Here is a 56,027-nt window from a genome sequence, read left to right as displayed (position 1 = left end):
CCTCCCCGGAGGAGGTCAGCATGACCACCCTCATCCCGGCCTTCGTCCTCTCCGAGCTCAAGAGCGCCTTCATCATCGGGCTGGTCGTCTTCATCCCGTTCCTGGTGCTGGACATGCTGGTCAGCGCCGCGCTCATGTCGATGGGCATGATGATGGTGCCGCCCTCGATCGTGGCGCTGCCCTTCAAGCTCCTGCTGTTCGTCGTCGTCGACGGCTGGGCCCTGGTCACCACGGCGCTCGTTCACTCGTACGGATCGGGGTAGCGCCGTGACCGACGCTCAGATCACCGAGATCGCGGTCGCGACGATGGCGATGGCCGCCAAGGTCTCGGCGCCCGTGCTGCTGACCGCGCTGCTGGTGGGCTTCGCCATCTCGCTGTTCCAGGCCGCGACGCAGATCCAGGAGCAGACGCTGACCTTCGTGCCCAAGATCATCGCGGTCTCCATCGCCCTGCTGGTGACCGGGAACTGGGTGCTGGCGGAGATGGTCTCGTTCACCCAGGGCCTGTTCGACATGCTCCCGAGCCTGCTCGGGCAGACCTGAGGCAGCCATGGACCTGACGGTCCCCGCGGTCACCCTGGCCGGCCTGCTGCTGGCCACCGCCCGCGCGGCTGGTTTCGTGCTGCTCGCCCCGCCGTTCAGCTCCAGCGGCGTCCCGGCGGCGGTCAAGGGCGCGCTCGCCCTCGCGCTGTCGGTCGCGCTGCTGCACCTGGTGACGCCCGGCCTCCCCGCGACGATCACCCCGGGGTTCCTGGTCGTCGCCGCGGTCACCGAGGTGGCCATCGGCGCCGGCCTGGGCTTCGTCGTCCAGCTGCTGTTCTCCGCGGTGCAGCTGGCGGGCAACATCATCGACCTGACCGGTGGTTTCTCCCTCCAGCCGGCCTACGACCCCCTGTCGCTGTCGATGAACAGCACGATCGGGCGCCTGCACTACATGCTGGCCACCGCGCTGCTGTTCACCAGCGGGGGGCACCTGCTGCTCGTCCGCGGCTTCGCCACCTCCTACGAGGGCCTGCCCGTCGGCGGGGACGTGCCCGCCGAGCAGCTGGCGCAGGTGCTGATGACGGCGCTGTCGATGATGTTCCTGGCCGCCATCCAGATCGCCGGCCCGATGGTCGCCGTCCTGCTGCTCGCCGACGTGGCGCTGGCCCTGCTCAACCGCGCCGCGCCGTCGCTGAACATCTTCGCGCTCAACTTCCCGCTGAAGATCTTCCTCACGCTGATGATGCTGGCGCTGAGCTTCCCGCTGCTGCCGGCCGCCGTGGACACGCTGCTCGAGCACGCCGCCCGCGCCGTCGTGTCGCTGAAGAGCGGGTGACCCGTGGCCAAGGACGGACCGGGTGGTGAGAAGACGGAGAAGCCGACTCCCAAGCGCCTGAAGGAGGCGCGCAAGGAGGGGCAGGTCGCCCGCACCCCCGAACTGGGGACGTGGGCCGGGGTCGCGGCGGCGAGCGTCCTGCTGCCCATGCTCGTCGAGAACACGTTCACCGAGGTCCGCGCCCTCTTCGTGCACGTGGGCGCGGTGGCCGACGACCCGGAGGTCGAGGCGATCGGCGCGCTGCTGGGCGAGTCGCTCACGGTCTTCCTCACCACGATCCTGCCGCTGGCGCTGAGCCTGCTGCTGGTGGGCGTGGCGTCCTCGGCCGCCCAGGGCGGCATCTTCTTCGCCACCAAGTCGATCAAGCCGAGCTTCAAGAAGATGAACCCGCTCAAGGGGGTCAAGCGGATCTTCGGCGTCCACGGGTGGTGGGAGGCCGCGAAGGCGCTGATCAAGACCGCCGTCCTGGGCGCCGTCGTCTACACCCTCAGCGACCGGGTGACCGGCCTGGTCTCGGCGTCGGGCGCCATGCCGCTGTCGACCGTGGTGAGCACGTTCACCGACGCCGCCGTGCTGCTGATGCGGTCGGTCGCGGTCACCGGCCTGGTCATCGCCGCCGCCGACTACACGATCGCGCGCATGCGCACGATGAAGCAGCTCAAGATGAGCAAGTACGAGATCGAGCAGGAGCACAAGCAGTCCGAGGGCGACCCGCACGTCAAGGCGCACCGGCGCTCGGTGCAGATGTCGATGTCGCGCAACCGCATGATGAGCGACGTCCGCGAGGCCGACGTCCTGCTGGTCAACCCCACCCACGTCGCGGTCGCCCTCAAGTACGAGCCGGACAAGGGCGCCCCCCGGGTGGTCGCCAAGGGCGCCGACGTGATCGCCGCCAAGCTGCGCGAGATCGCCGCCGAGGCGCGGGTGCCGATGGTCCAGGACGTCCCGCTGGCCCGGGCCCTGCACGCCTCGTGCGAGGTCGGCCAGGAGGTGCCGGCGCAGCTGTTCACCGCGGTCGCCCGCGTGCTCGCCTTCGTCATGCACCTGTCGGCGCGCGGCGTGCGCGGCGGGTTCCACCGGCCCGGGTTCGAGGCGCCGGACGTCGAGGGCCTGCCCCGGGCCGGCCGCCGCCGCGCCGCGGCCTGAGCCGGGGGTACCACTCCCCCTCCGACCCGCCGATGTAGGACGGCGTGAGCACGATGTCCAAGGCCGCCGTCCCGATCGGCGTCGTGGCGATCGTGCTCATGCTCGTCGTCCCGCTGCCCGCGGCGGTGCTGGACCTGCTCATCGGCCTGAACATCACGGCCTCGCTGCTGATCCTGCTCGTCGCGATGCAGATCAAGCGCACGCTGGACTTCGCGATCTTCCCGTCGCTGATCCTGATCGCCACGCTGTTCCGGCTGGCGCTCAACGTCTCCTCGACCCGCCTGGTGCTCACCGACGGCTACGCCGGCCAGGTCATCGAGGCGTTCGGCCACTTCGTCATCGGCGGCTCGCTGATCGTCGGCCTCGTGATCTTCGTGATCCTGACGATCATCCAGTTCGTCGTCATCACGAACGGTGCCGGCCGCGTGGCCGAGGTGGGCGCCCGCTTCACCCTCGACGCCATGCCCGGCAAGCAGATGGCGATCGACGCCGACCTCAACGCCGGGCTGATCGACGAGAAGACCGCCCGCAACCGGCGCGAGGAGGTCACCTCCGAGGCCGACTTCTACGGCTCGATGGACGGTGCCTCGAAGTTCGTCAAGGGCGACGCGATCGCGGCGATCATCATCACGCTGATCAACCTCATCGGCGGCTTCGCGATCGGCGTCATGCAGCTCGGCATGGCCCCCGCCGACGCCGTCACGACCTACTCGCTGCTCTCCGTCGGCGACGGCCTGGTCTCCCAGATCCCGGCGCTGCTGATCTCCACCGCGACCGGCATCATCGTCACCCGCTCGGCGTCGGACGCCGACATGGGCAGCGACCTGCTCAGCCAGCTCGGCCGCTACAAGCAGCCGCTGCGCATCGCCGGTGGCGCGGCGCTGGCGCTCTGCCTCATCCCCGGCCTGCCGAAGCTGCCGTTCCTCGCCGTCGGGGTGCTCTTCCTGGTGATCGCCTCGCGGATCAAGGAAGCCCCGGTCGTCGACCCGGAGGCCGAGGCGCGCGCGGCCGAGAACGAGCCGAAGCCCGACTCCCCCGAGGCCATCGCCGAGAAGATGCGGGTCGACCCGCTCGAGCTCGAGGTCGCCTTCGACCTGGTCGACCTGGTCGACTCCGCCCGCGGCGGCGACCTGCTCGACCGCGTCAAGGCGCTGCGCCGGAAGGTCGCCATGGACACCGGCCTGGTGATCCCGCTGGTGCGCACCCGCGACAACCTCGACCTGCCCTCCTCGCAGTACGTCATCTGGCTCAACGGCGTCCCCGCGGCCAAGGGCATCTCCCCGGCCGGGACCGTCCTGGCCATCGGCGACAACCTCGACGGGCTGCCGGGCAGGGCCACCCGCGAGCCGGTGTTCGGGCTGCCCGCCAAGTGGGTGCCGATCGAGCTGCAGCGGCAGGCCGAGATGGCCGGCGCCACCGTCGTCGACCGCTCCTCGGTCATCACCACCCACCTGGCCGAGGTCGTGCGGCAGAACGCCGCCGACCTGCTGGGCCGGGAGGACGTCAAGCTGCTGGTCGAGATGGTGCGCCGCTCGCACCCGATCGTCGTCGAGGAGCTCACCCCGACGCTGCTCACGCTCGGCGAGATCCAGCGGGTGCTGCACGCGCTGCTCGAGGAGAACGTCTCGATCCGCGACCTGGTGCGCATCTTCGAGGCGCTCTCCCTGCGCGCGAAGACCTCCACCGACCTCGACGGGCTGGTCGAGGCCGCCCGCTCGGCCCTCGGCTCGGCGATCAGCCAGCCCTACGTCACCCCCGACGAGCGGCTGCACGTGATGACCCTGGAGCCGGCCTTCGAGCAGCGGCTGCTGGAGTCGATCCGGCAGACCGACGGCGGCCAGGTGCTCGCCCTCGACGCCGGCACCGTGGACGCCCTCGTCCACGGCTGCTCCGGGATGCTCGAGGAGGCCGAGCGCTCCGGCCTCTCCCCGGTCCTGGTCTGCTCCCCGCAGGTCCGGGCGGCCCTCGCCCGGCTCATCCGCCAGGTCCTGCCCAGGCTGCCGGTGATCTCCTACACCGAGGTCTCCCGGACAGCGCAGATCGAGTCGCTGGGAGTGGTGAGCGGTGCCGTTGCGATCCGTTGAGGCCGCTTCGCGTGACGACGCCATCGCCGCGGCCCGGGAGCAGTTCGGGCCCACGGCGCGCGTCGTCGGCGTCCGGCGGGTGCGCTCGGGTGGCGTGCTGGGCTTCTTCGCGACCGAGCGCTACATCGCCGAGGTCGACCCCGAGGCCCCGGCCGCTTCGACGAGCGTCCCCTCGCCCGCCCGCTCCGCCTCGCTCGACGAGCGGGCCCGCGTCGCCGCCGAGTCGCTCGCGCGGCTGACCGCCCGCACCGCGGACCCGGTCGACGAGCTGGCCGACCTGCTCGGCTCGGACGCGCCCGCCGAGCCGGTGCCCACCTACACGCGCAGCGCCTTCCAGCGCGCCACCACCGAGAGCGTCCGCAGGTCGGCCGTCGTGCCGGCGGCGATGGCGGCGCGGGCCATGCGCACCGGCGGTGCCGAGCCCGCCCGGTCGAGGGTGAAGGACGCGGTGCCCGTGTGGCCGGTGGTGGACGCGGACGACGAGGGAGATGTGGTCCCGGGGACCGGCGCGTCGGCCGCGCCGTCCCCCTTCACGGCCGCGCTGGCGCGCATGGTGTCGGGGGACCGCGAGGTCCGCCAGGCGGTGCAGGAAGCGCTCGCCGAGCCGGCCGGGGAGCAGGGCCAGGACGAGCTCCCGCGGCCGAACTGGGCGTCGGTCGTCCGCGCGGCCGAGAAGTCAGCACAGTCGGGTGCCGAGCACCCGGAGCCGGGTGCGCAGCACCAGGAGGAGGAACCGGTGGACGAGCAGGGCGAGCAGTCCCCCGGGGTGCACCCGATGGTGTCCCCGGCGTGGGCGGCCGAGGCTGCTGCGCCCGAGCCGGCGCCCGAGCCGGCTCCGGCGTCGTCCACCCGCGAGGAGGCGATCGCCGACGTCCTGCGCGCGGCGCTGGCGCAGGGGCAGTCCGACGAGGCGCTCGCCGACCTGCTGCGCACGGTGCTGGCGGGCTCGTCGCCCGCCACCGCCCTGGCCGCCGAGCCGCAGCCGCCCGCCGAGCCGCTGCTGCCCGCCGAGCCGGTCTTCGCCGGCACCGACCTGGGCCCGGGCCACGACGCCGCCGTCCCCGCCGACACGGCCGAGTCGGTGACCGTCACGCTGGACCTGCCGGCCGAGACGCCGGTCGACGAGCCGATCTTCGCCGAGGTCGTGCTGCACGAGCCGGCCCGGCCCGCCGAGCCGGTCGTCGAGGAGCCCGTGGCCGAGCCGGTCGTCCAGGCCGTCGCCGAGCCGGTCGCCGTGGAGCCCGAGCCGGTGGCCGTGGAGCCCGAGCCGGTGGCCGTCGAGCCGGAGCCGGTCGAGGCGCGCGCCGAGCTGCCGATGCCGCCGCTGGCCCGGACGGCCAGCGACCCGGCGCCGATGCCGCTGGACGCCACCACCGTCATGTCCCCGCTGTCGCTGCTGCCGCCGCTGTCGGGGCGGCGCGGCGGACTGCCCCCGGTCCCGCCCGCACCGTCGCGCCCGGCCCCGGCGCCCGCTGCCGCCTCGGCGTCGGCGCGGTCCGTCGAGCCGACGACGGCGCCGATGCCGGCCCCCGCGCCGGCCGCTCCCCTGGCCCGGGTGGTGCGCCTGCCGTTCGCGCCGCTGCCCGACGTCGACCACGTCGGGCCGGCCGAGTCCACCGTCGAGGAGACGCCCGTGCCCCAGTCCTCCGCCGCCCTCCGCTTCGAGGACGTCGCCCCGGCGCCGGTCCGTGCCGCTGCTCCGGTGGCCTCCCCGGCCGCCGACCCGGTCCCGGCCGCCCCGGCTCCGGCTCCGGCCGCGGACGTCGCCGCCCGGCTGACCGCCCTCGGCGTCCCCGCCGGGCTGCTCGGCGACGGTTTCGCCGGCGCGGCCGCGACCTCGGGCACCTACGCCGCGCTGACCTCGGCGCTGGCCGGTGGGCTGCCGGTGGCACCGGCGGTCCCCACCGGCCCCGGTGAGGTGCTGTTCCTCGTCGGGCCGGGCGTGGAGACCCTCCGCGCGGCGCGCTCGCTGTCCGCGACGCTGCGGCTGGACCCCGAGCGGGTGCAGTGGGCGACCCGCGGCGACCTGGCCGCGCTGGCCGCGAAGAGCAGCCGGATCACCACCATCGACGCCGCGATCGAGCGCCGGTCCGACGCCGCCCGCGCCGGCACGATGACGATCGTCGCGGTGGACGCGCCGCTGCGCACCGACGCCTACTGGATGTCGCAGATGCTGGCCATCTGGTCGCCGTCGGCGGTCTGGGCGGTCGTCGAGGCCACCCGCAAGCCCGAGGACCTGGAGCAGTGGCTCGGCGGGCTGCCCCGGGTCGACGCCCTCGTCGTCCAGGACAGCGACCTGTCCGCCGACCCGGCCGCCGTGCTGGCGCGGATCGACACCCCCGTGGCCCTCCTCGACGGCGTCCCGGCGACGCCGCACCGCTGGGCCTCGGTGCTGTGCGAGCGGCTGGAGACGCTCGAGGCATGAGCCCGCTGCGCTGGGACGTCCTGGGGGTGGGCTTCCTGCTGTCGCTGCCGCTGCTGGCGATGTACGTGCGCGGCGACCTCACCGTCGAGGAGATGACCGCTCGCCTGCCCTGGTGCCTGCTGGCCGCCTACCTGGCGGTGGCGCTGCTCCGCTGGGCCAGCAAGCCCCGCACCCCTGCCCCCTCGAGGCGCGCGACCGAGCCGGCCGACCCGACGCCCACCGCCTGACCCGGGCGCGCCCGGCCGCTTCGCCCGCTCTTCTCACGCACCGCCCGCGCTGCAGCACGTGCTGTCCGCGTGGAGAACGGGTGATGCGTGGCGTGTCCACAGCCGCGGTGGCGGTGCACAGGTTCCCGTCGGGCGGTGCCGCGCCGGGCGGGCAGCCGCGAACCTTGCCGCGTGAGGACGGAGCCGCACGAGGACCTGCCCCCGCTGGTGCTGCGACAGACGGCGCTGCGGCAGGGGTTCGTGGACGACGAGATCGCCCGGATGCGCCGACGTGGCGACTGGGTGCCGCTGCAGCGGGGCGCCTACCTCGCCGGCGACCGTCCGCTGAGCCGCCGGGCTCGTCATCTGCTGGTCGTGCACGCGACGCTCGCCGGGCTGCGCACGCCGGCCGTGGTCAGCCACGCCTCCGCCGCCGCCCTGCACGGTCTTCCGTTGTGGGGCGTCCCGCTGACGCAGGTGCACATCACGCGCCGCCCACCGGCGCGCACCGACAGCGGCACCCGGCTCCGCTCGCATGCGGCCAGGCTGGCCGACGAAGACGTCGTGGCGGTCGGGACCGTCCCCGTCACCGCGGTCGCGCGCACGGTCGTGGACCTGGCGCGGACCCTCCCGTTCGCACCGGCCCTCGCGGTCGCCGACGCCGCGCTGCACGCCGGCACCACCACCCCCGACGACCTCCGCCGAGTGCTGGAGGCGACGGCCGGTAGCCGGGGAAGCCGCTCCGCCAGGCGGGTGGTCGAGGCGGCGGACGGGCGGAGCGAGAGCGTCGGGGAGAGCCGCAGCAGAGCGGTGATGATCCAGCTGGGACTGCCGCTGCCCGATCTGCAGGTGGAGGTCCGTCGTCCGGACGGTCTGCTGGTGGGCCGGTGCGACTTCGGCTGGCGGGAAGCCCGACTGCTGGGCGAGTTCGACGGGCGGGTGAAGTACGGCCGGCTGCTGCGACCGGGGCAGTCGCCGGGCGACGCCGTCTTCGAGGAGAAGCGGCGTGAGGACGCCCTGCGCGACGAGGGCTTCGGCATGGTCCGCTGGGTGTGGTCGGAGCTGGACACCCCGGGGCTGCTGGGCCGCCGGGTGATGGCCCGCCTGCGCTGATCGCCCGCTCTTCGCGCGGAGCACCCGCACTGCAGCACGGGCGGAGCGCGCGAAGAGCGGGCGATCAGACCGCTAGAGGGGGAGGTCCTCCAGCATCTCGGTGACCAGCGCGGCGATCGCGGAGCGCTCCGAGCGGGTGAGCGTCACGTGCGCGAACAGCGGGTGGCCCTTGAGGCTTTCCACTACCGCCGTGACGCCGTCGTGCCGGCCGACCCGCAGGTTGTCCCGCTGCGCCACGTCGTGGGTGAGCACCACCCGCGAGCCGCTGCCCAGCCGCGACAGCACGGTGAGCAGGACGCCGCGCTCGAGCGACTGCGCCTCGTCGACGATCACGAACGAGTCGTGCAGCGAGCGACCGCGGATGTGGGTGAGCGGCAGGACCTCGATCAGCTCGCGCGCGGCGATCTCGTCGAGCACGTCCTTGGAGACCAGCGCGCCGAGGGTGTCGTAGACGGCCTGCGCCCAGGGCGACATCTTCTCGCCCTCGCTGCCCGGCAGGTAGCCGAGCTCCTGACCGCCGACGGCGTACAGCGGCCGGAAGATGACCACCTTCTTGTGCGCCCGCCGCTCCATCACCGACTCCAGGCCCGCGCACAGCGCCAGCGCGGACTTGCCGGTGCCGGCCCGCCCGCCGAGGGAGATGATGCCGATCTCCGGGTCGAGCAGCAGGTCCAGCGCCACCCGCTGCTCCGCCGAGCGGCCGTGCAGCCCGAACGCCTCGCGGTCGCCGCGCACCAGCCGCACCTGCTTGTCGGGCGTCACCCGCCCCAGCGCCGAGCCGCGGGAGGACAGCAGCACCAGGCCGGTGTGCGTCGGCAGCTCGGCGGCGCCCGGGACGTAGACCTCGCCGGCCTCGTACAGGGTGTCGAGCTCGGCGTCGTCGAGCGCCAGCTCGGCCATGCCGGTCCAGCCGGCGTCGACGGCGTCCAGGGCCCGGTACTCGTCGGTGTCCAGGCCGACGGCGGCGGCCTTGACCCGCAGCGGCACGTCCTTGGTGATCAGGCAGACGTCGCGCCCCTCGGCCCGCAGGTTGAGCGCCACGACCATGATCCGCGAGTCGTTGCTGTCGTTGCGGAACCCGGCCGGCAACGCCGAGGCGTCGCTGTGGTTGAGCTCGACGTGCAGCGTGCCGCCCGAGTCGCCGACCGGCACCGGGGCGTCGAGCCGGCCGTGGGCCACCCGCAGCTCGTCGAGGATCCGCAGCGCCTGACGGGCGAACCAGCCCAGTTCGGGGTGGTTGCGCTTGTCCTCGAGCTCCCCGATCACGACGAGCGGGAGCACCACGTCGGAGTCGCCGAAGCGCAGCAGCGCCCCGGGGTCGGAGAGGAGGACGGAGGTGTCGAGGACGTACGTGCGGCGAGTACTCACGAGTCGACTCCCCTGGAGCGCGTGCTGCGCCCCGGCTCGAAGGTGACCGGGTCCCGGCGCAGGGGCCGGGCACCGGCCCCCCTGGTCGACGAACTCGTCAGCACCAACCGGGCCTCCCGTGGAGGACGAGGTGTGCTCGCCCTCCACGGAGGACGGTAGGACGGCCCGGTGACAGTTGCGTGACGAGCAGGCGGCGTGTCCCCCCTGCGAGGGAACCACCCGTCCCAGTCGCATCAACTGGACTCGCGGCGGACCTCCCGACGCCGAACCACCAGCCGAGCACCGCCAGCGGCGGTCAGGCAGAGCCCCCGCCACGCCGACCGCCCCGAGCAGCAGCAGGCGCGTGGCCGACATGCGCCCACTGTGCCGCGGCGGTCGCGGACAGCGGCCTCACTCCTCCCGGCGATCCCGGGGCACCTCGGGCAGCCACGGCAGCTCGCGGGTCGGCGGGGTGCGCGGCCGGGGCGGGCGGTCGTCGTGGGCAGGCGGCCAGTCGTCGTGCGCGGGGGGCCACCCGTCGTCCCACCGGTCGTCGTCCCACCGGTCTTCGTGCGGCTCGTCGTCCCACCGGTCGGGGGGACGACGGCGGACGGCGCCGCTCCCCGGCCGCGGGCGGACCGCCACCAGCGCCCAGAGGAGGGGCACCAGCAGCACCGGCCACTGCAGGGTCAGGTCGCCCAGCCAGAGCAGCAGCGCGACCAGGAGCACGAACAGCCACGCCGCCGTCCACAGGCCCAGGGCGCGGGACTGACGGGGGGTGCGCCGAGCCATGCCGGTCAAACGGTCCGCAGCTCGCCGGCGATCCCGGCCGGGGTCAGCGGCTCGTCGAGCAGGCGCAGGAAGCGGTCGGCCACCGGCACGCCCTCCGGGCGGGCGGCCAGCCACCGGGCCAGCAGCTCGAAGCCCTCGACGTAGGTGGAGATGTAGGCCCGCCACAGCGGGTGGGTGAGGAAGCGCAGCTGCTGGGCCGCCCGCTCGGCGCTGACCAGCGACCAGCGCTGGAGGAACGCCGTCACCTCGGCGGCGTCGGCCCCGCGGTCGTGCAGCAGGACGGCGGCGTCCTGGCGGACCCGGTTGAGCGGGGCGGCCGCGGCGGAGATCCGCTCGGCGAGCTCGCCGTCGAGCCGCAGCCCGAGGTCGCCCAGGACCTCCGCGGCCCACGATCCCCAGCCGGTGCCGATCGAGGCCTCGACGCCGAGGTCGGCCAGCCCCTCGGCCATGAGGCACTCGGGGGTGTTGACCAGGAAGACGGTGTGCTCGACCCGGCCGGCCTTGTCGACCAGGCCCTGCTCCTTGCGGCAGTGCTCGGTGTGGTGGCCCGGGTAGGACTCGTGCGCGACCAGGTGCGGCAGCTGCCCGAGTCGGTGCGGCAGGTCGGCGTTGATGGCCACGCGGGAGCGGAAGCCGCCCTCGTAGTAGTTGAAGCCCGACCAGGGCTGGTCGGTGACCACCTCGTAGGCGACGGTCTCCAGCTCGGGCAGCCCGTAGTCGACCCGCACCCGGTCGCGCAGCGCGCTGGACAGCGCGTGCACCGCCGCCTCCAGCCGGTCCGGCGGGCACTCCTCGCGGCGGCGGTGCGCCGCGTAGCGCTCGGCGAGCGGGCCGCTGCCCGGCAGCAGCGTCTCCAGCTCGGCGTGCGCGGCCGCATAGACCGCCGGGTCGCCGAGCTCGACGTCGACCTGGAAGTACGCCGACACCTCCTCGACGAAGCCGACCGGCTCGCCGCTCATCTTCCGGGCGCTGCCCTCCAGGCCGGTCAGCTGGCCGCGCAGGAACGCCGTCCGGTCGTCGGGCAGGTCGGCGGAGTCGAGCTCGCGGAGCAGGTCGCGGGCCCGGTCGCGCAGCTGCTGCGGGGTGGGCGCCGGCTCGTCCTGGACCTCCGCGCGGACGCGCGGGTCACCGGTGTAGGCGTCGACGAAGCCGGCCTCGAGGCGGTCGAACCGCAGGCCCAACCGCACGTACTCCAGGGGGACGTCGACCATGCGCGCGAGTCTGTCAGGAGCCGAAACGGCGGTGTCTCGCGGAGTAGTCGCGCAACGCCCGCAGGAAGTCGACCCGGCGGAAGTCCGGCCAGTAGACGTCGGTGAAGTAGAACTCGGCGTGCGCGGTCTGCCAGAGCAGGAAGCCCGACAGCCGCTGCTCGCCGCTGGTGCGGATGATCAGGTCGGGGTCGGGCTGGCCGCGGGTGTAGAGGTGCTCGGCGATGTGCTCGACGTCGAGCACCTCGACCAGCTCGTCGAGGGACGTGCCGCGCTCGGCGTGCTCGGACAGCAGGGACCGGACGGCGTCGGCGATCTCCCGCCGCCCGCCGTAGCCGACGGCGAGGTTGACCGTCGCGCCCGGCCGGTCGCGGGTCAGCTCCTCGGCCTGCTTGAGGACGGCGACGGTCTCGGCCGGCAGCAGCTCCAGCGCGCCGACCGCGCGCAGGTGCCAGCGGCGGTGGACGGCGGACAGGTCCTCGACGACGCCCTCGATGATCCGCAGCAGCGGGAGCAGCTCCGGGTCGGGGCGGGAGAGGTTGTCGGTGGAGAGCATGAAGATCGTGACGACCCCGACCCCGGCCTCGTCGCACCAGCCCAGGAAGTCGGCGATCGTGTCGGCGCCGCGGCGGTGGCCCTCGCTGACGTCGTCCAGCCCCATGTCGCGCGCCCAGCGGCGGTTGCCGTCGATGATCACGCCCACGTGGCGCGGGATGTCGGCGCCCTCCAGGGCGCGCGCGAGCCGTCGTTCGTACACCCGGGTCAGTGCGTCGCGAACGATCTGGCGCGCCCCCACGGGGGTCACCCTAGGCCCCCGGGCGATCACCCACTCGTACCGCGCCGTACCTGCGCGGATGCCGTCGCCGTCCGTTCCCGAGCTCACAGCCCACTCCTGGTGCCGCATTACCTACGGGTCCGTAACCTCGGGGCATGAGCGCTCTTCCCCCTGACCGCGAGCCCGTCCGGGTCGAGGCCGACGGGGCGGAACTCGAGGCGCCGCGCGCCCAGGCCGTGGCCACCGTCCTCGAGGAGGGCGAGCAGGTCCAGGACGCGTGGACCGCCGCCGACTTCGCCGACGACGACTGGGACCACCCCGACACCCGCCCGCGTCTGCGCGGCTGGCTGCACCTGTTCGCGTTCTTCGGCGCGATCGTCGGCGGCGCCGTCCTCATCCCCCTGGCCTCGGTGCTCGGCGCGCGGGCGGGCTTCTCGGTGGCCGTCTACTCGGTGACCATCTGCGGGCTGTTCGGCGTCAGCGCGCTGTACCACCGGCGCCGCTGGTCACCGCGCGGCTGGAAGATCATGAAGCGGCTCGACCACTCGATGATCTTCCTGTTCATCGCCGGCACCTACACGCCGTTCTCCCTGCTCGCCGTCGACGACCCGACCGGCTACTGGGTGCTGGGCATCGTCTGGGCGGGCGCGCTGGCCGGCGTCACGCTCAAGCTCACCTGGCCGACGGCGCCGCGCTGGGTCGGCGTCCCGCTGTACGTGGCGCTGGGCTGGGTCGCCGTCTTCGTGCTCACCGACATCCTGCACATCGCGGGAGTCGCGTCCCTGGTGCTGCTCGCCGTCGGCGGCGTGCTCTACACGCTCGGCGGGGTGGCGTACGCGCTCAAGAAGCCGAACCCCTGGCCTGGCGTCTTCGGCTACCACGAGGTCTTCCACGCGATGACCATCGTGGCCGCGATCTGCCACTACATCGCGGTGTACTTCGCGATGTACAACTCTCCCTTCATCTGACTCCGTCAGATGAGCGGCCAGGTGCCGTTCCCTGCCCGCCGGCCGCCGTTCCCGTCGCTCCTCGGGGGACCCTCCGGGCCCCCTCTCCTCAGGTCCAGGGCGGGCGGGCGTCGCGCCTGGTCGACCACGCGCCCGCGCGGCGCCAGGTGCGGGCCACCCAGTCGGCGTCCTCGTCGGTCACGAGGTTGCCCATCACCCGCAGGGCCAGCGTCATCAGCGCCCGCGAACGCATGCCGACCGGACCGGCCGCCGGCAGCAGCCGCGGCACGGTGAGCAGCCCGGCCAGCCGGCGGGCGATCGAGAACGCGGTGCCGTAGTTGCGGCGCAGGGTCGCCGGCCACGCCTGCGACCAGTCGGGCTCGTCGAGCAGCGCGGCGAGGTCGCGGCCGGTCTCCAGCCCGTAGTCGATGCCCTCGCCGTTGAGCGGGTTGACGCAGCCGGCCGCGTCGCCGACCAGCGCCCAGTTGCGGCCGGCCACGCCGGAGACGGCGCCGCCCATCGGCAGCAGCGCCGACGCCGGCGCGCGCACCGGCCCGTCGAGCTGCCACTCCTCGCGGCGGCTCTCGGCGTAGACCTCCATCAGCGCCTTGAGCTGCACGCCGGCCGGCCGCTTCGCCGTCGCCAGCGTGCCGACGCCGATGTTGACCTCGCCGTCGCCCAGCGGGAACACCCAGCCGTAGCCCGACAGCAGCTCGCCGTCGACGCCGCGCAGCTCCAGGTGCGAGGAGATCCACTCGTCGTCGCTGCGGCCCGAGCGGACGTAGCCCCGCGCCGCGACGCCGTAGGCGGTCTCCCGGTGCCACTCGCGGCCCAGCACGCGGCCCAGCGGTGAGCGCGCGCCGTCGGCCACGACGAGCCGCCGGCAGCCGATCGTCGTCCGGACGCCGTCTCCGCGGTCGAACACGACGCCGGTGACCCGGTCGCCGTCCCGCTCGACGTCGACCGCCCGCGCCCCCTCGACCGGCACCGCACCGTCGGCGAGGGCGACCTCGCGGATCCGCGCGTCGAGCACCGTCCGCGGGACGGCGCCGCCGTGGTCGGGCAGCGAGCCGCCGGGCCAGGGCAGCAGCAGCTCCTGCCCGAAGCCCGCCGCGCGCAGCCCGCGGTTGCGGCCGCGCTTGCGCACCCAGTCGCCCAGGCCGAGCAGCTCCAGCTCGGCGATCGCGCGCGGGGTCAGCCCGTCGCCGCACGCCTTGTCCCGCGGGAACACCGCGGCGTCGGCCAGGACGACGTCCCGGCCGGCCCGGGCCGCCCACGCGGCAGCGGCGGCGCCGGCCGGCCCCGCGCCCACGACGAGGACGTCGGTCGAGGTCGGCTCGGCGGCGGTCACGCCCCCAGTGTCCCTTGCCGGCGCCCGGGTCAGCCGAGGACCGGCAGTCGGCCGGCCGCGGCGCCGAGCTCCGCGCGGTCGGCCTCGGTCAGCGGCTCCCGTCCCGCCCCGCGCAGGGCGGCGGTGGCGTCGTCCCACCCGGCGGGGAGCGGCCCGCCGAACAGCCCCTCGAACACCCGGCGCACCTCGGCCAGCGGGCCGGCCACCGGGCCGGGCCGGTCGAGGTGCCGGACCAGGTCGAGGTGGTGCACCGTCGCCTCGACCACGAGCGTCGAGGTCAGGTCGGACAGCGTCATCGGCGCGCCCTGGTTGCCGACCAGCTCGCCGGCCGGCACCCGGCCGGCCGCCACGAGCACGGCCGCCGACGCGGTGGCGTACCGGCGGGCCAGGACCTCGATCCCGCCCTGCACCGCGGCGGCGACGCGGACGGCGACCAGGTCGTCGGCCTCCTCCCCCGAGGGTGGCGCGTCCGGCCGCCAGTACGCGACCGCGTCGACCACGGGCGGCCCCTCGACCGGCGTCGCGAGCGCGACCAGCGCACGGTGCGCGTCCTCCACCAGGTGCAGGGCCAGGTCGAGCACCGACCAGCCGGTGCAGCCGGTCGGCCGCCACTGCTCCTCGGGGGTCACCGAGGACAGGACGTCGGCGAGCTCGCCGTAGGCCGCCCGCAGCACCCAGAGCTCGGCCATGCCCCCGAGGGTGGCACGGTCACCGGGACGGCGACGGCTCCAGGACGAAGATCGACCGTTCGCCACCCCGGTCGGCGAAGGTCCGGTACGCCGGCCACAACGACAGCAGACGCGGCCAGTAGCGGTCCGCCTCGGCGGTGGTCGCCGGGCGCGCGGTCACCGGCGAGGAGTGCCGGCCCACGAGGACCCGCGCGTGCGGGTCGGCCCGCAGGTTGAGCACCCAGGGGTTCGTCCGCTCGAAGCCCGGGTTCACGTTGCAGACGACGAGCCGGTCGCCGTCACGGAGGTAGAGCAGCGGCACCGTCCGCCCTCGCCCCGTGCGGCGTCCGGTGGTGGTGAGCAGGAGCACCGGCGCGCTACCGGTCACCGACACCCGGCCACCGGTCCGGCGGTACAGCTCCCGCTGCACCGGCGAGACGACGTGGCCGACAACCCAGACGCCGGTCCGCGTCGCCCCGAGCCGGCGCACCAGGTCCAGCAGGACCGGACGGGTGGGAGCGACGGGCACCAGGGGATCGTCGGCGGTGGTGCGCCGACGGCGCCAGGGACCGACGGCCGTCCCGGTGGGGCCGGTCAGCCCACTTCCGGTCCCCGGGCCCGGACCTCCTCGACCGACGCCATCGCCTCGCGCAGCTCGGTGAGCCAGTCGTCGGTGTGCCGGCCGACCAGCCGCACCGCCCAGGCCAGCGCCTCCGAGCGGGACCGGGCGACACCGGCGTCGACGAGGGTGTCCAGCACCAGCCGCTCGGGCTGCCGCAGCCGGGTCATCACCGGCACCGACAGGTTGGTGAAGACCTCGCGGACGTCCCCGCAGACCGCGCCCCAGGCCACGGAGCGGCCGTAGCGCTCCTGGGCGGCGTCGGCGATGGCCATCCGCTGCTCGCGGGTGTCCTCGCGGAAGCGCGCGATGCGTCCGGCGCGGGCGGCGGCCGCGTCGCCCTCGCCGGCCTCGGGCTCGGGCAGCGTGCCGATCACCGTGATCTCGTCGCGGTCCACGATCAGCTCCACGGGGCCGGTGAACCAGCCGTCGGGCAGCCGTCCGGCGAACCAGCCGGCCACCTCGCCGCGGTCGACCGGCGGACCGGTCTCCGCACCGCGGCCGCGGCCCTTGCCGCCCCAGGCGCGGGCGAACTCGCGGGCGAAGTGCTCTCCGGCGAACCGATGTCCGTGCATGACACCCTCCCTGGCGTCGTTGATTACACGGTTACACGGTAAGCACGACGACGGCGATCAGGAAGACACCATCGCTGCGCTGAGAGCGGACACGTCCGTGACCGGTGCCGAGCAGACGAACCCCTGGCAGACGTAGGCCGCCGGCCGGCCGTCCACGAGCGGCCGGCCGGCCAGCAGCGGGACGCCCGGGGCGTCGGGCTCGCCCACGACGACGACCGCGCCGGGACTGGCCGAGGCCCGGGCCGCGGCGGCCAGCTCGTCGCGCGCCGGGCCCGCCGGGCCGCTCACCGCCACCTCCAGCGGGCCGGCGAGCAGCGCCTCACCGACCGCCGCCGCCCAGCCCGCCGCGCGCGGCGCCCGCTCGACGAGCTGCGCCAGCAGCGCGAGCGCGGCCTCCCCGACCTCTCGGTGCCGCGGGGCGCCGGCCAGCGCGCCGTAGGTGACGGCCGCGCCGGCCGCCGCCGCGATGCCGCTCGGGGTGGGACCGTCCCCGGGGTCGAACGGCCGGTGCACCAGCGCCTCGGCGTCGGCCGCCGTGTCGTGCCAGCCGTCTGCGTCCACGAACTGGTCGACCACGACGTCGAGCAGATCCCCGGCCAGCTCCAGCCACCGGCCTTCCCCGGTCGCCTGGTGCAGCGCGAGCAGCCCCTCGGCCAGGTCGCCGTAGTCCTCGAGCACGCCGGCCGGTGCCCCCGCGACGCCTCCCCGGGACACCCGCCGCAGCCGGCCGCCGACCAGGTGCACGTCGGCGAGCAGCTCGGCCGCGCGCCGGGCGGCGGCCAGCGACTCCCCCGCGCCGGTCAGCACGCCGTGCTCGGCGAGGGCGGCGAGGGCCAGTCCGTTCCAGGCGGTCACCACCTTGTCGTCGCGGGCCGGCTGGGGTCGCCTGCCCCGCGCCTCGAGCAGCCGACGCCGGACCTCGGCCAGGCGAGCGGGGTCGTCGGGGTCGCGGAGCAGCTGCAGGGTGGACGAGCCGTGCTCGAAGGTGCCGGCGGCGGTCACCTCGAACACCCCGGCGGCCCACCGGCCGTCGTCCTCGCCCAGCACGTCGACCAGCTGGTCCGGCGTCCAGACGTAGGTCAGCCCCTCCACGCCGTCGGTGTCGGCGTCCAGCGCCGAGGCGAACCCGCCCTCGGGCGTGGCCAGGTCGCGCAGCAGGAAGGCGGCGGTGTCGTCGGCGACCCGCCGGGCCCAGTCCGCACCCGTGGCGCGCCACAGGTGCAGGTAGACCCGCAGCAGCAGGGCGTTGTCGTAGAGCATCTTCTCGAAGTGCGGCACGACCCAGCCGGCGTCGACCGAGTAGCGGGCGAAGCCGCCGGCGAGCTGGTCGTACACGCCCCCGCGGGCCATCGCCTCGAGGGTGCGGCTGGCCATGTGCAGCGCCCGCTCGTCGCCGGTCCGCGCGGAGTGCCGGAGCAGGAACTCCAGCACCATGGACGGCGGGAACTTCGGCGCCCCCTCGAACCCGCCGGCGCGCGCGTCGAAGCTGCGCCCGAGCGCGTCCACCGCCCGGTCGAGCAGCTCGGCCGAGAGCGGCCCCGGCTCCAGCTGCAGCCGGCCCGCGATCGCGGCGGCGACCCGGCCACCGGCCGCCTCGACGTCGTCGCGCCTGCTGCGCCACGCGTCGGCCATGGCGGCGAGGACCTGCCGGAAGGCGGGCATGCCGTGGGCGGGGCGGGGCGGGAAGTAGGTGCCGCAGTAGAACGGCCGGCCGTCGGGGGTGGCGAAGACGGTCATCGGCCAGCCGCCGTGCCCGGTCAGCGCCTGGGTGGCGGTCATGTAGACGTTGTCGACGTCCGGCCGCTCCTCGCGGTCGACCTTGACGCAGACGAAGTCGGCGTTCATCTGCGCCGCGGTGGCGTCGTCCTCGAACGACTCGTGGGCCATCACGTGGCACCAGTGGCAGGCCGCGTAACCGATGGAGATCAGCAGCGGGACGTCGCGCCGCCGGGCCTCGGCGAACGCCTCCTCGCCCCACTCCCGCCAGTCGACGGGGTTGTCGGCGTGCTGGAGCAGGTACGGGCTGGTGGCACCGGCCAGGCGGTTGGGCATGGCTCCACCCTCCCGCGCGTGGGCGCCCGCAACATCCTCCCGTCGCGCGGTCAGGGGGGCGGGGTGCCTCAGCGCCCGGCCCGGGCGAGCCGTTTGGGCCGGGCGGTCACGACCGGCGCGGTCAGCCCGATCGCGCCGCGCATGGCGCGCGGCAGCGGCGGGATGCGGGCGTAGTCGATGCCGCCCCAGGGCGGTTGCGGGTCGTAGTCGACCGCCCGCTGCACCCGGCGGGCGGTGGCCTCGTCGGTCAGGCGGGCGGCGAGGTGCAGGGCCATGTGGATGCCGGCCGACACCCCGGCGGACATGACCAGGTTGCCGTCCTCGACCCATCTGCGCTGCTGGTACGTGGCGCCCAGGCTCTCGAGGATCCCGGAGTAGAACCAGTTGGTCGTGGCCTGGCGCCCCTCGAGCAGCCCGACCGCGCCGAGGATCAACGAGCCCGTGCAGACCGACGTGACCAGGTCCGCGGACGCGGCCGTGGAGCGCACGTAGTCGCGGACCAGCGGGTCGCTCATGGCACGGATGGTGGGCATCGCGCCGCCGGGCACGAGCACGATCGCCGGGTGGGGGACCTCCTCGAACGTCCGGTCGGGGACCACCCGCACACCGGCGTCGGTGGGCACCGGCTCGCGGCGGGCCCACACGGTGACGGTGCGGTGGCCCGGAGCGAACCGCTGCAGCATGGTCAGCACCTGTAGCGGCCCGACCAGGTCCAGCACGGTCAGCCCCGGGTAGAGCACGAAGGCGATGAGCCGCTCGTCGCCCGCGCCGGGGTCCGCCACAGGCTGGCCCGGCCCGCGCAGCATCCGGGCCAGTTCGTCGTCGCCAGGGTCCGACCCCACCCGGCCGAACGGTGGCTGCGGGTCGTACTCCCCGAACAGCTGGGCCAGCCGGGCGACCGCGTGGCCGCGCAGCCGGGCCAGCAGCGTCAGCGTCATGTCCATCCCCGCCGTGCCGCCGGCGGCGGTGTGCAGCCGGCCGTCGGCCAGCCACCGGTCGGCGGCGGGGATGGCGCCGAGCTCGGCCAGCGGCTCGGCGTACGCCCAGTGGACGGCCGCCCGCTTGCCGTGCAACAGGTCGGCGGCCGCCAGGACGAGCGCCCCGTTGCCGGTGGAGCCCACGACCTCCGCCCCGGCGGCGGTCGAGCGGACGTAGGACAGCAGCCGCTCGTCCTCCATCGCGGTGAGGGTGCTCGCGCCACCGCCGGGCACGATCACCGCCCACGGATCCGGCACGTCGTCGAAGGTGGCGGCCGGCAGCAGGTGCAGCGGTGTGTCGGTGGATAGCTCCTCGACACGCTCGCCGACCACGACGGTCCGGTACCGCGCACCCCCGATGCCGGGGGTCTTCAGCACGGTGAGCGGGCCGATGAGGTCCAGGGGCGTCACCCCCGGGTGGACGGCGAACGCGAGGACCTTCTCGGCGCTGGGCATGGCGGTCTCCTCCCGCTGGTCGGCGGTCAGGTCGGGACGTCGTCCGGGGCGGCCCGCGCATCGGGCGCACCGCGCGGTCCGGGTACCCGGACGCTGCTCGTCGCGGCGGCGCGCACCACGTGGGCGGCGTCGTCGGCGACGAAGCCCAGCAGCGCCGAGCCGCGGGTGTGCTGCCAGGACAGCCCGAGGAAGTACAGCCCCGGGACGTCGGTGACGCCACGGCGATGGACGACGCGGCCGTCGCGGAGCACGCCCGGGACGTCGATCCAGGAGTAGTCGGGCCGGTAGCCGGTCGCCCAGACGATGACGCCGACCTCCCGGCTGGTGCCGTCGGCGAACCGGACCGTGCGGCCGGCGGCGTCGGCCAGCCGCGGCCGGAACCGGACGCCGGCCCGCCGTAGGCGGCGCCGGCTGCTGCCGATGAGGAACTCGCCGCGGGTCTGCATCCGGCGGCCGAGCCGGGAGCCGGCGGTCACCCGCAGCAGGCGCAGCCTCGTCAGCCACCAGAACAGGTCGCGGCGGAGCAGCCGCTGCGGCAGCGCCGGGTAGGCCGAGCCGACCGACAGCTCCACCGGCCGGGTCGCGGCCAGTTCCTCGGCGATCTGGAAGCCGGAGTTGCCGCCGCCGACGACCAGCACGGGGCCTGCGGGCAGGGCGTCGGGGCTGCGGTAGGCGGCGCTGTGCAGCTGGGTCACCGAGCCGTCCAGCCCGGCGGCCAGCGGGGGGACGAACGGGGTCTGGAAGGGTCCGGTGGCCACGACGACCTGCCGAGCCGTGTACGTCCGCTCGGCGGTGCCGACGCTGAATCCGGTGTCGGTGCGCTGCAGCCGTGTGACCCGGGCGTTCAGCTCCACGGGCAGGTGGAAGGCGGCGGCGTAGTCGCGCAGGTAGTGGGCGACCGCCTCCTTGCCCGGGTACGTGCCGGCCGCTGCCGGGAACGGCAGGCCCGGCAGCGCGTCGTGCTCGGCCGGGGTGAACAGCCGCAGCGACTCCCACCGGGTGCGCCAAGCGTGCGCGAGCTCCTCCGCCGCCTCCAGGACGAGGAAGCGGAACCCCTGCTCGCGCAGGTGCCAGGCGGCGGCCAGGCCGGCCTCCCCCCCCCCCACGACGACGACGTCGTACGGCTCGACCGGGGCGGTCACGGGGCCGCCGCCCGGTCCACGGTGAAGCTGAACATCATCCCGGAGTGCATGTGCTCGGCGATGTGGCAGTGCGCCATCCACAGGCCGGGGTTGGTGACGTCGAGCAGCAGGTCGACGGTCTGCCCGGTCGGGATCAGCACGGTGTCCTTCCACACCAGGTTGGGCTCTGCGGCCCCGTCCCGGGCGAGGACGAGGAAGCGGCCGGCGCCGTGGATGTGGAACGGGTGGTGCATGGGATGGTCCGAGTCCATCTCGTTGACCAGCCGGATCTTCACCCGCTGCCCGACGGTGAACCGCCAGTCGACCGGCAGCCCGGCGCCGCCGGCGGTGCGGTCCAGCAGCTTCCAGCGCATCGTCTCCGCCGTGGTGGCCCGGTTCAGGTCCGCCATCTCGTCCTCCCACTCGATCCCGTCGGAGGTGGCGGAGGCGGGGTGGTGGGCGTGCGCGTGGCCCGCGTCGTGACCGTGCCCCGTGCCGTGGCCGCTGGAACCGCCGGCGTCGGGCGCCGTCGCCATCAACTTCATGCCGCACTGCGGGCAGCGCCCGGGCTCGTCGCTGACCACGTCCGGGTGCATCGGGCAGGCGTACGTCGTCGCCGGTGCGGTCGCCATGAGCTTCATCCCGCACTCCGGACAGCGCCCCGGCTGATCACCGACCACCTCGGGGTGCATCGGGCAGGCGTAGGTCACCGGCCCGGCCGCTGCCTGGGCGTTCGGGTCGTCCATCTCCGCGACGACGGCGAGGATCTTGTCCGGCGGCGCGGCCAGCCACCCGTCGAGCTGCTCCCGCTCGGCGGCCAGCTCCGGCGCGGTGCGCAGCACCGCGAACTGCTCGGCCAGCGGCGGCTCGGCGACCTCGCCGGTGACGGTGATCGCCGCCAGCCGGTAGGTCCGGTTCGGGGTGCGGTGCTCCAGCCCGAACTCCCCCGGCCGGTCGAAGAGCACGTCGAGGACCGCCCGCTCGGAGGGGGCCAGCACCACGTCGTCGACGAACTCCTCGCGCTCCACGCGCCCGCTGTCCCCGCCCACGTGCTTCATCCGGACCCCGGGGACCGTGACCCGGAAGACGCGGGTGTTGGCGGTGTTGACCAGCCACAGCCGGACGACCTCACCGGTCCTCGCGGTGAACGCCGGGGCGGTCTCTCCGCCGGTGAGCATCACGTTGCCGTAGCGACCCATCGCCGCGTAGTTGGTCTCGGTGCGGCTGAAGGGGGCGACGGCGCCGTCCTCGAGGAGCAGGTCGTCGAGCGTGAGCACGACGTCGCGGTGCGCCGGCGGCCAGTAGCCCGGCTCGGCCGGCTCGACCAGGATGCTGCCGTAGAGCCCCAGTTCCTGGGTCACGTCCTCCCGGATGTGCGGGTGGTACCAGTACAGGCCCGGGTCGGGGAACTGGATGCGGTAGGTGAACTCGCCGCCGGGTGGGATCGGCGCCTGGGTCTCGTGGGGCACGCCGTCGAAGCGGTTCTCCAGCCGCAGCCCGTGCCAGTGCACCGTGGTGTCGAGATCGGTGCCGTTCGTCACGTGCACGACGAGCTCCGAACCCTGCCGGACCCTCAACGTGGGGCCGGGGATCGAACCGTTGTAGCCGAGCATCCGCACGGTGGTGTCGCCCAGCCGCTTGGCGACCGGACCGGGGCGCAGCCTGAACTCGTCGCCGTCGTCGAGCTCGAGGACCTCCGGACTCGTGGCCTCGGGCAGGCCGGTGGTGTCGGTGGAGAAGAGGGTGGTGTCCACGGATCGACCTCCTGTTCGGCTGTGGAGATGCGCGGGGAGCCGTGGCAGGGCCACCGAGCGCGTGCCCCGGGGACGTCATCTGCGCGGGCCGGCCGTCAGCGGGTCCGCGCGCCGGTGTCCCACGGCGAGGCCGGCGGCGGGCGGTACTGCTCCTCGCGGAGCTCGCCGCGCGCCTCCCGGCGAGGAGGACCCCCCACACCGGACCAGGTCCGGCCGGTCGCGTGGTCGCCGACGTACCAGCCCTCCATCACGGCCGGCTCCTCCCGCTCGCCCGGCTCCCGATGTCCCCGCCGGAGCTCCGGCCCCTCCGAGCCTGCGCAGGGGCCCCGGTCCGGGCACCGAGCGAAGGTCACCACGGGTGGGGCCTTCGGCCTCTCCGCGCAGCGCACGCACCCTGCGAACCTGCGGGCATCGTGGACCCGGACGGGACCGGCACCCCGGACCCCGCGCCCGGTGGAGCGAGCAGCCCGGGACCGGACGACAGTGGTCGCATGCTGGCGGACGACGTCCTCGACCTGCACCGGCTCGCCGACGAGCTGCTCGACCGGGCGGCCGCGCACTCCGCCGGGCGCGCGGCTCGCAGCCTGCCGCACCCGGTCGAGGGACTGCGGCAGACGGTCATCGCGCTCCGGCGAGGCGCCGCTCTCGACGAGCACGAGAGCCCGGGGGCGGCCAGCGTCCTCGTCCTGCGCGGGCGGGTCCGCCTGGTCGCCGGCGACGACGTCGCCGAGCTGACGGAGCTGCAGGCCGCGCCGATCCCGGACCGGCGACACGGATTGCGGGCTGACGAGGACAGCGTCGTGCTGCTCAGCGTCGCCGTCCCGGCGCGGGCCTGACAGCGGCGCACACCGGACCAGCTCAGAGGGAACAGCCGCCGACCGCGAGGCCGGTCGGCCACCGGGCGCGCCGTCAGGCCTCCTCGGGCTCGCGCTCCTTGCGGCGCAGCAGCCAGGAGGTCAGGCCGAGCAGGAGGACCAGGACGCCCAGCACGCCGATCTCGACCATCCGGTTGGTGAACTCCCGGCCCTTGGCGACGGCGCCCGCCGCCTCGACCGAAAGGACGACGATCTCCTTGATCGAGGCGATGATCCCGATGATCAGGAACGGCTCGGCGACCAGCTCCCGGCGCTCGACGGTGGCACGGACGGCGAAGAGCAGTTCGACGACGATGAACACCAGCAGCAGGACGTCGAGCATCTCGAGCAGCGGCTGCTGAGAGAAGTCGCCGACCACACCCCAAGCCGTCTTCGCCGCCACACCGAGCAGCACGACCGCCGCGCCGAGGAGCAGGACAGCGATCCCGCCGTAGACGACGTTCTCGGCCACCTCGAGGGCCCGGGTCGTCCTCCGACCCATGGCGGACGGCCGTTCCCGCTGCTCGGGATCAGCCTCGCGTCGCTGCGTCACGGGGGTGATCTTGGGGCACGACGGGGCCGGCCGCCGGGTCGCGCGCCCCGGATCAGCCGTCCGGGCCGGCGCTCACCCACGGTGAGACGGCGGTGGCATTAGCACACGACGTGCCCGGAGTCCACTCACCACGCGGCACGTCCTGTCAATTTCTGCCGAGATCAGAGCCTCCAGTTCGTCCTGATGACGAGATCTCGCCCATGGTGCCGAGCTGGGTGTCGTCGGATCCTGATGCCGGCGCACACCCCAAGGAGGTCCCGCCATGAGAACACCACTCCGCCTTCTCGTTCTCACCCTCGCAAGCGTGCTCGCCGCACTCGCCCTCCCCGCTCCCGCCCAGGCCGCGACCGCCCCGTACTGCGGCATCACCTGGGGCTCCACGGCCGAGGGGGACCTGCCGGTCCAGCCGGCCGCCGGCGCGACGATCACCGACGTCCGCTCGGGGCAGCACGCCTGCTTCGACCGCCTCGTGCTCGAGGTGGCCGGACCGGCGCCGGACTACCGCGTCGAGTACGTCTCCCAGGTGACGGCCGACGGGTCCGGCGCCGTCGTCCCGCTGCGCGGCGGCGCCTACCTGCAGGTGACCGCCGGCGCGGTCGCCTACGACCGGTACGGGCGGCCGACGTTCGGGCCGATCGGGCCGGAGCTCGTGGACGTGGCCGGCTACCGGACCTTCCGGCAGGCGACCTACGCCGGCTCCTTCGAGGGCCTGACCACCCTCGGCGTCGGTGTCCGCGCCCGGCTGCCGTTCCGGGTCTTCGTCCTCGACGGCCCCGGCACCGGCCACCGGCTCGTCCTGGACGTGGCGCACGCCTGGTAGCTCCGAACCGCAGCGCGGCGGCCGGTTCCCCACCCGGGGAGCCGGCCGTCCGCCGTCCGGGGGGCTTGACCGGTACAACTCGCCTGCGGATACTCGGTTTCGAGTAATCGGAGGAGCAATGTCCCGACGCCGGGTGTCCAACCCGCTGGCCCTCGCCGTGCTCGGCTGCCTGGCCGAGCGGCCCATGCACCCCTACGAGATCTCGACGACGCTGCGCACGCGCGGCAAGGAGGCGAGCATCCGGCTCAACTACGGCTCGCTGTACTCCGTGGTCGAGTCGCTGCAGAAGCACGGCCTGATCACCGCCCGGGAGACGACGCGGGAGGGACGGCGTCCCGAGCGGACCGTCTACGAGATCACCGCCGCCGGCCGCGACGAGTTCGAGGACTGGCTGGCCGAGCTACTCAGCACGCCCGCCCGCGACTTCCACTCCCTCGAGGCCGGCCTGTCGCTGATGGCGGGGCTGCCGCCGGACGAGGTGGCGCGGTTGCTGACCGAGCGGGCGGGCAAGCTGCAGATGGAGATCGGCGCGCTCGACGCCGTCCTCGCCTACACCGCCGAGCGGAAGCTCCCCGAGGTCTTCCTCGTCGAGAGCCACTTCCGCCGGGCGATGCTCGCCGCCGAGCTGGACTTCGTCGGCCGGCTCGCCGAGGACATCCGCAGCGGCGCCTTCGGCGGCACCGCCGTCTGGCGCCGGATGCACGAACTGGTGGCCGACGGGATGACCTTCGAGGAGGTCCTCCGCGACCCGGTCGCCCACCTCGGAGAGGAGGCCCGCCCGCTCGAAGGGCTCCCCCCGGCGACCGGCCGGTAGGAGCGCAGAACCCCCGCCCGGTGCGGCAACACCGGACGGGGGCCCGAACACCCGAGCGGGACCGCACGCGGCCCGTCCCGAGGCGCACTCCCACGATAGGCGCGCCGGTCCCGCTCCCCACACCACCCGAAAGGGAGCACCGACATGCCCGTCCAGCCCTCAGCGGCCCTCCGCGCCGCCGACCTGGTCAAGACCTATCCGGGAGGCCGGGGCGCGCCGCCGGTCCGGGCCCTCGACGGCCTCACCTTCGAGGTCGCGCCCGGCACCGTCTTCGCCCTGCTCGGCCCCAACGGGGCCGGCAAGTCGACGACGGTCCGGATCCTCACCACGCTGTCCCGGGCCGACTCCGGCGCCGCGACCGTCGCCGGCATCGACGTCCGCCGGGCGCCCGACGCCGTCCGGCGGGCGATCGGCCTGGTCTCGCAGAAGCCCTCCGGCGACCCGATGGCGACCGGCCGGGAGAACCTCGTCCTGGCCGCCCGCATCCAGGGCCTCGCCGCCGCGGAGGCGGCCGCCCGGGCCGATCGGCTCCTCGCCCGCTTCGGCCTGACCGGTGCCGCCGACCGGCTGGTGAAGACCTACTCCGGTGGTATGGCCCGCAAGCTCGACGTCGCCCTCGGGCTCGTGCACGCACCGCGGGTGCTCTTCCTCGACGAACCCACCACCGGGCTGGACCCCGAGGCCCGGGCGGGCATGTGGGCCGAGATCGGCCACCTCGCCGCCGAGGAGGACGTCACCGTCCTGCTCACCACGCACTACCTCGACGAGGCCGACCGGCTGGCCGCCCGCCTGGCGATCGTCGACGCCGGCCGGGTGGTCGTCGAGGGGACGCCGGACGCCCTCAAGCGCGGGCTGCACGGGGACGCCGTCGTCGTCGAGGTGGGCGAGCGCGACGTCCCGGCAGGCGCGGCGGTGCTGTCGCGGCTGCGCGGGCTGAGCGACGTCGCCGTCGACGGGACGACGCTGCGCGCGCGGGCCACGGGCGGGGCGGGCGCCGTCCCCGCCGTCCTCGCGGCGCTGGAGGGGGCGGGCGTGGCGGTCGCCTCGGTGACCGTGGCCCGCCCCTCGCTCGACGACGTGTACCTGCGCCACGTCGGCCGCAGCCTGGAGGTGGCGTCGTGAGCGCCCTCGTCGCCGACGCCGTCGGCACCCCCCGCGCACCGCGGGCCTCGCTGCTCCGGCACGCCGGCTTCCTGACCGCCCGGTCGACGAGGGCGCTGCTGCGCCAGCCGGCGTACGCGGTCATGACGCTGCTCCAGCCGATGATCTGGCTGCTGCTGTTCGGCGCGCTGTTCCAGTCCGTGGCCGACGTGCCGGGCTTCGAGGCGGCGCACGGCTCCTACCTGGAGTTCATCACGCCCGGGATCGTGGTGATGACCGCACTGTTCTCCAGCGGCTGGGCGGGGACCGTCTACATCGAGGACATGGGACGCGGGGTCATGGACCGGCTGCTGGCCTCGCCGGTGCGCCGCGGCGCCATGATCGCCGGCACCCTGGCCTACCAGGCGCTGACCACGGTCCTCCAGACACTGGTGGTCCTGCTCGTCGCCTTCGCCGCCGGCGCCCGGTTCCCCGGCGGCGCGTACGGCGTGCTGGTCACGCTGCTGGCCGCCGTGCTGATCTCGGTGGTCGTCGCGTCGCTGTCCGACGCGCTGGCCCTGCTGCTGCGCCAGCAGGAGGCGCTCATCGGGATCAGCCAGTTCATCGTGCTGCCCCTGCAGTTCCTGTCCTCGGCCCTGATGGACACCCGGCTGGCGCCCGGCTGGGTGGCCACCGTCGCCCGCTACAACCCGGTGGACTGGGCGGTCGTGGCCGCCCGGGAGGCGCTCTCGTCGGGCACCGACTGGGCGGTGGTGTGGTCGCGGCTCGGCCTGCTCACCGCGCTGGCGGCGGTCATGGCGTGGCTGGCCACGCGGGCGTTCGGCGCCTACCAGCGGTCGCTGTAGCGGTCCGCGGCCGGCCGGTCAGCCCTGCGGGTCGGGGTCGGCCGGCCGGTCCGGCCGGGGCGGCTCGATCGCCCGCGGCGCCCGCCGCAGCGTGTCGAGCAGGTCTTGGCCCGGCGGGGACGGCTGCTCGAACAGCTCGGCGGCGTCGTCGGGGACGACGACCTCGGGCTCGCGGTCGGCCGGGTCGAAGCTCGGCGGCACCCGCTTGAGGTGCCGGCTCATCGACTTGACCAGCAGGACGACGGCGATCAGGAGCAGGACGACGAGGAGCAGCCCGAGGGGGCCGGCCTTGCCGACGTCCTCGGGCAGCTGCTCGTCGGCGACGGCGAGCAGGTTCATCGGACACCCACCTCACTGCGGATCCCGGCGAACAGATCGTCCTCCGGCACCGGCGTGTCCACCAGCGACCGGGCGAGCTCGTAGTCCTCGGTCGGCCAGATGTCCTGCTGCACCTCGATGGGGCAGGCGAACCAGCGGCCGTCGGGGTCGATCTGGGTGGCGTGCGCGATCAGCGCGGCGTCCCGGACCTCGAAGTAGTCGGCGCAGGGCACCCGGGTGGTTACCCGGTGCGAGACGTCGCGCGAGGGGTCCCAGTTGGCCAGCCACTCCTCGTAGGGCGACTCCAGGCCGCGGGCGACGATGGCCTCGTGCAGCGCCCGCGTGCGGTCGAGCGTGAAGCTCATGTGGTAGTAGAGCTTGCTCGGCTGCCAGGGCTCCCCCAGCTCGGGGTAGCGGTCGGGATCGCCGGCGGCCTCGAAGGCGTGCACCGAGACCTCGTGGGTCTTGATGTGGTCGGGGTGCGGGTAGCCGCCGTTCTCGTCGTAGGTCGTGATCACGTGCGGCCGGAACCGGCGGATCAGCGCGACGAGCGGCGCGGCGGCCTCCTCGACGGGCACCAGGGCGAAGCAGCCCTCGGGCAGCGGCGGCAGCGGGTCGCCCTCCGGCAGGCCGGAGTCGACGAAGCCGAGGAACTCCTGTTCGATCCCGAGGATCTCCCGGGCCCGCGCCATCTCCTCGACCCGGATCTGGGGCAGCCGCTCCCACACCTCGGGGCGGTCCATGGCCGGGTTGAGCACCGAGCCGCGCTCGCCGCCGGTGCACGTGGCGACCAGGACGCGCGCGCCCTCGGCGACGTACCTGGCCATGGTCGCGGCGCCCTTGCTCGACTCGTCGTCGGGATGGGCGTGCACGGCGAGCAGGCGCAGCTGGTCGGGCGAGGTCACCCGGGCATTGTCCCCCGGTCGGGGACGGCGCAGGCGGACGCCGGGAGGGCGCCGTCCGCGAACCCCCTGTTCGGGTCGCCCACCGGGAGGAAAAGTGGTGCTCGTCACGACACCGCGGGGTATCGTTCTCGGTTCCGCGAGCCCATCGGAGCTGTGCACCGGCCGGGAACGCGGTGTTAGCTTGGCGTGATCGACCGAGGCCGTTCCCTCCGGGGGGCGGCTTCCCGACTTTCAGGAGTACTCCACGTGTCGACCCCCACGGACGAGCAGCAGCAGGGCATCTGGCTGACCCAGGAGGCCCACGACCGGCTCAAGGCCGAGCTCGACCAGTTGGTGGCGAACCGGCCTGCCATGGCCGCGGAGATCAACGCCCGCCGCGAAGAGGGCGACCTCAAGGAGAACGGCGGCTACCACGCGGCCAAGGAGGAGCAGGGCAAGCAGGAGGGCCGCATCCGGCAGCTCACCGACCTGCTGCGCAAGGCCCGGGTCGGCGACGCCCCCAAGACCGCCACGTCGGCAGTGACCGGCACGGTCATCACCATCAAGTTCGAGGGTGACGACGAGACCGAGAAGTTCCTGCTCGGCTCGCGGGAGATCGCCGGCACGACCGGGCTCTCGGTCTACTCCCCCGAGTCCGCGCTCGGCTCCGCCATCACCGGGTCCAAGCCCGGCGACACCGTCACCTACCAGGCGCCCAACGGCAAGGACATCACCGTCGAGGTCGTCGCGGTCGAGCCGTTCGTCCCCTGACGCGCGGGCGGGAACCGGCGTGACCGGGCACGTCCGCTCCCGGCGGGCGGAGAACACGGGCTTCGTCTGCGGGCACTGCGCCGCCGGCGTCCCGGCCAACACCGACGGGCACTACCGCAACCACTGCCCGTTCTGCCTGTGGTCGCTGCACGTCGACGACCTGCCCGGCGACCGGGCGAGCGGGTGCCGGCAGCTCATGGAGCCGATCGGCCTGGTCGAGAAGTCGGGCAAGGGCTGGCAGGTGGTCCACCGCTGCACCGCGTGCGGCCACCGCCAGCCCAACCGGCTCGTCCGCGACGGCGACTCCCCCGACGACCTCGACCTGGTGCTCCAGCTCCCCTGGCTCTGACCTCACCCGCTCTCCTCCCGCTCCACCCGTGCTGCAGCGCGGGCGACGCGTGCGGAGAGCCCGCGATCACGCCGCCAGGCCGCGACGGCGCAGCAGCGGGGCCGGGTCGGCGTCCCGGCCGCGGACGGCGCGGAACGCACCCAGCGGGTCGACCGAGCCGCCGCGGGAGAGCAGCCGGCCGCGGAAGGTGTCACCGTTCTCCCGGCGCAGGCCGCCGTTCTCCTTGAACCACTCGACGGTGTCGGCGTCGAGGACCTCCGACCAGATGTAGCTGTAGTACCCGGCCGCGTAGCCCCCGGCGAAGACGTGCTGGAAGTACGTGGTGCGGTACCGCGGCGGCACGAGGTCGGAGGCGACGCCGGCCGCCTCCAGCGCGGCCCGCTCGAACGCGACCGGGTCGCCGATCTCGGTGTCCGGGGTGATCCGGTGCCACGCCTGGTCGAGCAGGGTGGCCGCCAGGTACTCCAGCGTCGCGAAGCCCTCGCCCCACAGCGACGCGGCGTCGATCGCCTCGACGACGCTGGCCGGGAGCGGTTCGCCGGTCTCCACGTGCCGGGCGTAGTGGGCCAGGACCTCCGGCCACAGCGCCCACATCTCGTTGACCTGGCTCGGGTACTCGACGAAGTCGCGCGGCACGCTGGTGCCCGAGAACCGCGGGTAGGTCACCGCCGACATCAGCCCGTGCAGCGCGTGGCCGAACTCGTGGAAGAGCGTGTTGACCTCGTCGAGGGTCAGCAGCGTCGGCGACCCGGCGGCGGCCTTGGTGACGTTCAGGTTGTTGAGCACCACCGGCCGGGTGCCCAGCAGCCGCGACTGCGTGACGAACGAGCTCATCCACGCCCCACCACGCTTGCCCTCGCGGGCGAAGAAGTCGCCGAGGTAGAGGCCCACCGGCCCGCCGTCGGCGTCGGTGACCTCCCAGACACGCACGTCGGGGTGGTAGCCGTGCAGCTCGGGCCGCGGGGTGAACCGGAAGCCGTAGAGCAGCTCGGCGGCGTGGAAGACGCCGTCGACCAGCACCCGGTCCAGCTCGAACCAGGGCCGCAGGGCGGCGGTGTCGACGGCGTAGCGCTCGGCGCGCACCTGCTCGCTGTAGAACGCCCAGTCCCAGGCGGCGAGCTCGACGCCGTCGCGGGCGGCGGCCTCGCGCAGCGCGTCGGCCTCCGTGCCGGCGTTGGCGACCGACGGGCCGACCATCGACGACAGCATCGCGTCGACCGCCTCGACGCTGCCCGCGGTCTGGTCGGCGACCACGAGGGCGGCGTGGGTGTCGAAGCCGAGCAGCCGTGCCCGCTCGGCGCGCAGCCGTGCCATCCGCGCGGCCACCGGCCCGTTGTCGTGCTCGCCCGACGACGCCCGCGACACCGACGCCTCGAACACCCGGCGGCGCAGCTCGCGGTCGCGCAGCTTGGCCAGCACCGGCTGGCCGGTGGGCAGCAGCAGGGTGAGCAGGTAGCCGTCCTGGCCGCGGTCGGCCGCGGCCCCCTCGGCCGCGGCGATCTCCTCGTCGCCGAGCCCGGCCAGCTCCGCGGCGTCCCCGACGAGGACGGCGGCGGCCTCGGTGGCCATCTGCAGGTTCTGGCCGAACGTCGTCGACAGCTCGGCGAGCTGCTGGTTCAGCTCGGTGAGCCGGGCCCGGCCGGCGTCGTCGAGCTGGGCGCCGGAGAGCACGAAGTCGAGGTGGTAGCGCTCGACCAGCCGCACCGCCTCGTCGTCCAGACCGGCCTCCTGCCGCCCGGCGTGGACGGCGTCGATGCGGGCGAACAGCGCCGGGTCGAGCCGCAGCGCGTCGGCGTGGGCCGCCTCCAGCGGCGCCAGCTCCCGCTCGATCTCCCGCAGCCGCGGCGTCGACAGCGAGGAGGCGAGGTTGCCGAACACCAGGCCGGCGCGGGTGAGCAGCTCGCCGGAGCGCTCCAGGGCGACGACGGTGTTCTCGAAGGTGGGCGGCTCGTCGGACGCGACGATCGCGGCGACCTCCGCCCGCTGCTGCGCCATGCCGGCCAGCAGCGCCTCGCGGCAGTGCTCGAGCGTGATGTCGGCGAACAGCGGCAGCCGGAACGGCAGGTTGGACGGGGTCGCCAGCGGGTTCTCGGCGGAGATCTGGGCGCTCATCGCCGCCCATCCTGCGCCTGCCGCCACACCGGGCGCGCACCGGCCACCGGCTGGGCACACTGCGATCGGTGCGTGCCGGGCCGCGACGACGTCGAGACGGTCGTCGCCGCGGCCCGCGCAAGGCTCTGCTGGAGGGTCCCGCCGTGAGCGTGCGAACGGTGGGGGCGGGAGGGTCCTCACATCAGCGGCTGGCGGCCCGCCGGTAGGCGCGCACCGACAGCGGCACGAACACCGCCAGGATGATCACCACCCAGATCAGCGTGTAGAGCGCCGAGTGCTGCATCGACCAGGCGTCCGAGGGCGGCGGGCCCAGGGTGTTGCCGAACAGCTCGCGGGCGGCCTGGACCAGGGTCGACACCGGGTTCCACTCCGCGAACGTCTGCAGCACCGAGGGCAGGCTCTCGAGCGGCACGAACGCGTTGGAGATGAAGGTCAACGGGAAGATCACGATGAAGCTCGCGTTGTTCACGACCTCCGGCGTCCGCACCACGAGCCCGACCAGCGCCATCAGCCAGGAGATGGCGAACGCGAACAGCAGCAGGAGCAGGAACCCACCCGCCGCCTCGAGGACGGACGTGTTGATCCGCCACCCGACGATCAGCCCGGTCACCGCCATCACGGCGATCGAGATGATGTTGACCGCGGCGTCGGCGACGGTGCGGCCGACCAGCACCGCGGCCCGGGACATCGGCAGCGAGCGGAACCGGTCGATCAGGCCCTTCTGCAGGTCCTCGGCCAGGCTGTAGCCGGTGATCGTCGAACCGAAGACCACCGTCTGGGCGAAGATGCCGGGCAGCAGGAACTCCGCGTAGCTGATGTCCCCCGGCACCTCGATCGCGCCGCCGAACACGTAGCGGAACAGCAGCACGAACATGATCGGCGACAGCGTCGCGAAGACGAGCAGGTCGGGGACCCGCTTGACCTTGATCAGGTTGCGCTTGGTGATGACGGCGCTGTCGGACAGCGTCGCGGCCAGGGCGCTCATCGCGCACCTCCCCCGGCGGGCGCCGGCTCGGGTTCACCGGCCGCGGCGCCGTCCTCGGCGGCGTGCCCGGTGAGCGTGAGGAAGACGTCGTCGAGATCGGGCCGGCGCAGCCCCGCGTCGACGAGCTCGGCGTCGCTGCCCTCCAGCAGGCGCAGCGCCTCGGCGAGCACCTCGGTGCCGCCGCGCACCGGCAGGGTCAGCCGCCTGATCTGCTCGTCGACCTGCGGCTCGTCGACGGCCAGCGGGCGCAGCCGCTCGGCGACGCCGGGCAGCATCGCGGCGTTGGTGACGGTGAACTCCAGCCGCTGGCCGCCGACCTGCGCCTTGAGCTCGTCGGCGGTGCCGCGGGCGATCACCCGGCCGTGGTCGATGACCACCATCCGGTCGGCCAGCCGGTCGGCCTCCTCCAGGTACTGCGTGGTCAGCAGGATCGTCGTCCCGCCGTCGGCGAGGTCGGCGATGAACTCCCACATCGACAGCCGGCTGCGCGGGTCCAGCCCCGTGGTCGGCTCGTCGAGGAAGAGCACCCGCGGTCGGGCGATGAGCGAGGCGGCGATGTCCAGCCGCCGGCGCATGCCGCCGGAGTAGGTCTTGGCCGGCCGGTCGGCCGCGCCGGTGAGGTCGAAGCGCTCGAGCAGCTCACCCGCCCGCGCCCGCGCCTCCTTCTTCGGCAGCCGGTAGAGCCGGCCCACCATCTCGAGGTTCTCGAACCCCGTGAGGTACTCGTCGACCGCGGCGTACTGGCCGGTCAGCCCGATGGCCGCCCGGACCCGGTCGGCGTCCCGCACCACGTCGAGACCCACCACCTCCGCGCGCCCGCCGTCGGGCTGCAGGAGTGTCGTCAGGATGCGGACGACGGTGGTCTTGCCCGCCCCGTTGGGGCCGAGCAGGCCGAGGACGCTGCCCTCGGTCACCGTCAGGTCCACACCGTCCAGTGCTGTCGTGTCGCCGAAACGCTTGACCAGGCCGTCGACGACGATCGCGTCGGTCATGCGCAGGACCGTAGGCCCGGGGGGTGACCGATTCCGACCGCTTTTCGCGAGGGGCGTAGCAGGAAGTCCATGCCGGTGCAGACGCCCCGGTCAGCGGGAACTCATCGGCCTCACTCCGGCGTGGGCGCGTACCCGGCACGCACCAGCGCGGCGGTCACTTCGGCCGCGTGGTCCGGCCCGCGGGTCTCCAGGACGACGAACACCTCGACCTCGCCGAGGTCGAGCCGGGTCGCCGTCCGCTCGTGCTCCACCTCCAGCACGTTGGCCCCCACCGCGGCCAGCTCGGCCAGGACCGCGGCCAGCGAGCCCGGGCGGTCGGGCACCCGCAGCCGCAGCGAGAGGTAGCGCCCGGCCGCCGCCATGCCGTGCTGCACCACCTTGAGCAGCAGGACGGGGTCGATGTTGCCGCCCGACACCACCGCGGTCACCGGTGGGGCGAACGCCCCCGGATCGGCCAGGACGGCGGCGACGGCGGCCACCCCGGCCGGCTCCACGACCAGCTTGGCCCGCTCCAGGCAGAACAGCAGGGCCCGCGAGAGGTCCTCCTCGCCGACCGTGCGCACCTCGTCGACCAGTTCGCTGACGTGCGCGAACGTGAGCGCGCCGGGCGCGGGGACGGCGATCCCGTCGGCCATCGTGGCCATCGCCGGCAGCGGCACCGGCCGGCCGGCGGCCAGGGAGCCGGGGAACGCCGCCGCCCCCTCGGCCTGCACCGCTACGACCCGCACACCCGGCCGGCGGCTCTTCACCGCGGCCGCGACGCCGGACACGAGCCCCCCGCCGCCGGCGCAGACCACGACGGTGCCGGTGTCGGGGCACTGGTCGAGGACCTCGAGGCCGACGGTGCCCTGCCCGGCGATCACGTCGGGGTGCTCGAAGGGGTGGATGAAGACCGCGCCGGTGCGCTCCGCGTGCTCGGCGGCGGCGACGAGCGGCTCGGCCAGCGTCTGCCCGAGCAGGTGGATCTCCGCGCCGTAGGACTTCGTGGCGGCCACCTTCGGCAGCGGCGCCGTCTCGGGCATGAAGACGGTGGCGTGCGCGCCGAGCAGCTGCGCGGCCAGCGCCACGCCCTGCGCGTGGTTGCCGGCGCTGGCCGCCACCACGCCCCGGGCGCGCTCCTCGGCGGTCAGCCGCGCGATCCGCGTGTACGCCCCGCGGATCTTGAACGAGCCGGTCCGCTGGAGGTTCTCGCACTTGAGCCAGACCGGGCCGCCGACCCGCTCGGCCAGCCCGCGGGAGTGCTCCAGCGGCGTCCGCCGGACCACGCCCTCGAGCAGGGCGGCGGCGGCCTCGACGTCGGCGCCGCTGACCAGGGGGACGTCGGCTGCGGGCACGGGCCCGATCCTCGCACCCGACGTGCACCGCACCGGTGACCGGAGACCCCTCCGCGTCGTACCGTGGCGGGGGTGACGGACCCGGCTCCCCAGCAGTCCACCCCTCCCGCAACCACCACCCTCGGCGAGCTCCGCGACAGCGGGGCGACCTACCGCACGGTCAAGGCCGAGCTGCGCGCCAACCTGCTCGCCCGCCTGGGCGCCGGCGAGCCCACCCTGCCCGGCATCGTCGGCTTCGAGGACACCGTCGTCCCGGAGGTCGAGCGGGCCCTCATCGCCGGCCACGACCTCGTCCTGCTCGGCGAGCGCGGCCAGGGCAAGACCCGGCTGATCCGCACCCTCGTCGGCCTGCTCGACGAGTGGACCCCGGTGCTGGTCGGCAGCGAGCTCAACGAGCACCCGCTGCACCCGGTGAGCGTGTGGGCGCACCGGCAGATCGCCGAGCACGGCGACGCGACGCCCGTCGGCTGGCTGCACCGCAGCGACCGCTTCGGCGAGAAGCTGGCCACCCCCGACACCAGCGTCGGCGACCTGATCGGCGACGTCGACCCGATCAAGGTGGCCGAGGGCCGCACCCTGGGCGACCCGGAGACCGTCCACTACGGCCTGGTGCCGCGCACCAACCGCGGCATCTTCAGCGTCAACGAGCTGCCCGACCTCGCCGAGCGGATCCAGGTCGCGCTGCTCAACGTGCTCGAGGAGCGCGACATCCAGATCCGCGGCTACCGGGTGCGGCTGCCGCTGGACCTCCTCCTGGTCGCCAGCGCCAACCCGGAGGACTACACCAACCGCGGGCGGATCATCACGCCGCTCAAGGACCGCTTCGGCGCCGAGGTGCGCACCCACTACCCGATCGAACTCGTCGACGAGATCCGGCTGCTGCACCAGGAGGCCCTCACCTCCTGGGGGACGACGCACCTCGACATCCCGCTCATCCCCGAGCACCTCGTCGAGATCGTCGCCCGCTACACCCGGCTGGTCCGCGAGTCCAGCCACGTCGACCAGCGCTCCGGCGTCAGCGCCCGGTTCGCCATCGCCGGGCTGGAGACGATCGCGGCATCCGCCGTCCGCCGGGCCGCCGTCGCCGGGGAGACCCGGCCGGTCGCGCGGGTGGTCGACCTGCCGAGCATCGTCCCGGCCAGCCGCGGCAAGGTCGAGTTCGCCGACGCCGGCTCCGACCCCGACGACGAGCGCGAGCTCGAGGTGCTCGAGCACCTGCTGCGGCAGGCGACGGCGCAGACCTTCCGCGCCCGCTGCGCCGGGCTCGACCTCACCGGGCTGCAGGAGCACTTCACCGGCGGCGAGACCGTCGAGTCCGGCGAGCTGGTGCCGGCAGCGGCCCTGCTCGGCCAGCTCGGCACGATCCCCAAGCTGGCCGAGCTGCTCGGCCGCGTCGGCGTGCCCGAGGGCGAGCAGTCGGCCGAGCAGGCGGCCGCGGCGGTGGAGTTCGCCCTCGAGGGGCTCTACCTCACCCGCCGGCTGGCCAAGGACACCGACGGCGCCCGCACCGTGTACGGGGCCTGAGGTGGCGCGCCCGCACGGCGGTCGCGGCTACCGCTACGGCCGGTGGCGGGGCGGTCCCGACCCGCTCGCCCCGCCCTACGACCTGGGCGACGCCGTCGACGAGATCGGCGACTCGGTGCTCGGCGGCAGCGGGGTGCGGGAGGCGCTGCGCGAGCTGCTGCGCCGCGGCATGCAGGGCCGGCGCGGCCTCGACGAGCTGCGCCGCTCGGTGCGCGACCGGCTCCGGCAGGCCCGCACCGCCGGCCGCATGGACGGCACCCTGCAGGAGGTCCGCGAGCTGCTCGACCGGGCGCTGGAGGCCGAGCGCCGCGAGCTGTTCCCCGACCCCGACGACGCCGCCCGGCTCGCCGAGGCCGAGCTCGACGCGCTGCCGGAGGACACCGCCGGCGCCGTCCGGGCGCTCAAGGAGTACCCGTGGCGCTCGCCCGAGGCCCGGCAGGCCTACGAGCAGATCCAGGACCTGCTCCGCCGGGAGGTGCTCGACAGCTCCTTCTCCTCCATGAAGCAGGCGCTGGAGAACGCGACGCCCGAGGACATGCAGGCGGTCAAGGACATGGTCGCCGACCTGTCCAACCTCCTCGACGCGCACAACCGCGGTGAGGACACCGACGAGCAGTTCCGCGACTTCATGGACAAGCACGGGCAGTTCTTCCCGGAGAACCCGGAGACGATCGACGAGCTGATCGACTCCCTCGCCCGCCGGGCGGCCGCGCAGGAGCGGATGATGGCCGGGATGTCGCCCGAGCAGCGGGCGGAGCTGGCCGACCTGATGGCCCAGACCATGCAGGACATGGGCCTGGCCAGCGAGATGGCCCACCTGCAGGACGCCCTGCGGCAGGCCCGGCCGGACCTGCCCTGGGGGCAGCGCGGCCAGGTCCCGGACGGCGCCGAGTCGCTCGGTCTCGGCGACGCGACGACGGCGGTCGCCGAGCTGGCCGACCTGGAGGCGCTGTCCAACCAGCTCTCCCAGGGCTACGCCGGCGCCTCGCTGGCCGACGTCGACGAGGAGCTGCTCGAGCGGGCGCTGGGCCGCAACGCCGTCGACGACCTCGCGGCGCTGCGCCAGCTGGAGCGGGAGCTCGAGCGGCAGGGCTTCCTCAACCGCAGCGACGGCAAGCTGGAGCTCTCCCCCAAGGCGGTGCGGCGGCTGGGCGCCACCGCGCTGCGCCGGGTGTTCGCCAAGCTGCAGGCCACCGGGCGCGGCGAGCACGACGTCGCCGACGCCGGCGCCGCCGGGGAGCTCACCGGCAGCTCGCGCGAGTGGCGCTTCGGCGACGAGCAGCCGCTCGACGTCGTCCGGACGGTGAAGAACGCCGTCCTGCGGACGGCGCACGAGCCGAAGCCGGACGGCGGGCGGGCCGTGCACATCGCCGTCGAGGACTTCGAGGTGGTCGAGACCGAGCGGCGCACCGGTGCGGCCGTGGCCCTGCTGGTCGACCTCTCCTACTCGATGGCGCTGCGCGGCACGTGGGGCGCGGCCAAGTCGACGGCGATGGCCCTGCACTCGCTGGTGACCACGCGGTTCCCGCAGGACGCGATCCAGATCATCGGGTTCTCCTCCACCGCGCAGGTGCTGCGGCCCGAGACGCTGGCCGAGCTGTCGGTGGACACGCTGCAGGGCACCAACCTGCAGCACGGGCTGATGCTGGCCCGCCGGTTCCTGGCCCACCACCGCGACGCCGAGCCGGTGGTGCTCATCGTCACCGACGGCGAGCCGACGGCCCACCTCGAGGACGACGGGACGCCGTTCTTCTGCTGGCCGCCGATGCCCGAGACGATCGCCCGCACCGTGGCCGAGGTCGAGCGGGTGGCCCGGTCCGGCGCGACGGTGAACGTGTTCGCGCTCGACCCCGACCCCGGGCTGGTGCACTTCGTGCACGACCTGACCCAGCGGGCCGGCGGGCGGGTGTTCACCCCCGACAGCGACCGCCTCGGCGAGTACGTGGTGGCGGACTACCTGAGGACCCGGAGGGGCCGCCGGGCGCGCTGAGACAATGGCGGCGTGAGCTCCGAGGCGTTGACCGGCACCATCACGATCGAGAAGGTCGACGCGGCGGCCACCTACCCGCTGCGCATGCAGGAGCTCCGCGAGGGCCGGCCGCCGGAGATCGAGGAGGACGACGCCCCGTACACGCTGCACCTGGCCGCCCGGCTGGACGACGGCGCGATCGTGGGCGTCGTCCGCTTCCACCCCCGCGACTGCCCCTGGCGGGACACCGAGGGCTCCTGGCAGCTGCGCGGCATGGCCACCGACCCGCGCGTGCGAGGGCTCGGCGTCGGGCGGGCGCTGGTCGCCGACGGGCTGATCCGGGTCTCCGCCCTGGGGGCGCAGCTGGTCTGGTGCGACGCCCGCAAGGCCGCCGTCGGGTTCTACGAGCGCATCGGGTTCAGGGTCGTCACGGAGGAGTACGACCTGCGCCCGGTGGGCCCGCACCGCGGCATGCTGATCGAGCTACCGATCCGCTGAGACCCCCACCGGCTCCGGCCCGCTGGAGCTGACCCCCGGGATCACCCCGGCGCGGAAGGCGTCGACGAAGAGCCGGTGGTCCTCCTGGGTGCGGCGGGCGTAGTCGTGCGCGAACCGCACCAGGTCGGCGACGAACTCCTCCCGCCGGTCGCCGATCATCGCCGTGATCGCCTCCTCCGTCTGGAAGGGCACCAGGGTGTGGTCGCTGTCGGCGTCCCCGACGCAGTGCATCTTCGCCGTCGCCCGGCCCAGCTGGGTCATCACCGGGCGCATCTGGGACGGCTCGGTGAGGTCGTCCCAGTCGAAGTCGACCTCGTAGGGCGAGAGCTCGGCCACGCCGAAGCCCACCCCGCCGATCTCGGTCCAGCCCACGAACTGCGAGGTGTGCGCCTGCAGCGCCCGCCGGCTCGTCGCCGTCCGGTGGCCCTCGTGCTCGAAGTACCCCCTGATCTCGGGGTCGGTGACGATCCGGCTCGGCGCGGCGACGTTGCCCTGCTTGATCGACAGGACGACGTCGTTCTCCAGCGCCTGGTCGTAGCCCTCCAGCAGCACGTTGTAGGCGGGCAGCCCCGCGCTGCCGATCCCGAAGCCGCCGGTGCCGACGACGTCCTTGACGTCGTAGGCCACGTCCCGACGGCGCGCCGGCGGGTGCACGGTCTGCCGGTAGCGCTCGACGGCGGCCAGCACCTCCTCGCGCTCGCCGTCGTCGAGGCGGCGGTTGCGCGAGGTGTCGGCGAACCGGCGCTCGAAGCGCTCGACGACCGTCAGCCGGTCGAGCAGGGCGATCCGCGTGCGGGCGCTGGTCTCCAGGATGACGTCGTGCACCGCGCCCTCGGTGTTCTCCCGCACCAGGGCGAAGGAGCGGTCCTCGTCGGAGTGCGTGAAGGCCTCGACCTGGTCGAGGTAGGCGGTGAGGTAGCGGCGCAGCAGCTCCTCGATGACGTCGTCGGAGAGCGCCTTGCGCCAGGCCAGCAGGGCGAAGCTCGCGACGAACCGGCGCAGGTCCCAGCTGACGTGCCCCAGGTAGGCCTCGTCGAAGTCGTTGACGTCGAAGACGATGCGCCCCGACCCGTCCATGTAGGTGCCGAAGTTCTCCGCGTGCAGGTCACCCTGGATCCACACGCGGGCCGTCCGCTCGTCGCACCACGGATCGTCGGACGTCGCCATGTCGGCGTAGAACAGGCAGGCGGACCCGCGGTAGAAGGCGAAGGGGTCGGCCGCCATCTTCCGGAACTTCGTCCGGAAGGCGTCGGCGTCGGCGCGCATGAGATCGGCGAAGGCGTCCACGAGGACGTCGACGATCACCCGGCTGCGCCCTTCGGCCTGGTCGGGGGACACCTCTACGGGGGACGACGGCACGGGCACACCGTAGGGGGCCGATAGCCTGCGGAGGAGGGTTGAGGTCCTACCGGGGGGAGGACGGGAGGCAGCATGACCAGGGCGAGCGTGGCACGACGGCTGGCGGCGGGCGCTGCCTACGGCGGCGGGGGCGTCGGCCTCGCCGGCGCCGGGCTCCTCGCCCTGCTCAGGGAGCAGGCGCGCTCCGCCCGGCGCAGGGTCGAGGCCCGCACCGCCAAGGACGACCCGCCCTCGGGCAACGGCGTCTACGGCCGCGGGCGCGGTAAGCCGCTCGTGCTCGCCGTCCTGGGCGACTCCAGCGCCGTCGGCCTCGGCGTCGAACGGGCCACCGAGACCCCCGGCGTGCTCATCGCCGCCGCCCTGGCCGAGCTCGCCGAGCGGCCGGTCCGGCTGGTGCGGCTGGCCGTCTCCGGGGCGGTCTCCCGCGACCTCGACGGCCAGGTCTCCAAGGCGCTGGCCGAGCACCCCGACGTCGTCCTGATCATGATCGGGGCGAACGACGTCACCAGCCGCACCAGGCCGGCGGTCTCGGTGCGGCACCTGGCCGACGCCGTGTCCCGGCTGGTCGACGCCGGCTGCCAGGTCGTCGTCGGCACCTGCCCCGACCTCGGCACCATCCGGCCGATCGGCCAGCCGCTGCGGCTGCTGGCCCGGCGGTGGAGCCGGCAGATGGCCGCCGCGCAGACCATCGCCGTCGTCGCGGCCGGCGGGCGGACCGTGTCGCTGGGGTCGATCCTCGGGCCGTCCTTCGCCAGCGACCGCACCCTGTTCAGCTCCGACGAGTTCCACCCGAGCGCCGCCGGCTACGCGGCCGCCGCCGCCTGCCTGCTGCCGTCGGTCGCCGACGCCGTCGGGGTCTGGCCGGCCGCCGCCGACCGCGCCCGCGGGCCGCTGCGCCGCGAGACGGTGCGGCCGGTCGCCCAGGCGGCGGCGCGCGCGGCCAGCCGCCCGGGCACCGAGGTCCAGCCCACCGAAGTGCGCGGGTCCGACACGGGTCCGCGCGGGCCGTGGGCGCTGCTGCGCCGGCGCCGTCCCACCGAGCTGCCCACCCCCGAGCAGGCGCAGGAGGCGGCGGAGACGCCCGTCGGGGGCTAGGGCTCCGATCCCGGCTACCCGGGAGTAGTTTCGCGGGTGTTCCGCCGTCCGGAGCTCCACCGTCGGAGCCCGCACCCCTGGGAGGCCCCGTGCCCGAAGCCGTCATCGTCGCGACCGCCCGCTCGCCCATCGGTCGCGCGTTCAAGGGGTCGCTCAAGGATCTGCGGCCCGACGACCTGGCCGCCACGATCGTGCGCGCGGCGCTGGACAAGGTGCCCGAGCTCGACCCGCACGACATCGACGACCTGATGCTCGGCTGCGGGCTGCCCGGCGGCGAGCAGGGCTACAACATGGGTCGCGTCGTCGCCGTCCTCCTCGGCATGGACCACCTGCCGGGGACGACGGTCACCCGCTACTGCTCCTCCTCGCTGCAGACCACCCGGATGGCGCTGCACGCGATCAAGGCCGGCGAGGGCGACGTGTTCATCTCGGCCGGCGTGGAGATGGTGTCGCGGTTCGTCAAGGGCAACTCCGACTCGCTGCCCGACACCCACAACCCGGTGTTCGCCGACGCGCAGGCCCGGGTCGCCAAGGTGGCCGAGAGCGGCGCCGACTCGTGGACCGACCCACGGGAGAGCGGTGAGACCCCCGACATCTACGTCGCGATGGGGCAGACGGCGGAGAACCTCGCCCTGCTCAAGGACGTCTCGCGGCAGGAGATGGACGAGTTCGCCGTCCGCAGCCAGAACCTGGCCGAGCAGGCGATCGCCGACGGCTTCTGGGAGCGCGAGATCACCCCGGTGACCACGCCCGACGGCACCGTGGTCAGCAAGGACGACGGCCCGCGCGCCGGCACCACCCTCGAGGGCATCTCCGGCCTCAAGCCGGTCTTCCGCCCCGACGGCCGGGTGACGGCCGGCAACGCCTGCCCGCTCAACGACGGCGCCGCCGCGGTGGTCGTCATGAGCGACACTAAGGCTCGCGAGCTCGGCCTCACCCCGCTCGCGCGGATCGTCTCGACCGCCGTGACCGGCCTGTCGCCGGAGATCATGGGCTACGGGCCGGTGGCCGCCTCGCAGCGGGCGCTGGAGCGGGCCGGCATGACCATCGACGACATCGACCTGGTCGAGATCAACGAGGCGTTCGCCGCGCAGGTGATCCCGAGCTACCGGGACCTGGGCATCGACATCGACAAGCTCAACGTGCACGGCGGCGCGATCGCCGTCGGCCACCCGTTCGGCATGACCGGCGCCCGGATCACCGGCACGCTGATCAACGGCCTGCAGACGAGGGACAAGACCTTCGGGCTGGAGACCATGTGCGTCGGCGGCGGCCAGGGCATGGCGATGGTGATCGAGCGCCTCAGCTAGGGGGTTTCTCGCGGCGAGGCTCCTGCGGTGCTGCTGACGCCTCTGCGGTGCTGCACCACCGCAGGAGCGGAGGGAACACCGCAAGAGCGGGTGCTCTGGGGGCGATCCCGCCCTCTCCGGGTCCTGCAGGGTTCCGGTGCACGAGTTCGACCGCCCACAGGGACTCCCCCGACCCCGGACAGCGCAGTGGCCCGGCCCCCTCGCGGGGACCGGGCCACTGTCATGTGAAGGACCTCGTCCTCCCCGCCCTTCGCAAGCTCACGGCGGGGCCCGGGACGAAGCCGATCAGCTCACTCGCGGAAGTAGCTGAGCAGCCGCAGGATCTCCAGGTACAGCCAGACGACCGTGACCAGCAGGCCGAAGGCGATGTACCAGGCGAACTTCGCCGGGGCGCCGCGGCGGATGGCCTCGTCGGCCATGTCGAAGTCGAGCAGCAGCGACAGGGCCGCCACACCGATCACGACCAGGCTGAAGATGATCGCCACGGGACCGCCGTCGCGCAGGCCGAGGCCGCCCGGGGTGAAGAACGCGGCGATCCAGTTGGCCAGGACCAGGACGAGGACGCCGACCAGGGCGCCGATGATCCAGCGGGTGAACTTGGGGGTCACCCGGATGGCACCGGTCTTGTAGACCACGAGCATGCCGGCGAAGACGCCGAACGTACCGATCAGGGCCTGGATGACGATGCCCTCGCCGTAGACCTGGTTGAACGCCTCGCTGATCGCGCCGAGCGCGACACCGTAGAGCGCGCCGTAGGCCAGCGTCGCGGCCGGGTTGGCGATCTGCTTGAACGCGATCACCAGGCCGAGGACGAAGGCCACCAGCACGGCCGGCAGGGCGAAGCCCCACGCGGCCTGCCCGGGCAGCGCCCACGTGGCCGCGGCGGCGAGGACGGTCACCAGGAAGGAGATCCCCGTCTTGGTGACGACGTCGTCCATCGTCATGTAGCGGGTGGTCGACCGGGTGTACGGCGCCTGCTGGGCGGGCGCGCCGTACTGGTCGTACTGGGCCGGGGCGCCGTACTGCTGGGGCGAACCCCAGCCGCCGCCGTACTGCCCGCTCCGGGTGGCGCTGTCGAACGCGCGCCCGAAAGCCGGGTTGCTGCTGGGCATCGTCATCTCCCTGAGGGAACTGGTCGGACCGTGGGGTCCACGGTGGCGGACTCCACTCGGTCAGGTCAACGCCACACGCGGCCTGCGCGTTCCCGAGGCCCAGGGTTCACCCCGAGGGGCCGTACCCCCGGTCGGGTTCGAACCGACACTGGGACCCTTTTAAGGGGCCTGCCTCTGCCAGTTGGGCTACGGGGGCGGTGTGCGAACGGTAGCCCGGCGGGCCGCCCCGACCGCGAGCAGCGCGCGCAGCGCCGCCTCGACGGCGGCCGGCCGCGGACCGGGCAGGACGGCGGCCTGCACCTGCCGCTCCCCCGGGACGTCGGCCAGCGGCAGCGCCACCAGGCGGTGGCCGCCGACGACGACGGTGAGCTGGTGGGTGAGCGCGACCCCCTTGCCCGCCGCCACCAGCGCCTGCGCCTCGAACGGCTCGTCGCCGCGGCCGGCCAGCAGCACCGGCGGGTGCAGCCCGGCCCGGCCCAGGACGGCGTCCACCCGCCGGGCCGCCGAGCCGTCGTGCGCCCGGATCCAGGTCTCCCCCGCCAGCTCCGCCACCGGCACCGCGGCCCGCCCGGCGAGCCGGTGCCCGGCCGGCAGCAGCACCCGCAGCGGGTCGGCGAACAGCGGGAGGACGTCGACGCCGGGAGCGGGTGCCGCCGGCTCGAAGTCGTGCTCGAACACGACGGCCAGGTCCAGCTCGCCGCGGCGCAGCCCGTCGACGGCGGCCGCGCGGTCCACCAGGACGTCGACGAGCAGGATCCCGGGGTGTGCCCGGTCCAGCCGCGCGCCGACCTCGGCCGAGAGGTGCACCAGCGCCGAGAGGAACGAACCCAGCCGCACCGTGCCGCGGGACAGGCCGCGCAGCTCGCGCAGGTCGGCCTCCGCGCGCTCCACCTGCGCGGCGATCAGGTCGGCGTGGCCGAGCAGGACCCGCCCCGCCTCGGTGGGCAGCACGCCCCGGCGGGTACGGCGCACCAGGACGCTGCCGACCGCCCGCTCCAGCGCGGCGATCTGGCGGGAGACGGCGGGCTGGGTGAGGTGCAGTTCCTGGGCGGCCGCCGAGAAGGAGCCGTGAGCGAGGACCGCCCGCAGGGTGGCCACCTTGACGAGGTCCAGCATGACGGCAACGTAGGACTCGCCTGACGGATCCGCATGGATGCGCATGGCTGCCGGTGCGCACCGGGACGGTCATGGGCGAGCGGCTGCGGACCTGGGTCCTGTTCTGCGCGATCGGCCTGGTCACGGCGACCTGGGCGGCGCGGGTCCCTGCGGTGCAGGATCGGCTCGGGCTCTCCCCCGGCGCGCTGGCCGTGGTCGCGCTCGCGGTGGAGGCCGGCGCACTGTGCGGGCTGCCGCTCGGCGCGGTCGTGGTCGACCGGTTCGGGACCCGTCGGGCGATCGCGGCCGGTCTCGCCCTCTTCACCCCCGGCCTGACGACCGCCGCCCTCGCGCCGGACCTGGCCGCGCTCGCCGTGGGCCTGGGCGGCTGGGCCGCCGCCAACAGCGTGCTCGACGTGGCGATCAACGCCCAGGGCGTCGACCTCGAGCGGCGGGCCGGGCGGCCGCTGCTGTCCGGACTGCACGCCGGCCAGAGCTGCGGCCTGCTGCTGGGGGCCGGCGTCGCATTCGCCGCCACCGCCGTCGAGGTGCCCCTCCTCGCGCACACGGCGGGCGTCGCCGCGGCCGCGCTCGCCGCCGGCCTGCTCGCAACCACCGGGCTGCCGTCGGCGGGGCGGGACGGCGGCCGCTCCGCCGTCCGGCCGACCCGCGGGCTGCTGGCGCTGAGCGCGCTCGCGTTCTGCGTCTTCCTGCTGGACGGGACGGCGTCGACGTGGCTGGCCGTGCACGTCCGAGGCACCCCGGGCGGGAGCGAGGGGCTCGCCGCCGCGGCCTACCTCGGCTTCACCGCCGCGCTGCTGGCCGGCCGGCTCGCCGGGGACCGGCTGACCGCCCGGTTCGGCCGCCGCGGGCTCACCCGTACCGGCGCCGGGTTGGCCGCGGCGGGGCTCGCCACCGCCGTCCTGGCGCCGGGCACCGCGCTGCCGATCGCCGGCTGGGCGGTGGTCGGGCTGGCGCTCGCGCCGCTGGCGCCGGTGGTCCTGGCCGCCGCACCGGGCGCCGGGGCCGGCGGGGCGCCCGCCGCGCTCGCCACCGTGACGACGATCGGCTACCTGGGCTCGTTCACCGGGCCGCCCGCGGTCGGGGCCGTCGCGGAGGCGACCGGGAGCCTCGGGGCCGGGCTGGCACCGGCCGGAGCCGCCGCCCTCGCGGCCGCCGTGCTGGCCGGGCGGGCCCTCCCGGGCCGCGGCCGCTGAGCCACCTACCGTGTCGGGGACAGCGTCGTCGTCCCGGAGGTCCCATGCGCTCGCCCGCCGTCACCGTCGTCGGAGCCGGCTTCGGCGGGATCGGCATGGCGGCGCGGCTGCTGCGCGCCGGATTCGCGGACGTCACGGTGCTCGAGCGGTCCGACCGCGTGGGCGGCGTCTGGGCGGCCAACGAGTACCCGGGCGCGGCGTGCGACGTCCCGGCGTCGCTCTACTCCTTCTCGTTCGCACCGAAGACCGACTGGACCCGCCGCTACCCGCCGCAGGCCGAGATCCGCGACTACCTCGAGGAGGTCGCCCGGCGCAGCGGGGTGCTGGAGCGCACGCGCTTCGGCACCGAGGTGGTCGCCGCCCGCTTCGACGACGCGCGCGCCCGCTGGGTGCTCACCCTGGCCGACGGCACCACGCTGGAGACCGACGTCGTCGTCGCCGCCTGCGGCCAGCTGTCCCGCCCCGCCGTCCCGGCGATCCCCGGGTTGGCGACCTTCGCCGGGACGGCGTTCCACTCCTCGGGCTGGCGGCACGACCACGACCTGACCGGCCGGCGGGTCGCCGTCGTCGGCACCGGCGCCAGCGCCGTCCAGTTCGTCCCCCACGTGGCCGAGCGGGCCGCCGCGACCACGGTCTTCCAGCTCGACGCCCCGCACGTGATCCCCAAGCCCGACCGCCCCTACGGCCCGCGGCTGCGGGCGGCGTTCCGCGCCGTCCCCGGCCTGCTGGCGCTCAACCGGGCGGCGACGTACGTGCAGTACGAGGCCCGGGCGCTGGGCTTCACGCGGTGGCCAGGGCTCATGTCGCTGATCGACCGCCAGGCCCGCGGGCACCTGGCCCGCCAGGTCGCCGACCCCGACCTCCGGGCGCGGCTGCAGCCGCACGGCGTCCCCGGTTGCAAGCGGATCCTGCTGTCCGACGAATACTACCCGGCGCTGGACCGGCCCTCGGTCGACGTGGTCACCGAGCCGATCACCGGGATCCGGCCGACCGCCGTCGTCACCGCCGACGGCCGCGAGCACCCGGCCGACACGATCATCTGGGGCACCGGCTTCCGCGCCACCGAGTTCCTCGTGCCCATGACGGTCACCGGAGCCGGCGGCCGCGACCTGCGCGAGGTGTGGCGGGACGGCGCCGAGGCCCATCTCGGCATCGCCGTCGCCGGATTCCCGAACTTCTTCCTGCTCTACGGGCCGAACACCAACCTGGGCCACAACTCGATCGTCTACATGATCGAGAGCCAGATCCGGTACGTCGTCCAGGCGGTGCGGCGGCTGGCCGCCGGCGCCCAGCACGCTCGACGTCCGGCCCGAGGTCCAGCGGCGCTCCGCCGACGAGGTGCAGGTCCGGATCACCCGCACCGTGTGGGACCGCGGCTGCACCAGCTGGTACCGCACCGAGTCGGGGCGCAACACGAACAACTGGCCCGACTTCACCTTCGCCTACCGGTGGCGCACCCGCCGGTTCGACCCGGCCGACTACGTGGTCGAACCGGCCTGAGCGAGCTCGGTCGCCCGGGAGAGCACGGCGTCGAGCATCGGCTCGGTGAGCTTGCCCGTGAAGGTGTTCTGCTGGCTCACGTGGTAGCTGCCCAGCAGGGTCAGCGGGCCGCGCGGTCCCTCGAGGTGCACCTCCACCCCGTGCCCGAACGCCGGGCGGGGGCGCGGCAGCGGGTGGCCGGCGGCGGCCAGCACCGGCCACAGCGCCGTCCACCCGAACCCGCCGAGGACGACGGCGACGCGCAGCCGCGGCAGCAGCGCCAGCTCGCGGGCCAGCCACGGCGAGCAGGTGTCGCGCTCCTCGGGGGTGGGTGCGTTCGCCGGTGGGGCGCAGCGCACCGCCGCGGCCACCCGGACGTCGGTGAGCTCCAGGCCGTCCCCGATGTGCGTGGAGGTCGGCTGGTTGGCCAGCCCCGCGCGCCACAGCGCGGCGAAGATCCAGTCGCCGCTGCGGTCACCGGTGAAGACGCGGCCGGTCCGGTTGCCGCCGTGGGCCGCCGGGGCGAGGCCGACGACGGCGATCCGCGCGTCGGCGGGCCCGAGCCCGGGCACCGGGCGGCCCCAGTACTCCTCGTCGCGGAAGGAGGCGCGCTTGACCCGCGCCACCTCCTCGCGCCAGGCGACCAGCCGCGGGCAGGCGCGGCACCCGGAGACCCGGGCGTCGAGCACCGCCAGGTCGCGGACCCCGGCCGCGGAGCGGACGACGCCGGCGGCGCTGCGGGTGACCGGGAACCCGGCCTCGTCGACGGCCACGACGACATCCGATCACCCGGCCCCGGTCGGGGGATCGCCGGGTCAGCGCCCCAGGGCGGTCATCGCCTGGTCGACGAGCTGGAACCGCTGCACGGCCCAGACGGCCGCGCCGACGGCCAGCAGGCCGCCGACGGTGACGACGGCGGAGCTGACCGGGTGCTGCCGGGCGTGCCGCCAGGCGTCCCGGGCCTTGCGGGCGAACGAGGCGAACAGCCGGCGCGCCCAGTCGAACTCGGTCGACCAGACCCAGAGGCCGGCCAGCACGGGCGGGATGGTGAGCGGGCCGGGCAGCACGGCCAGCGCGACGCCGAGGGCGACGAGGAGCAGCCCGGCGAGGAAGACCCCGACCCGCCAGAGCCGGGCCACCGACGGCTTCCGGTGCACCCGGTCCCGGAAGGAGCCCGGCCGGATCGGCCTCGGCCGCCCGAGACCGTCGGCGCAGCTCTCGCAGCGGGTCGCGCCGGGCGCGGCCGGGCGGGCGGTCCTCTCGGCGGTGAGCGTCATGCCGGGGGGGCTACCCCGCACGGCGCCGTCCGATTCCCGAAGGGCGCGACCGGATGGCGGACGACGGATCAGCCGCGGGCGAGGCGCAGCGCGATCCCGTCGAGGATGTCGTGCTCGCTGACGACGACCTCGTCGAGGGCGAAGGCGTCCATGAGCACGCGCAGCACCAGCGCCCCGGCGCCGATCACGTCGACCCGCCCGGGGTGCATGACCGGCAGCGCGGCCCGCCGCGACCGGGTGGCGGTGAGCAGGCCGGCGGTCACCGACCGGACGGCGGAGACGGGGATCCGCGAGCCGTGGATGGCCTCGGCGTCGTAGTGCGGCAGCTGCAGCGCCAGCGCTGCGACCGTGGTGACCGACCCGGCCAGGCCCACCAGCGTGGCGGCCTCGGCGACCGGCACCGCCTCGGCCACCAGCGCCAGCGCGGCCCGGATGTCGGCCTCGGCGCGCTGGATCTCGTCGGCGGTGGGCGGGTCGCCGGCCAGGTGCCGCTCGGTGAGCCGGACGCAGCCGACGTCGACCGAGCGGGCGGCGCGGACGCCGGCGGAGTCGCCGAGCACGAACTCGGTCGACCCGCCGCCGATGTCGACGACGAGGAACGGCGGCCGGGGCGCGGGGTTGCCGTGCGCCCGGGCGGCGGCGTCCAGCGACGCGGTGGCCCCGAGGAAGGACAGCTCGGCCTCCTCGCGGCCGGTCACGACGTCGGGCAGCTTGCCGAGGGTCGCCTCGACCATCTGCTCGAAGTCCGCCCGGTTGGCCGCGTCGCGGGTGGCACTGGTGGCCACCATGCGCACGGCGGTGGCACCCAGCTCGCGGGCGGTGGCCGCGTACTCCTCGAGCACCCGGCGGGTGCGCTCGATCGCCTCCGGCGCGAGCCGGCCGGTGGCGTCGACGCCCTGCCCGAGCCGCACGACCTCCATCCGGCGGACCAGGTCGACGTGCGGCCCGTCCTCGGGGACGTCGGCGACCAGCAGGCGGATCGAGTTGGTGCCGCAGTCGATCGCGGCCGCACGCGTCATCCGTCGTCCTCCGGCAGGGCGCAGGGACCGTTCGCCCACCACTCCCCCATCGCCTCGACCGCGCGGTCGCCGATCGGGTTCACGCCCGGCCCGGCGGCCAGCGCGTGCCCGGCGAGGGCGTGCAGGCACTTGACCCGGTCGGGCATGCCGCCGGCGGTGTTGCGGGTGGGCAGCTCGCCGCGGGCGTCGCGCTCGGCGAGGTAGACCTCGTGCGCGGCGCGGTAGCGCGCGGCCAGGTCGGGGTCGGTGCCCAGCTCGTCCTGCCACTCCCGCATCCGCCCGGTCGACTCCAGGCGGCTCGCGGCGGCCGACGCCCGCGGGCAGGTCAGGTAGTACAGCGTCGGGAACGGCGTGCCGTCCTCCAGGCGCGGCGCCGTCTCCACGACGTCGGGCTGCCCGCACGGGCAGCGGTGGGCCACCGCGGCCAGCGCGCGCGGCGGCCGCCCCAGCTGGCGGGCGACGACGTCGCGCTCGGCGGGGGTGACGGCGGGCCGGGCGCCGGGGGGCACCGGCCGGGGCACGGGCTCGGGGGCGGGCTCAGCCACCGGACCCCGCCGGGTCGCCGTCGGCGGTCGCGACGGACTGCATGAGCCCCTCGTACCACGACGGCCGGGTCGCCGAACCCGTCGGCTCCTCGGGCAGGGTGCCGGCGTCACCCTCGACGGTCGCGCCGTCGACGACGACCACCAGCCGGTCGCCGGGCAGCACGTAGGTCAGCCGCTCGCGGGCCTCCCGCGCCGTGTGGTCGGGATCGGCCTGCCGGTCGAGCTCCTCCTCCAGCTCCTGCGCCCGCTGCTCGAGCTCGGCGCGCTCGGCGGCCAGCTGCACCAGCTCCGCGCGGCCGGCGAGGAACTGCCGCACCGGGCCGGCCAGGGTGAGCGCGAGCAACAGCACCAGGGCGCCGAGCAGCACCGCCCGGCCGGTGAACAGCGGCCGCCGCCGGGTGCCGGTGGCGCGGGCGGGACGGCGGACCGAGCGCCGCTGCCCCGGCCGGCTGGGCGCGGTCGAGCGGGCACCGGTGCGCACCGGGCCGGTGTGCACCGGCCCGGTGGCGCGGGGAACGCCGCGGCCGCCGGCCCGCCGTCCGGCCGCGGCCCCCCGCCGACCCCGGACGCTGCTCATCGTCCGACGGACCTCAGCGGGCCAGGCGGGGGAACGCGGCGGCGCCGGCGTAGCGGGCGGCGTCGTCGAGCTCCTCCTCGATCCGCAGGAGCTGGTTGTACTTGGCCACCCGCTCGCTGCGCGCCGGGGCGCCGGTCTTGATCTGCCCGCAGTCGGTGGCGACGGCGAGGTCGGCGATCGTGGTGTCCTCGGTCTCGCCCGAGCGGTGGCTCATCATGCAGCGGTAGCCGCTGCGGTGGGCCAGGCTGACCGCGTCGAGGGTCTCGGTGAGCGTGCCGATCTGGTTGACCTTGACCAGCAGGGCGTTGGCGGCGCCGCGGGCGATGCCGTCGGCCAGCCGCGCCGGGTTGGTGACGAACAGGTCGTCGCCGACGATCTGGATCCGGTCGCCGAGGGCGTCGGTGAGAGCCACCCAGCCGTCCCAGTCCTCCTCCGACAGCGGGTCCTCGATCGAGACGATCGGGTAGGCGCCGACGAGCTCGGTGTAGTACTCGGTCATCTCGGCCGAGGACAGCGTCCTGCCCTCGAAGGTGTAGCCGCCGTCCCCGTGGAACTCCGTCGCCGCCACGTCCAGGGCGAAGACGATGTCGTCGCCGACGGTGTAGCCGGCCTGCTCGACGGCGCGCGCCATGAGGTCCAGGGCCGCCCGGTTGCTCGACAGGTTCGGCGCGAAGCCGCCCTCGTCGCCCAGGCCCGTGGCCAGGCCCTCCTTCTTCAGCACCGACTTCAGCGCGTGGTAGGTCTCCGCGCCCATGGCGAGCGCCTCGGCGAAGGTGCCGGCGCCGATCGGGGCGATCATGAACTCCTGCACGTCGACGTTGCTGTCGGCGTGGGCGCCGCCGTTGAGGATGTTCATCATCGGCACGGGCAGCAGGTGCGCCGACGGGCCGCCGACGTAGCGGAACAGCGGCAGGCCGGCGGAGTCGGCGGCCGCCCGGGCGACGGCGAGGCTGACGCCGAGCAGGGCGTTCGCGCCGAGCCGCGACTTGTCGGGCGTGCCGTCGAGGTCGAGCAGCCGCTGGTCGAGCAGCCGCTGCTCGGCGGCGTCGTAGCCGACCAGCTCGGGGCCGATGACGTCGAGGACGCCGTCGACGGCCTTGGTCACGCCCTTGCCGCCGTAGCGCTCACCCCCGTCGCGCAGCTCCACGGCCTCGAAGGCGCCGGTCGAGGCGCCGCTGGGGACGGCCGCGCGGGCGATCGTCCCGTCGTCGAGGGCGACCTCGACCTCCACGGTGGGGTTTCCGCGCGAGTCGAGGATCTCCCGCGCGCCTACGGCGTCGATGCTGGGCACGGGGGCAGCCTATCCAGCCCGGCGCGGCCGGCCGTGCGCACCGCGTCGGTGCCGCCGGTCCTGCGACGATGGACGGCGATGAGCACCCCCGCCGCCCCGGCCCGACCGCACCGGCGGGCGGCGGCCCAGCTGCTGCTCGGCTACCTCCCGCTGCTCGCCGTCGGGCTCGTGCTGCTCGCCGTCCTCGCCCTGCGGCTCTCGGCGGCGCGCGAGCCGCTCGCGGCCGCGACCGCCACCACGACGGCCGACGTCGTCGCCGACGGACGGGCCCCGGACGGCCGCGGGGTGGCGGTCAGCTTCGACGAGGACGGCGCCCGGCGCACCGGCACCCTGGTCCTGCGCGAGCCGGTCGACGTCCCCGCCGGCGCGCAGGTCGCCGTGCGGTACGACCCCGACTCGCCGCCGGAGGACACGGCCGTCTACACCGACGGCGACGCGGCGCACCGCGCGGTGGCCGACCTCGTCTTCGGCCTCGGGGTGACCGTCGCCGTCCTGCTGGTCGCCTCGGCGGTCACCGGGCTGCGGGTGCTCTCCCGGCGGCGGCTGCGCGGGGCGCCCGCGACCGACGCGGTGGGCACCCGGGTCGTCGTCCGCCAGGGACTGGTCGTGCGCAGCTGGCTGGAGCTGGGTACCGGCCGGGGCGAGCGGTGGGTGCCGGTGCACTGGTCGCCGGAGCTGGCCGCGCTGGAGCCCGACGGACCGGTGCAGCTGCGCGGCGACCTCGCCGGGCGCGCCGTGCTGCCGGTGGTCGACGGCGCGGAGGTGTGGCCCTCCGGCCGGCTGCGGTCGCGGCCGCCGCGCGGCGAGCGGGCCGTCGTCGTGCCGGCCGACGCCCCCGCCGGGCCGCCGACCTGGGCCCGGCAGGTGCGCAGCGACGTGGTCGTGGTGATCGCCGCGCCAGTGCTCGGCCTGCTGTGGGCCTACCTCGACGGCAGCGGGACGGCGGGCTTCGTGTTCGCGACCGTGCTGGCCGCGGCGGTGCTGTTCTGGCTGGCCCAGCTGCTCGGCTCGGACCCCAGCCCGCCGCCCCGGCCCAGCCGGCGCTGAACGCCTCCGCGCGGCGCCGCCCGATGCCGCATCGGGCGGTGGCGGGATGACTCACGCCCCGGCTTCGGCGTCCAGCTCCCCGGCGTAGCGGCGGACCGCCTCGCGCAGCGCGTCCTCGGCGTCCCAGCCGCGCTCGGCGGCGGCGACGACCAGCCCGAACAGCTGCTCCCCGAGCGCCTCGGGGCTGTCGACCGCCAGCTCCCCCGCCGGCGGCGTCGACAGCCCGGCCCGGGCCGCGCGGCGGACGAGGGCGGCGCCCCACGAGGCGGCGGGCTGGGAGCGCGAGACGCCCTCGGTGGGCGAGCGGCGCTGCTTCTCCGCCTTCTTGATCTCCTCCCAGCCCGCCTCGACCGCGGCGACGTCCCGGGGGCCGGCGTCGCCGAAGACGTGCGGGTGCCGGCGGACGAGCTTGTCGACGAGGTCGCCGGCGACGTCGTCGATGTCGAAGCGCCGGTCGCCGTCGGCCTCCGCGGCGACGCGGGCGTGGAAGACGACCTGCAGCAGCACGTCGCCGAACTCCTCGCGCATGGCCGCGGCGTCGTCGTCGACGACGGCGTCGTAGGCCTCGTGCGCCTCCTCCAGCAGGTAGCCGCGCAGCGAGGCGTGCGTCTGCTCGGCGTCCCAGGGGCAGCCGCCGGGCGAGCGCAGCCGGTCCATGACGGCGACCACGTCGAGCAGCCGGGCGCCGGCCGGCGGCGGCACCAGGGGCACGCCCGCCAGCTCCCCGGCCGTGCCCAGGCAGACGACGTCGTCCGGCCGGGCCTGCGCGGTGGCGAGGTCGGCCACGTCCCCGACAGCGTTCCCGGCCGCGCGCAGGGCCGCGGCGGTCGCGGCGGCCCCGGGCAGGGCCAGCACCGGCTGCCCATCGCTCACCGCGCGCCACGCGGCGGGGTCGAGCAGGGCCGGCCGGTACGGGCTCACGGGGACGCCGAGCGCGACGGGCACCGGCGTCAGCCCCCGGTCGTGCCCGACGCGGGCTCGTCGCCGTCGAGGATGTCGACCACGCCCTCGTCGGCGGGGACGACGGCGTTCTCCTCGAGGACGCCGTAGCGCGGGTTCACCGTGATGTCGAGATCGTCGCGGAAGTCCTGCACGACGGCCTGGACCTCGTCGTCGATCCCCGAGGAGGCGGCCTCCTCCAGGTCGCCGCGCACGTCCTCGAACGGCTGGACGGTGATGTCGGCGACGAAGGCGACCACCACGCCGAGCCCCTCGACCGGCAGCGTGAACCCCTGCCCGGCCGGCGTGGCCAGGATGCGCTCGGCCAGCGCCTGCGGCAGCGCGTCGGGGGCGCGCGTCTCGGGCTGGGCGAGGGTGGCGTCACCGGGGAAGGCGGCCGCGACCACCGGGTAGCTCGCCGGGTCGGCGGTCAGCTGAGCCAGGACGGCGTCGGCGGCCGGCTGGTCGGGCACGGTGATGTAGCCGAACACGTACTGCTGGAACTGCTCCGGGTTCGCCTCGTACTGCTGCCGCAAGGTCTCCTCGGAGACGGCGTCGTCGAGCCCCTCGGCCCGGGCGATGTCCTGCCGGACGAGCTGCTGGCGGACGTTCTCGAAGACGTCCGCGCGGCCGATGCCCTGCGCTGCGAGCTGCGCGTAGACCTCGTCGGGGTCGTTGCCCTCCAGCAGGTCGTCGATGCGGTCGCGCACCTGCGCGTCGGTGACCGACACGTCCCAGCGCTCGGCGGCGGCGGCGTAGACCTGCTCGCCGACGAGCAGGCTGAGCACCTGCCGGGTGAAGGCGTCCGGGTCGGCCTCGGCGAACGCGGCGACGTCCTCGTCCTCCAGCCGGGCGTCCACCGCGCTCTCCAGCTCGGTCACGGTGATCTGCTCGTCGCCGACATAGGCGGCCACGTTGGGCGAGGTCCGGCAGCCGGCCAGCCCCGCGACGGCGAGGACGGCGGCGGCCCCGGCCAGGACGACCCGGGGAACACGACGCGTGCGCACG

56 protein-coding genes, 1 tRNA gene and 1 pseudogene (1 of these 58 running past the window's edge) are annotated in these 56,027 nt (G+C 74.9%); 25 read left to right on the top strand and 33 right to left on the bottom strand.

Annotated features, from left to right (window positions below; genetic code table 11):
• The 8 genes from fliP to ACI797_RS03725 form a co-directional block, all read left to right on the top strand.
• Positions 1–263, top strand: the 3' portion of a protein-coding gene (gene fliP / locus ACI797_RS03760) for a flagellar type III secretion system pore protein FliP (RefSeq protein ID WP_456857170.1). 586 nt of this gene lie to the left of the window's left edge; only the last 263 of its 849 coding nucleotides appear in the window; its start codon lies off the left edge, out of view; its stop codon occupies positions 261–263.
• Positions 264–267: 4 nt separating this feature from the next.
• Positions 268–543: a flagellar biosynthesis protein FliQ gene (gene fliQ / locus ACI797_RS03755; protein ID WP_456857169.1), complete on the top strand. Its 276-nt coding sequence runs from the start codon at positions 268–270 to the stop codon at positions 541–543.
• A gap of 7 nt (positions 544–550) precedes the next feature.
• Positions 551–1,318, top strand: coding sequence for a flagellar biosynthetic protein FliR (fliR, locus tag ACI797_RS03750; protein WP_456857168.1), 768 nt, complete (start codon positions 551–553; stop codon positions 1,316–1,318).
• Between the two features lie 3 nt (positions 1,319–1,321).
• Positions 1,322–2,464 (top strand): EscU/YscU/HrcU family type III secretion system export apparatus switch protein, encoded by a 1,143-nt coding sequence (locus ACI797_RS03745; RefSeq protein WP_456857167.1) that lies wholly within the window; start codon positions 1,322–1,324, stop codon positions 2,462–2,464.
• A 53-nt stretch (positions 2,465–2,517) separates the two neighbouring features.
• Positions 2,518–4,548 carry a flagellar biosynthesis protein FlhA gene (flhA, locus tag ACI797_RS03740; protein ID WP_456857175.1) on the top strand — a complete coding sequence of 677 codons (2,031 nt, stop codon included), beginning with the start codon at positions 2,518–2,520 and terminating at the stop codon, positions 4,546–4,548.
• The gene (locus tag ACI797_RS03735; RefSeq protein WP_456857166.1) at positions 4,529–6,973 is read left to right on the top strand and encodes a hypothetical protein; all 2,445 of its coding nucleotides are present in this window, start codon (positions 4,529–4,531) and stop codon (positions 6,971–6,973) included. The genes flhA and ACI797_RS03735 overlap by 20 nt, the downstream gene beginning before the upstream one ends.
• Positions 6,970–7,200, top strand: coding sequence for a hypothetical protein (locus ACI797_RS03730; RefSeq protein WP_456857165.1), 231 nt, complete (start codon positions 6,970–6,972; stop codon positions 7,198–7,200). The genes ACI797_RS03735 and ACI797_RS03730 overlap by 4 nt, the downstream gene beginning before the upstream one ends.
• A 171-nt stretch (positions 7,201–7,371) precedes the next feature.
• Positions 7,372–8,292, top strand: a complete 921-nt coding sequence (locus ACI797_RS03725; protein ID WP_456857164.1) for a type IV toxin-antitoxin system AbiEi family antitoxin domain-containing protein — start codon at positions 7,372–7,374, stop codon at positions 8,290–8,292.
• A gap of 72 nt (positions 8,293–8,364) precedes the next feature.
• Here the strand turns inward: ACI797_RS03725 and ACI797_RS03720 are convergent, their stop codons facing one another.
• The 4 genes from ACI797_RS03720 to ACI797_RS03705 form a co-directional block, all read right to left on the bottom strand.
• Positions 8,365–9,660, bottom strand: a complete 1,296-nt coding sequence (locus tag ACI797_RS03720; protein WP_456857163.1) for a PhoH family protein — start codon at positions 9,658–9,660, stop codon at positions 8,365–8,367.
• Between the two features lie 390 nt (positions 9,661–10,050).
• The gene (locus tag ACI797_RS03715; RefSeq protein WP_456857162.1) at positions 10,051–10,431 is read right to left on the bottom strand and encodes a hypothetical protein; all 381 of its coding nucleotides are present in this window, start codon (positions 10,429–10,431) and stop codon (positions 10,051–10,053) included.
• Between the two features lie 5 nt (positions 10,432–10,436).
• Entirely contained in the window at positions 10,437–11,642 is a 1,206-nt protein-coding gene (locus tag ACI797_RS03710; RefSeq protein WP_456857161.1) for a DUF885 domain-containing protein, read from the bottom strand.
• 13 nt (positions 11,643–11,655) lie between these two features.
• Positions 11,656–12,522, bottom strand: coding sequence for an isoprenyl transferase (locus ACI797_RS03705; RefSeq protein WP_456857160.1), 867 nt, complete (start codon positions 12,520–12,522; stop codon positions 11,656–11,658).
• A gap of 47 nt (positions 12,523–12,569) precedes the next feature.
• Here ACI797_RS03705 and trhA point away from each other — a divergent pair, with 47 nt between their 5' ends.
• The gene (gene trhA / locus ACI797_RS03700) at positions 12,570–13,382 is read left to right on the top strand and encodes a PAQR family membrane homeostasis protein TrhA (protein WP_456857159.1); all 813 of its coding nucleotides are present in this window, start codon (positions 12,570–12,572) and stop codon (positions 13,380–13,382) included.
• Between the two features lie 88 nt (positions 13,383–13,470).
• Here the strand turns inward: trhA and ACI797_RS03695 are convergent, their stop codons facing one another.
• The 9 genes from ACI797_RS03695 to ACI797_RS03655 form a co-directional block, all read right to left on the bottom strand.
• Positions 13,471–14,712, bottom strand: a complete 1,242-nt coding sequence (locus ACI797_RS03695) for a geranylgeranyl reductase family protein (protein WP_456857158.1) — start codon at positions 14,710–14,712, stop codon at positions 13,471–13,473.
• 29 nt (positions 14,713–14,741) lie between these two features.
• Positions 14,742–15,401 (bottom strand): maleylpyruvate isomerase N-terminal domain-containing protein, encoded by a 660-nt coding sequence (locus tag ACI797_RS03690; RefSeq protein ID WP_456857157.1) that lies wholly within the window; start codon positions 15,399–15,401, stop codon positions 14,742–14,744.
• Between the two features lie 19 nt (positions 15,402–15,420).
• Positions 15,421–15,909, bottom strand: a complete 489-nt coding sequence (locus ACI797_RS03685; RefSeq protein WP_456857156.1) for a nitroreductase/quinone reductase family protein — start codon at positions 15,907–15,909, stop codon at positions 15,421–15,423.
• A gap of 65 nt (positions 15,910–15,974) precedes the next feature.
• Entirely contained in the window at positions 15,975–16,574 is a 600-nt protein-coding gene (locus tag ACI797_RS03680) for a hypothetical protein (protein ID WP_456857155.1), read from the bottom strand.
• Positions 16,575–16,631: 57 nt separating this feature from the next.
• A complete protein-coding gene (locus ACI797_RS03675; RefSeq protein WP_456857154.1) occupies positions 16,632–18,626 on the bottom strand; it encodes a thioredoxin domain-containing protein in 1,995 nt (664 codons plus the stop codon).
• A gap of 68 nt (positions 18,627–18,694) precedes the next feature.
• Positions 18,695–20,059 carry a DJ-1/PfpI family protein gene (locus ACI797_RS03670; protein ID WP_456857153.1) on the bottom strand — a complete coding sequence of 455 codons (1,365 nt, stop codon included), beginning with the start codon at positions 20,057–20,059 and terminating at the stop codon, positions 18,695–18,697.
• A gap of 26 nt (positions 20,060–20,085) precedes the next feature.
• The gene (locus tag ACI797_RS03665) at positions 20,086–21,201 is read right to left on the bottom strand and encodes a flavin-containing monooxygenase (RefSeq protein WP_456857152.1); all 1,116 of its coding nucleotides are present in this window, start codon (positions 21,199–21,201) and stop codon (positions 20,086–20,088) included.
• Positions 21,198–22,934 (bottom strand): multicopper oxidase domain-containing protein, encoded by a 1,737-nt coding sequence (locus ACI797_RS03660; protein WP_456857151.1) that lies wholly within the window; start codon positions 22,932–22,934, stop codon positions 21,198–21,200. Before ACI797_RS03660 ends, ACI797_RS03665 begins: the two co-directional genes overlap by 4 nt.
• Before the next feature lie 95 nt (positions 22,935–23,029).
• Positions 23,030–23,185 (bottom strand): hypothetical protein, encoded by a 156-nt coding sequence (locus ACI797_RS03655; RefSeq protein WP_456857150.1) that lies wholly within the window; start codon positions 23,183–23,185, stop codon positions 23,030–23,032.
• Between the two features lie 240 nt (positions 23,186–23,425).
• Between ACI797_RS03655 and ACI797_RS03650 the strand changes: the two genes are divergently transcribed.
• On the top strand, positions 23,426–23,770 hold the full coding sequence (locus tag ACI797_RS03650; RefSeq protein ID WP_456857149.1) for a LuxR family transcriptional regulator: 345 nt from the start codon (positions 23,426–23,428) through the stop codon (positions 23,768–23,770).
• A 73-nt stretch (positions 23,771–23,843) separates the two neighbouring features.
• Here ACI797_RS03650 and ACI797_RS03645 read toward each other — a convergent pair whose 3' ends face one another.
• Positions 23,844–24,341, bottom strand: a complete 498-nt coding sequence (locus tag ACI797_RS03645; RefSeq protein WP_456540801.1) for a phosphate-starvation-inducible PsiE family protein — start codon at positions 24,339–24,341, stop codon at positions 23,844–23,846.
• A gap of 304 nt (positions 24,342–24,645) precedes the next feature.
• On the opposite strand from ACI797_RS03645, the gene ACI797_RS03640 reads away from it, so the two are divergent.
• From ACI797_RS03640 to ACI797_RS03625, 4 genes are all read left to right on the top strand, one after another.
• A complete protein-coding gene (locus tag ACI797_RS03640) occupies positions 24,646–25,161 on the top strand; it encodes an AMIN-like domain-containing (lipo)protein (protein WP_456857148.1) in 516 nt (171 codons plus the stop codon).
• 118 nt (positions 25,162–25,279) lie between these two features.
• Positions 25,280–25,975: a PadR family transcriptional regulator gene (locus tag ACI797_RS03635; protein WP_456857147.1), complete on the top strand. Its 696-nt coding sequence runs from the start codon at positions 25,280–25,282 to the stop codon at positions 25,973–25,975.
• 144 nt (positions 25,976–26,119) lie between these two features.
• Positions 26,120–27,097, top strand: a complete 978-nt coding sequence (locus ACI797_RS03630; RefSeq protein WP_456857146.1) for an ATP-binding cassette domain-containing protein — start codon at positions 26,120–26,122, stop codon at positions 27,095–27,097.
• Entirely contained in the window at positions 27,094–27,921 is an 828-nt protein-coding gene (locus tag ACI797_RS03625; RefSeq protein ID WP_456857145.1) for an ABC transporter permease, read from the top strand. Before ACI797_RS03630 ends, ACI797_RS03625 begins: the two co-directional genes overlap by 4 nt.
• 18 nt (positions 27,922–27,939) lie before the next feature.
• Here ACI797_RS03625 and ACI797_RS03620 read toward each other — a convergent pair whose 3' ends face one another.
• Both ACI797_RS03620 and mca read right to left on the bottom strand, forming a co-directional pair.
• Complete coding sequence (locus tag ACI797_RS03620; RefSeq protein WP_456857144.1) at positions 27,940–28,260, bottom strand: hypothetical protein; 321 nt, start codon at positions 28,258–28,260, stop codon at positions 27,940–27,942.
• Positions 28,257–29,144 carry a mycothiol conjugate amidase Mca gene (gene mca, locus ACI797_RS03615; RefSeq protein WP_456540807.1) on the bottom strand — a complete coding sequence of 296 codons (888 nt, stop codon included), beginning with the start codon at positions 29,142–29,144 and terminating at the stop codon, positions 28,257–28,259. Before mca ends, ACI797_RS03620 begins: the two co-directional genes overlap by 4 nt.
• Before the next feature lie 246 nt (positions 29,145–29,390).
• On the opposite strand from mca, the gene greA reads away from it, so the two are divergent.
• Positions 29,391–29,894 carry a transcription elongation factor GreA gene (greA, locus tag ACI797_RS03610; RefSeq protein ID WP_456857143.1) on the top strand — a complete coding sequence of 168 codons (504 nt, stop codon included), beginning with the start codon at positions 29,391–29,393 and terminating at the stop codon, positions 29,892–29,894.
• Between the two features lie 19 nt (positions 29,895–29,913).
• The gene (locus ACI797_RS03605) at positions 29,914–30,243 is read left to right on the top strand and encodes an RNHCP domain-containing protein (protein WP_456857142.1); all 330 of its coding nucleotides are present in this window, start codon (positions 29,914–29,916) and stop codon (positions 30,241–30,243) included.
• A 66-nt stretch (positions 30,244–30,309) separates the two neighbouring features.
• Here the strand turns inward: ACI797_RS03605 and ACI797_RS03600 are convergent, their stop codons facing one another.
• The 4 genes from ACI797_RS03600 to ilvA all read right to left on the bottom strand — a co-directional run bounded on the left by ACI797_RS03600 (position 30,310) and on the right by ilvA (position 35,666).
• Positions 30,310–32,355: a M3 family metallopeptidase gene (locus ACI797_RS03600; protein WP_456857141.1), complete on the bottom strand. Its 2,046-nt coding sequence runs from the start codon at positions 32,353–32,355 to the stop codon at positions 30,310–30,312.
• Positions 32,356–32,536: 181 nt separating this feature from the next.
• The gene (locus ACI797_RS03595) at positions 32,537–33,340 is read right to left on the bottom strand and encodes an ABC transporter permease (RefSeq protein WP_456857140.1); all 804 of its coding nucleotides are present in this window, start codon (positions 33,338–33,340) and stop codon (positions 32,537–32,539) included.
• Positions 33,337–34,332, bottom strand: coding sequence for an ATP-binding cassette domain-containing protein (locus tag ACI797_RS03590; RefSeq protein ID WP_456540813.1), 996 nt, complete (start codon positions 34,330–34,332; stop codon positions 33,337–33,339). The genes ACI797_RS03595 and ACI797_RS03590 overlap by 4 nt, the downstream gene beginning before the upstream one ends.
• 110 nt (positions 34,333–34,442) lie before the next feature.
• Positions 34,443–35,666, bottom strand: coding sequence for a threonine ammonia-lyase (gene ilvA, locus ACI797_RS03585; protein WP_456857139.1), 1,224 nt, complete (start codon positions 35,664–35,666; stop codon positions 34,443–34,445).
• 72 nt (positions 35,667–35,738) lie between these two features.
• On the opposite strand from ilvA, the gene ACI797_RS03580 reads away from it, so the two are divergent.
• Genes ACI797_RS03580 through ACI797_RS03570 form a run of 3 tightly spaced genes read left to right on the top strand, consistent with a single transcriptional unit; the run spans position 35,739 to position 39,657 of the window.
• A complete protein-coding gene (locus tag ACI797_RS03580) occupies positions 35,739–37,190 on the top strand; it encodes a sigma 54-interacting transcriptional regulator (RefSeq protein ID WP_456857138.1) in 1,452 nt (483 codons plus the stop codon).
• 1 nt (position 37,191) lies between these two features.
• Positions 37,192–39,180 (top strand): VWA domain-containing protein, encoded by a 1,989-nt coding sequence (locus ACI797_RS03575; RefSeq protein WP_456857137.1) that lies wholly within the window; start codon positions 37,192–37,194, stop codon positions 39,178–39,180.
• Between the two features lie 12 nt (positions 39,181–39,192).
• On the top strand, positions 39,193–39,657 hold the full coding sequence (locus tag ACI797_RS03570; protein ID WP_456857136.1) for a GNAT family N-acetyltransferase: 465 nt from the start codon (positions 39,193–39,195) through the stop codon (positions 39,655–39,657).
• On the opposite strand, the gene ACI797_RS03565 is transcribed toward ACI797_RS03570, so the two are convergent.
• Positions 39,643–41,016: a DUF2252 domain-containing protein gene (locus tag ACI797_RS03565; protein ID WP_456857135.1), complete on the bottom strand. Its 1,374-nt coding sequence runs from the start codon at positions 41,014–41,016 to the stop codon at positions 39,643–39,645. The genes ACI797_RS03570 and ACI797_RS03565 overlap by 15 nt on opposite strands.
• Positions 41,017–41,088: 72 nt before the next feature.
• Here ACI797_RS03565 and ACI797_RS03560 point away from each other — a divergent pair, with 72 nt between their 5' ends.
• Both ACI797_RS03560 and ACI797_RS03555 read left to right on the top strand, forming a co-directional pair.
• On the top strand, positions 41,089–42,111 hold the full coding sequence (locus ACI797_RS03560) for an SGNH/GDSL hydrolase family protein (RefSeq protein ID WP_456857134.1): 1,023 nt from the start codon (positions 41,089–41,091) through the stop codon (positions 42,109–42,111).
• Positions 42,112–42,200: 89 nt separating this feature from the next.
• Positions 42,201–43,421, top strand: coding sequence for an acetyl-CoA C-acetyltransferase (locus ACI797_RS03555; RefSeq protein ID WP_456857133.1), 1,221 nt, complete (start codon positions 42,201–42,203; stop codon positions 43,419–43,421).
• A gap of 290 nt (positions 43,422–43,711) precedes the next feature.
• On the opposite strand, the gene ACI797_RS03550 is transcribed toward ACI797_RS03555, so the two are convergent.
• From ACI797_RS03550 to ACI797_RS03540, 3 genes are all read right to left on the bottom strand, one after another.
• Positions 43,712–44,533 carry a Bax inhibitor-1/YccA family protein gene (locus ACI797_RS03550; RefSeq protein ID WP_456857132.1) on the bottom strand — a complete coding sequence of 274 codons (822 nt, stop codon included), beginning with the start codon at positions 44,531–44,533 and terminating at the stop codon, positions 43,712–43,714.
• A gap of 122 nt (positions 44,534–44,655) precedes the next feature.
• Positions 44,656–44,729, bottom strand: a tRNA-Leu gene (locus ACI797_RS03545).
• Complete coding sequence (locus ACI797_RS03540) at positions 44,720–45,649, bottom strand: LysR family transcriptional regulator (protein WP_456857131.1); 930 nt, start codon at positions 45,647–45,649, stop codon at positions 44,720–44,722. Before ACI797_RS03540 ends, ACI797_RS03545 begins: the two co-directional genes overlap by 10 nt.
• A gap of 53 nt (positions 45,650–45,702) precedes the next feature.
• Here ACI797_RS03540 and ACI797_RS03535 point away from each other — a divergent pair, with 53 nt between their 5' ends.
• Positions 45,703–46,845, top strand: coding sequence for an MFS transporter (locus ACI797_RS03535; RefSeq protein WP_456857130.1), 1,143 nt, complete (start codon positions 45,703–45,705; stop codon positions 46,843–46,845).
• Between the two features lie 44 nt (positions 46,846–46,889).
• A pseudogene (locus ACI797_RS03530) lies at positions 46,890–47,429 on the top strand (flavin-containing monooxygenase); the annotation flags it as partial.
• 341 nt (positions 47,430–47,770) lie between these two features.
• Here the strand turns inward: ACI797_RS03530 and ACI797_RS03525 are convergent.
• Entirely contained in the window at positions 47,771–47,926 is a 156-nt protein-coding gene (locus ACI797_RS03525; protein ID WP_456857129.1) for a hypothetical protein, read from the bottom strand.
• Between the two features lie 257 nt (positions 47,927–48,183).
• Here ACI797_RS03525 and ACI797_RS03520 point away from each other — a divergent pair, with 257 nt between their 5' ends.
• Positions 48,184–48,345 (top strand): hypothetical protein, encoded by a 162-nt coding sequence (locus ACI797_RS03520; protein WP_456857128.1) that lies wholly within the window; start codon positions 48,184–48,186, stop codon positions 48,343–48,345.
• On the opposite strand, the gene ACI797_RS03515 is transcribed toward ACI797_RS03520, so the two are convergent.
• The 6 genes from ACI797_RS03515 to eno form a co-directional block, all read right to left on the bottom strand.
• The gene (locus ACI797_RS03515; RefSeq protein WP_456857127.1) at positions 48,324–49,097 is read right to left on the bottom strand and encodes a uracil-DNA glycosylase; all 774 of its coding nucleotides are present in this window, start codon (positions 49,095–49,097) and stop codon (positions 48,324–48,326) included. The genes ACI797_RS03520 and ACI797_RS03515 overlap by 22 nt on opposite strands.
• Positions 49,098–49,139: 42 nt before the next feature.
• Complete coding sequence (locus tag ACI797_RS03510; protein WP_456857126.1) at positions 49,140–49,601, bottom strand: PGPGW domain-containing protein; 462 nt, start codon at positions 49,599–49,601, stop codon at positions 49,140–49,142.
• 68 nt (positions 49,602–49,669) lie between these two features.
• Positions 49,670–50,620: a Ppx/GppA phosphatase family protein gene (locus ACI797_RS03505; protein ID WP_456857125.1), complete on the bottom strand. Its 951-nt coding sequence runs from the start codon at positions 50,618–50,620 to the stop codon at positions 49,670–49,672.
• Positions 50,617–51,165, bottom strand: coding sequence for a DUF501 domain-containing protein (locus ACI797_RS03500; protein WP_456857124.1), 549 nt, complete (start codon positions 51,163–51,165; stop codon positions 50,617–50,619). Before ACI797_RS03500 ends, ACI797_RS03505 begins: the two co-directional genes overlap by 4 nt.
• On the bottom strand, positions 51,158–51,742 hold the full coding sequence (locus ACI797_RS03495; protein ID WP_456857123.1) for an FtsB family cell division protein: 585 nt from the start codon (positions 51,740–51,742) through the stop codon (positions 51,158–51,160). The genes ACI797_RS03500 and ACI797_RS03495 overlap by 8 nt, the downstream gene beginning before the upstream one ends.
• Positions 51,743–51,755: 13 nt before the next feature.
• Positions 51,756–53,033: a phosphopyruvate hydratase gene (gene eno / locus ACI797_RS03490; RefSeq protein ID WP_456857122.1), complete on the bottom strand. Its 1,278-nt coding sequence runs from the start codon at positions 53,031–53,033 to the stop codon at positions 51,756–51,758.
• A gap of 78 nt (positions 53,034–53,111) precedes the next feature.
• On the opposite strand from eno, the gene ACI797_RS03485 reads away from it, so the two are divergent.
• Positions 53,112–54,080, top strand: a complete 969-nt coding sequence (locus ACI797_RS03485; RefSeq protein WP_456857121.1) for a hypothetical protein — start codon at positions 53,112–53,114, stop codon at positions 54,078–54,080.
• 51 nt (positions 54,081–54,131) lie between these two features.
• Here ACI797_RS03485 and ACI797_RS03480 read toward each other — a convergent pair whose 3' ends face one another.
• Together ACI797_RS03480 and ACI797_RS03475 are read right to left on the bottom strand one after the other, a co-directional pair.
• A complete protein-coding gene (locus ACI797_RS03480) occupies positions 54,132–55,025 on the bottom strand; it encodes a MazG family protein (protein ID WP_456857120.1) in 894 nt (297 codons plus the stop codon).
• A gap of 5 nt (positions 55,026–55,030) precedes the next feature.
• A complete protein-coding gene (locus tag ACI797_RS03475) occupies positions 55,031–56,026 on the bottom strand; it encodes a peptidylprolyl isomerase (protein WP_456857119.1) in 996 nt (331 codons plus the stop codon).
• Position 56,027 lies beyond the last annotated feature (1 nt).

This window comes from Geodermatophilus sp. SYSU D00691 (assembly GCF_054050275.1).
This window is presented reverse-complemented; position numbering and strand designations above follow the sequence as displayed.

What these genes read in the sequence shown, in the direction of transcription:
- ACI797_RS03550 (WP_456857132.1), bottom strand. Translation starts at nt 44,533, where the DNA reads ATGCCCAGCAGCAACCCGGCTTTCGGGCGCGCGTTCGACAGCGCCACC.
- ACI797_RS03710 (WP_456857161.1), bottom strand. Translation starts at nt 11,642, where the DNA reads ATGGTCGACGTCCCCCTGGAGTACGTGCGGTTGGGCCTGCGGTTCGAC.
- ACI797_RS03620 (WP_456857144.1), bottom strand. Translation starts at nt 28,260, where the DNA reads ATGAACCTGCTCGCCGTCGCCGACGAGCAGCTGCCCGAGGACGTCGGC.
- flhA (WP_456857175.1), top strand. Translation starts at nt 2,518, where the DNA reads ATGTCCAAGGCCGCCGTCCCGATCGGCGTCGTGGCGATCGTGCTCATG.
- ACI797_RS03560 (WP_456857134.1), top strand. Translation starts at nt 41,089, where the DNA reads ATGACCAGGGCGAGCGTGGCACGACGGCTGGCGGCGGGCGCTGCCTAC.
- ACI797_RS03540 (WP_456857131.1), bottom strand. Translation starts at nt 45,649, where the DNA reads ATGCTGGACCTCGTCAAGGTGGCCACCCTGCGGGCGGTCCTCGCTCAC.
- ACI797_RS03670 (WP_456857153.1), bottom strand. Translation starts at nt 20,059, where the DNA reads ATGCCCAGCGCCGAGAAGGTCCTCGCGTTCGCCGTCCACCCGGGGGTG.
- ACI797_RS03650 (WP_456857149.1), top strand. Translation starts at nt 23,426, where the DNA reads ATGCTGGCGGACGACGTCCTCGACCTGCACCGGCTCGCCGACGAGCTG.
- ACI797_RS03630 (WP_456857146.1), top strand. Translation starts at nt 26,120, where the DNA reads ATGCCCGTCCAGCCCTCAGCGGCCCTCCGCGCCGCCGACCTGGTCAAG.
- ACI797_RS03510 (WP_456857126.1), bottom strand. Translation starts at nt 49,601, where the DNA reads ATGACGCTCACCGCCGAGAGGACCGCCCGCCCGGCCGCGCCCGGCGCG.
- ACI797_RS03505 (WP_456857125.1), bottom strand. Translation starts at nt 50,620, where the DNA reads ATGACGCGTGCGGCCGCGATCGACTGCGGCACCAACTCGATCCGCCTG.
- ACI797_RS03730 (WP_456857165.1), top strand. Translation starts at nt 6,970, where the DNA reads ATGAGCCCGCTGCGCTGGGACGTCCTGGGGGTGGGCTTCCTGCTGTCG.
- ACI797_RS03675 (WP_456857154.1), bottom strand. Translation starts at nt 18,626, where the DNA reads ATGCCCAACCGCCTGGCCGGTGCCACCAGCCCGTACCTGCTCCAGCAC.
- ACI797_RS03495 (WP_456857123.1), bottom strand. Translation starts at nt 51,742, where the DNA reads ATGAGCAGCGTCCGGGGTCGGCGGGGGGCCGCGGCCGGACGGCGGGCC.
- fliR (WP_456857168.1), top strand. Translation starts at nt 551, where the DNA reads ATGGACCTGACGGTCCCCGCGGTCACCCTGGCCGGCCTGCTGCTGGCC.
- ACI797_RS03715 (WP_456857162.1), bottom strand. Translation starts at nt 10,431, where the DNA reads ATGGCTCGGCGCACCCCCCGTCAGTCCCGCGCCCTGGGCCTGTGGACG.
- ACI797_RS03680 (WP_456857155.1), bottom strand. Translation starts at nt 16,574, where the DNA reads ATGCACGGACATCGGTTCGCCGGAGAGCACTTCGCCCGCGAGTTCGCC.
- ACI797_RS03600 (WP_456857141.1), bottom strand. Translation starts at nt 32,355, where the DNA reads ATGAGCGCCCAGATCTCCGCCGAGAACCCGCTGGCGACCCCGTCCAAC.
- ACI797_RS03595 (WP_456857140.1), bottom strand. Translation starts at nt 33,340, where the DNA reads ATGAGCGCCCTGGCCGCGACGCTGTCCGACAGCGCCGTCATCACCAAG.
- ACI797_RS03635 (WP_456857147.1), top strand. Translation starts at nt 25,280, where the DNA reads ATGTCCCGACGCCGGGTGTCCAACCCGCTGGCCCTCGCCGTGCTCGGC.
- ACI797_RS03590 (WP_456540813.1), bottom strand. Translation starts at nt 34,332, where the DNA reads ATGACCGACGCGATCGTCGTCGACGGCCTGGTCAAGCGTTTCGGCGAC.
- trhA (WP_456857159.1), top strand. Translation starts at nt 12,570, where the DNA reads ATGAGCGCTCTTCCCCCTGACCGCGAGCCCGTCCGGGTCGAGGCCGAC.
- ACI797_RS03485 (WP_456857121.1), top strand. Translation starts at nt 53,112, where the DNA reads ATGAGCACCCCCGCCGCCCCGGCCCGACCGCACCGGCGGGCGGCGGCC.
- ACI797_RS03690 (WP_456857157.1), bottom strand. Translation starts at nt 15,401, where the DNA reads ATGGCCGAGCTCTGGGTGCTGCGGGCGGCCTACGGCGAGCTCGCCGAC.
- ACI797_RS03525 (WP_456857129.1), bottom strand. Translation starts at nt 47,926, where the DNA reads ATGGGCACGAGGAACTCGGTGGCGCGGAAGCCGGTGCCCCAGATGATC.